The sequence below is a fragment of the Streptomyces sp. NPDC096079 genome, from assembly GCF_040303145.1.
Taxonomy (GTDB): Bacteria; Actinomycetota; Actinomycetes; order Streptomycetales; family Streptomycetaceae; genus Streptomyces.
Genome location: NZ_JBEOST010000013.1, coordinates 1 through 55,804, shown reverse-complemented (window position 1 = coordinate 55,804; position 55,804 = coordinate 1). Strand labels below are relative to the sequence as shown.

Genomic DNA, 55,804 nt, shown 5'->3' with positions numbered 1-55,804 from the left:
GACATCACCTGGCACGGCCAGCTCTTCGAGCTCTTCGCCCGGCGCCCGACCGAGCCGCCGGTCGCCCTGCGCGACCTGGCCGCGCACGCCCACCCCGACGACGCCGGGACCATCCGGCGCTTCCTCCAGACGGTGCTGCACCAGCGGCAGGTGGGCTCCGCCGCCTTCCGCATGCTGCGGCACGACGGGGTCACGCGGCACATCCGGGTGACCGCCGAACCCGCCCTGGGCGTCGACGGCGGCCTCCAGGCCGTCCGGGGCGCCTACCAGGACATCTCGGCGCAGCACTGGACCGAGGTCGCCCTCTCCGCCACCCGCGACCGGCTGGCCGCCACGGAGGAGGCGGTCGAGGAGCGCAACCGGCTCACCCTCCAGCTCCAGCACGCCATCATGCCGCCGGCCAGACCGCCGCTCGACGCGCCGACCCTCGACGTCGCCGTTCGCTACCGTCCGGCGGAGTCCGACTCGCTGGTCGGCGGCGACTGGTACGACACCGTCGTGCTGCCGTCCAAGAAGGTGCTCCTGTGCGTCGGGGACGTCGCGGGCCACGGGGTGGAGGCGGCCACCGGGATGGTGGTCCTGCGCAACGCCCTCCGGGGCCTCGCCGTCACGGGCGCGGGGCCGGGGCAGCTGCTGTCCTGGCTGAACAGCGTCGCCCACCACCTCACCGCCCAGGTCACGGCCACGGCCGTCTGCGGCATCTACGACCCCGACACCCGGACGCTGCGCTGGGCCAGGGCGGGGCACCTGCCGCCCGTCCTGGTCCGGGGCAGCGAGGCGGCCGACCTGCCGCTGCTGCGCGGCCTCCTGCTGGGGGCGCTCGCCGAGGCCGAGTACGAGGAGGCGGAGGTCCGGCTCGAACCCGACGACGTCGTCCTGATGTACACCGACGGCCTCGTCGAACGGCGGGACACCGCCGTCCACGACTCCGTCGCCCAGCTGCTCACCGTCGCCAGGCAACCGTCCGACAGCCTCGAACGACGGCTGGACGAGCTGCTGGCCCGCAGCAAGTCGGACACGGACGACGACACGTGCGTGGTCGGCGTCCGGGTGTCCTGATCGCCCGGGCGTCCGCCCGGCGGCCTTCCCCCACACCGAAAGCAGGGAACATGTCCGACCAGCAACCGAACCTGCAAGTCGACGTCGAGGTCCGCGACGCCCGCACGGCCGTGCTCGCCGTAGGGGGCGAGCTGGACATGGAGACGGCGGACCGGCTCGACCACCACGTGAGGGAGCAGCTCGGCCGGGGGCGGCACCGTCTCGTCCTCGACCTGTCCGGCCTCGGCTTCATGGACTCGTCGGGCCTCAACGTCCTGATCAGGTCGGTCCACCGGGCGCGGGAGCACGGCGGGGACCTGTACCTCGCCGCGCCGACGCCGGCGGTGCGACGCATCCTGGAGATCACCGGAGTGGCGACGACGATCCCGCCGCACGACGGCGTGGCGGAGGCCCTCGCCGCGGCCGACGGCGGGAGATAGCGGAAGGCGGCGCGGTCCCCGTGCAGGGGACCGGGCCCAGGAGAGAAGGAAGTTCAAGAGCGTGGACGAGATCGCCGACGTCGAGCAGGCGCTTCGCCGGGCGGCCCCGCACCGGCTGGTGAGCGTCGTCGAGGACGCCCTGCGGAAGCGCTGTGACGCCCTGCGGGTGGAGCTCCGCCTCGCCGACTACGGCCTGCGGACGCTCCAGCTCGTCGGGCGCGTCCCGGGGGCGGATCCGTCGGTCCCGATCGGGGACAGTCCGCAGGGGCGCGCCGTCGGCGCCCAGGAGCCGTACGTCGTCCGGGGGCCCGCAGCGGACCTGGTCCACCTGCCCGTGACCGTCCGCGGCGACCGGCTGGGCGTCCTGACCGTCGAGCTGTCCCCGGAGGCCGACCTGCGGCCGCTGCTCCCGGGACTGACCCAGGTCTGCGAGGCGCTGGGGCACGAGATCCTGGTGGCCGAGCGGGACACGGACCTGTACGTCCTGGCGCGGCGGGCGACGCGGCTCACGCTCGCGGCGGAGATGCAGTGGCAGCTGCTGCCCGGCCGTTCGTGCGCCCGCCCGGAGTTCGCCCTCGCGGCCCATCTGGAACCCGCCTACGCGATCTTCGGCGACAACTACGACTGGTCGGTGTCCGACGGCCGTCTGACCCTCACCGTCACCAACGGCATGGGCGAGGGCATCGAGGCCGCCCTGCTGACGAACCTCGCCATCAACGCGCTCCGCAACGCCCGCCGGGCCGGTCTCGGCCTGGCGGACCAGGCGGCCCTGGCCGACCAGGCCGTGTACGCGCAGTACCGGGGCGAGGCCTTCGTCGCGGTCCTGCTGCTCTCCTTCGACCTGGCCACGGGCGAGGTGGAGGCCGTGGACGCCGGCTCGCCCCGTCTGTGGCGGCTGCGCGGCCAGTCCGTCGAGTCCATCGGATTCGAGGCGCAACTGCCGCTCGGCATGTTCGAGGAGACCGCGTACGTGCCCGAGCGGTTCGGCGTGCGGCCGGGGGACCGTCTGCTGTTCGGCAGCGACGGCGTGTACGCCTCCGTCTCGCCGGCGGGGGAGAGCTACGGGGACAGGGCCCTGGCCCGCGCGCTCAGGGGGACGCGCCTGCTGCCGCCCACGCAGGTGCCCCAGGCGATGCTCCGGGAGCTCGCCGTGCACCACGGCGGCAGCCCGCTGGACGACGACGCCCTCGTGGTCTGTCTCGACTGGCACGGTGCCGCGTAAACAGTTGCCGTGTGGCAACTGTATCCTTGAGGCAACATTCGGCGTGTGCCGGTGGATCGCATCGAGGACGACCAGAGGTGGCAATGGGGACATGGGGGGTTCGCCCGGCCGGATCCGGAGCCGGGGCCGGAGCAGGCCCCGGCACCGGAACGCGCGCCGGCGATGCTCCGGCATCAGGCCGAGCTGACGTCCTTCAGCGGCGTGTGAGGGCGTGACGAGGCGGTCGGACCGCTGTCGTCCAGGGCCTCCCGGAAACCGGTCAGCCCCCGCAGCAGAGCCTTGCGGCTCGTCGCCGACATGCCGGCGATGACCGCGAGCAGGGCCTCCTCGCGCTGGACCCGCAGATCCCGCAGGTAGGCCTTGCCGTGAGCGGTCAGGTGCAGTTCCAGCTGCCTCCGGCTGACGGAACTGGGCAGGCGCTGGACGAAGCCCAGCGCCTCCAGCCGGTCGCACATGCGGCTCACGGAGGGCGGCGCGGACCCGAGGAGGTCGCCGAGGGTGCGCAGACTGATGCCCTCCTCGCGGTCCAGGCTGTACAGCACGCGCAGCTGACTCGCCGAGACCGGTGTCGCCGACACCATGTCCCGGCCGCGCTCCCACAGCACCTCCAGCAGCTCGATGAGCTCCCGGGCGGCCTCGGCCGTCTGCTGCGGTTCCCCCGGCGGCGGGGCGGGATGGGTGGTCATGACTGCCGACACTCCTCGGGCGTCCGTGACCGAGCACGTCGGCCGTGCGACGGACCGGTCATCTCCACAACTCTCCAGAAGGCGGTACGCATACGGTGGATCGACACGTGACAGTGGAAAGCGCACTGCGCGGGGCGGCACCACACCTCCTCCTGGACTCCCTCCGTACCAGTCTCGCGCGGCTGTACGCCGCGACCTCGGCCGACCTGCTGCTCATCGACTACGGATTCACGTCCCTGCGCCCCGTGGAGCCCGTGCAGGCGCCTGCCGGGGTGCGGCACGTGCCCGTGGACGCGGGCCCCGCCGGTCGGGTCTTCCGCACCCAGCAACCATATCTTTTCCGTGATGTCGGGCCCACGGCGACCGTTTACCTTCCCGTCACGGTCCGCGGCGACCGGTTCGGCGTCCTCGTGGTCGGCCTTCCCGCGGACCGGGGCACCCCGGACACGACCGCGAGTCTCGGCCGGGTCGCCGAGACGCTCGGACACGCCCTGCGCGTCGCCGACCGCCACACCGACCTCTACCGCAGCACCCGCAGGACCCACGCCCTCACCGTCGCGGGGGAGATGCAGTGGGACACCCTGCCGGGCCGTGCCTGCGCCGGGCCCGCCTTCGACCTCCACGCCCACTGGGAACCCGCCTACACCTCGGGCGGACACCTCCTGGACTGGAGCGTGACCGAGGACGAACTCCTGCTGATCGTCGCGGACGGCGCCGGACCGGGCACACCGGCCGCCCTCGTGAGCACGCTCGCCCTGACGGCCGTCCGCAACGCCCGCCGTGCCGGACTCGACCTGGTGGGCCAGGCCAGCCTCACCGACCAGGCCCTCTACGGGCAGTACCGGGGGAGGAGCGTCCTCGCCGCCCTGCTGCTGCGCCTCGACCTGACCACCGGCGCGATCGACGTGGTCGACGCCGGATCGCCGACGCTCTGGCGGATCCGCGACGCCGTGGGCGAGCGCATCGAGCTGGACCGGCAGCTGCCCCTCGGCATGTTCGAGGACACCGTCTACGCCACCCAGCACCTGTGCCTCCTGCCCGGCGACCGGCTGGTCTTCGTCGCCCACGGCACCGGCGGAGCCGCGCCCGCGGGGGAGTGCGAGTCCCCGGACGGCCCGGTCGCCCGGGCCCTGGACCGTACGCACGGGATGAACGGCGCGGACGCTTCCGGGGCCGTCGTCCGGGCGCTGCGCACGTCACCCCGTGGCGCACCGGACGCCGTCCTCGTACTGTGTCTCGACTGGCACGGCCACGGAACCCGGTCACGGGGCGCGGAGCCGGGCCGGAAACCCGGTCCGCCCCCTGCCGAACGCCTGCCGGAGGTGTGATCCCCGTTGCGGGCGGTGTGGGAACCACGAAGAGGGGAAAGGCGGAGTACGGGGGTACCCGGCAGGAACCGCCCCACCGGACGAGGGGAGTACCAGCGCCATGACGGACGCGATCACCGCGGAGTGCGCGGCGCCGGAACCCTTGCTGTCCGCGAGCGTCCTCTACGACGCCGCGTCCGGCGGCGGCGCGATCGCCTCCGCCCGCGCGTTCACGGCCGACTTCCTCGCCGCCGTCCCGTCCGTGCGGCACGCACCGGTCGCCGGTGAGCGGGTCGAGACGGCGCAGCTGGTCGTCAGCGAGCTGGTGACCAACGCGGTGCGGCACACCTCCGGCCCCTGCCGGCTGCTCCTGGAGCTGCGCCGCGACACCCTGGTGATCTCGGTCTTCGACCGCGAGACGGCCGCCCCCGTCCCCCGCGGACACGACCCCCGCCGCATCGGCCAGCACGGCGTCGAGATCGTCGTCGCCGTCTGCGAGAGCCTCGGCGTGGAGCCGACCCCGGACGGCAAGCGAGTCCGGGCCTGCCTCTCCCTGCTGCCGCAGTACGCCGACCGGGCGGCCCGGCGCGCCCGCTGACGCCCGGCCCCACCCGGTCCACGGCACACCGCGGACCGGGCGAGAGGTCACCGCCGCCGGTCCGCCGCGCGGCGCGACCGGCGCCGCAGCGAGGTCCGCTCGGTCTCGGTGAGGCCGCCCCACACGCCCGACGGCGGATGGGGCTCCGCCAGGGCCCAGCGCAGGCACTCCTCCCGCACCGGGCAGATCCGGCAGACCTCCTTGGCCTCCTCGGCCTGGGCGAGCGCGGCGGGGCCGACGCCCACCGGGAAGAACAGATCGGGGTCGACCTCCTGACAGGCCGCGGCCGTACGCCAGCTGTCCATGCGAGCCTCCTGGCACGTCGTGTCGGGATCCGTCTCCCGTCCGCCTGACCGCTCGTCCGCGCACGAAACCCGGGCAGGAATGGTCCGGAGCGGACGGGGCACCCGGAGGGTCGACCGAGAGGAGCGAGTCGACGTGACCACCACACGGGCCCACGCGGCCGGAACGGAGAGCGCGGTCCGCGGCGAGGCCGTCCGGGCGGCCGCCCGGGCCGGATTCGCGGCGCGGGGCATGCTGTACCTGCTCATCGGAGCCCTGGCCGTACGCATCGCCCTGACGGGATCGGGCGAGCAGGCCGACCGGGGAGGGGCCCTCGCGCGGATCGCCGCCACGCCGTTCGGGGCCGTGCTGCTCTGGACGCTCGGCGCCGGTCTGGCCGGGATGGCGCTGTGGCGGCTGTCGGAGGCCGCCTTCGGCGCTGCCGGACCCGACGGGGACAAGGTGCGCAAGCGGGCCCTGTCCGCCGTCCGCTGCGTCTTCTACGCCGGCTCCGCCTTCCTCGTCCTCGCCTTCGCCGCGGGCGAGCGGGGAAGCGGAGAGGGCTCGACCGACCGTCAGAGCCGGGACGTCACCAGCCGCCTCCTGGATCTGCCCGGCGGCCGCTGGTGGGTCGGCGCGGTGGCCGTGGGTGTCGTGGCGGCCGGGCTGTGGATCGCGGGCCGGGCGGTTCTCCGGACGTACCGGGACCGTCTCGCGTGGGGGTGCCTGAAGACATACCAGCGCCGCTTCATGGACGTGACCGGGGTCGCCGGCGGCGCCGGGCGCGGTCTCGTCCTCGCCGCGGTCGGTGTCTCCGGCGTGAAGGCCGCCGTGGCGTTCGACCCGGGCGAGGCCAAGGGCGTGGACGACGCGATCCGTTCGTTCGCGCAGACCCCTGCGGGTCCCTGGCTGCTGCTCGCGGTCGCCCTCGCCCTGGTGCTCTTCGGACTGTTCTCGTTCGGCCAGGCGACGTGGCGCGAGGTCTGACCGCGAGGGAGCGAGCCTGACCGGCCGGCGTCACCGTGTCCCGTGCGGGCGCTTCGGCCGGGAGAGGTGTCCCTCCGGTGAAGCCCCTGTGCCCGGACGGTGCGGTTATCGCGAAGGCGTGCCCGGTGCGTACCGGAAGAGGGGGACTCACTTGATGTGCGGCGCCCACTGGGGAAAGGTGGACGGACGAGCTTTCGTCGACTGGGAAGGTGGCGGGCCACGCCGCGCGGGCCACGCATATGACTGTTTTCGAAGACGAGTTCGGCCCCCGAGGCGACCCGGCCGGAGAGGGCACCTCCTGGCTGCGCTCCCCCCATCCGGCCGTGGTGGCCGATCGCGAGGGCGGAGTCGTGGAGTTCAACGCCGCCGCCGCCGACCTCTTCCCGCAGATGGGAGTCGGCTCATGGCTGGACGAGGTCGTCCCGACCTGGCTGGCCGACGCCCACCGACGCCTGGCCCACCCGGCACGCGCACAGCCCGCGCCCGCCTCCGTGACGGTTGGCCGCGCCGCACTGAGGGGGGCCCACGAGGGCCGCTTCCTGCGGGCCCACCCCACCGAGTCCGGCCAGGGCGACGTCGCCTGGTGGCTCGTCGACGACTCCGACCTGATCGCCGTGGAGGACGCCCTGCGGACCGAGCGGGAGCGCACCGCGCTCCTGGCCGAGGCCTCCACCCAACTCCTCGCCTCCCTGAACCCGGACCGCTGCCTGGAGAAGGCGGCCCTGCTCGCCGCCGCCCACCTCGGCGACGCGGCGCTCGTCATCTCCCCGCCGGTGCGGAATCGGTACGCCGTCGTCACCGCGGTCGGCGAGAGGTGCGACCGGAGGCAGGTGACGATGGACCCCGCGTCGGTCCCCGGCCTGGCCGAGGCCCTCCAGGGCTTCCCCCCGGTGCCCGCCCGGTGGATCGACCCCGCGGACCTGCCGGAATGGGCGGTGCCCGAAGGCTTCGAAGGAGCCCCCGGCGCCGTCGCCGTCACACCGCTGCCCGGCCACGGCATGCCGGCGGGCGTCCTGATCCTGCTGCGCCGTGGCGGACGCAGGGCCTTCGACGCGTCGGAGGAACTCTTCGCCCGGCTCTTCGCCGCCCGCGCCGGAGCCGCCCTGTCGGCCGCCCGCCTGTACGCGGAACAGGCACGCGTCACCCGCGCGCTGATCGCCGAACTCCTCCCGCCGCAACTCCACCACGTCCACGGAGTCGACTTCGCCGGCGGCTACCGGACCTCCCAGGACACGGAGCGGATCGGAGGCGACTTCTACGACGTGCACGCCGGCTCCACCGAGGGGGAGGAGACGCTCGCCGTCCTGGGCGACGTGTGCGGCAAGGGCCTCGACGCCGCCGTGCTCACCGGCCGGATCCGCAGCACCGTCCAGGCCCTGCTGCCCCTCGCCGACGACCACCAGGACGTCCTGCGACTGCTCAACGGCGCCCTCCTGACCACCCGCCACACGCGCTTCGCCACCCTCGTCCTCGCCTCGGTGCGACGATCCGGAGGCCGGGTGCGACTGCGGCTGACGAGCGCCGGCCATCCGCGCCCGCTGATCCTGCGCACCACCGGAGAGGTGGAGGAGGCCGACACGAGCGGGACCCTCGTGGGCGCGCTCCCCGACGTCACCTCCCGGTCCGCGACCGTGCACCTGGCGCCCGGGGAGACGTGCCTGCTCTACACGGACGGCATCACGGAGGCCCGGGGCGGGCCGCTCGGCTCGGCCATGTTCGGCGACGACCGGCTCCGGGACGCGCTGGCCGAGTGCGTCGGGCTCCCCGCCGAGGCCGTCGTCGAACGCCTCCAGATGATCGCCGGGGACTGGGTCGGCCGCGGACCGCACGACGACATGGCCGTCGTCGCGATCACCGCGCCGCACACCACCCATCTGTCCGCGGTGAACGGCCACACCCGGGGCAGGTACACCGCATGACCACGCACACCAGGACCTCGCCCCCCGCACTCTCCACCCTCCGCGAACGGCTCTGGACGGCCCTGGAGGCGAGGGACGAGGCGGCGGCCGGCGCCGCCGTCCTCGGCGCCCACGACGCGGGCACCTCGGTGGAGGACCTCCTGCTCGACGTGATCGGGCCCGTCCAGGCCAGAGTCGGCGTCGAATGGGCCACGGGCCGCATCGGCGTCGCCCAGGAGCACGCCGTGACGGCCATCCAGGACCGCGTCATCGCCGCGCTGGCCCACCGGACCCCGAGCCGCCCCGCTCCCGGCGGGCCGGGTGGTGTGCCGGAGAGCGGCGCCGCGCCCCGGCGCGTCACCGTCGCCTGCGTCGACGGCGAATGGCACGCGCTGCCCGCCCGCCTCCTCGCGGAGGTCCTGCGCGGCCGGGGCTTCCTCGTCGACTACCTCGGGGCCCACGTCCCCACCCCGCACCTGATCGCCCACCTGCACCAGACCGGAGGGGACGCCGTCGCGCTCTCGGCGTCCCTCCCCCTCCGCCTCCCGACGGCCCACGCCGCCGTCACCGCCGTCCAGGCCATCGGGATCCCCGTCCTCGTCGGAGGAGCCGCCTTCGGCCCCGACGGCACGTACGCCCGGCTGCTCGGCGCGGACGGATGGGCCCCCGACGCCCGCGCCGCCGCCACCCTCCTCGCCGACGGACCGCGCCGGCCCGAGAACCCGCTGCGTGATCCGGCCGGCGAACTGCCCCACCTGTCCGACCAGGAGTACACCCTCGTCACGCGCAGCCGCACTCAGCTGATCCGCCACGTCCTCCGGGAACTGGAGGGCGCGTTCCCGGCCATGGCCGCGTACACCGAACGCCAACGGGAGCGGACCGCCGAGGACATCGCGCACATCGTCGACTTCCTCGCCGCCTCCCTCTACGCCGACGACGCCGACCTGTTCACCCGCTTCGTCACCTGGACCGCCGGAATCCTGCGGGCCCGCGGAGTCCCGGCCCACGCGCTGGCGGCCGCCCTCGACCTCCTCACCGACGCACAGCGCGACTTCCCCCGCGCGCGGTCCCACCTCGTCGCCGGACGCCGCGCCCTCACCCGCGTACCCGCCCCCTCGGCCCCCGGATCCCCCTCATGACCACACCCGACACCACCTTCGAGCTCAACGTCATCCCGTCGGTGGACGGCGTCCTGTACGCGGAACTCGCCGGCGACCTCGCCTGGGACTCCGCCGACGAGCTGCTGGAAGCGGTCCGCGCCCACCTCGACACGACGACCGGCCCGTCGGACATCCGGCTCGACTGCGCCCGGATGGCGCTGTGCGACTCGATGGGCCTCTCCACCCTGCTGGCTCTGCACCGGCGGGCGGCCGCCGCGGGCGTGCGGCTGCACCTCGATCACCGACCCGCCTCCCTCGACAGGCTGCTGGTCCTCACCGGCACGTACGAGCACCTGACGGGCCGGTCCGCGCCCGCGGGACCCGAGACGGCGAGGACGGACGGCGACACCCTGAGCGGCACGGCGGAGGGGCCCTGGCCGCCGTGAGCGGGGACGGGACCTCCGACGCGACCTCGCACGGCGCCGCGGCGGTCACCTACCGCCCCGGGCGGTGAGCTCGCACCGTACGTCCACCACGCCTTCGACGGCGCGGGCCAGGCGGGCCGCGAGAGGGACGAGCGCGGTGTCACGGACCGCGCCCGACAGGGTCACGACACCCGCGTCGACACGCACCCCGACCTCCCGGTGGGAGAGCGGGAACAGGGGCTCGACCACGTCGTGGCGCACCTCGGCGGCGAGGTCGTCGTCCGGGCGGAGGAAGACCTTGAGGAGGTCGGCGCGGCTCACGATCCCCTGGATCGCGCCGCTCGCGTCGACGACCGGCAGCCGCTTGACGCGACGGGCGGCCATCAGACGCGCGGCCTGGGGCAGCGACGCCTCGGGCGCGACGGTGACGGCGGGCGAGGTCATCAGGTCCCCGGCACGCCGGGAGCCGGCCTTGGCGGTGGCGTCCAGGTGTCGCATCTGTTCGACGAGGCCGAGGCGGTGGTCGTGGAACTCCTCCTTGAGGAGCAGGTCCGCCTCGGACACCACTCCGAGCACGCGGCCCCCACTCCCGACCACGGGCACGGCGGTCACCTTCCACCGCTCCATGGTGGCGACGATCTCCTTGAACTCCGCGCCGGGCGGGACGGTGACGACCGTCCCGGTCATCACGTCGGCGACGGTGAACGGCCGAGTGCTCACGACCTCCGTGGTGTGCATGGTGTCTCCTTCCCGCCCACCTGGGTTCAGCCGAACGTGAGCACCTCGGAGACGGGCCTGCGGGGCGTGGTCCGCCCTCCGGGGCCGTACCCCAGACGGAGCACCATGTGGACGAAGCCGATGGCCGCGCCGGGATCGCGGGCGTCGAAGCGGAGCTCGGGCCACTCCAGGGGCTGGGACATCAGCGAGGTCGCGAGACCGTCGAGAGTGGCCCGCAGAAGGACGTGCTGCAGCGCCTGGCCCGCCTTCAGCCAGTCCTCCGGTGTGTCCTCCAGCGTGCCGAGCAGCGCGATCTGCGGCCTCTTCTCGAAGCGGGCCGCATCACGGTCGGGCACCCGGCGGAGGGAGTCGAAGTCCCTGACCGGGGAGGTCACGTCGTACTGCCGCGGACCGAAGGCGTACGAGGGAACGCCCTCGGTGGGAGGGCCTTCGCCGGCCGCACCGGTGCGCGTCCAGGCGGCGATCTCCGCGCGTACGGCCTCGTCCGCCGCTTCGAACAGCGCGGAGGCGTGGACGAGACCCATGACCGCGACGGCGTGCCACTCGCCCGGTACGACCAGCCTGCAGCCTTCGAGCAGGGCTGCCGCCCGGAGTCCGTCGACCACCTCGTCGGGGATCCGCTCCTCCGTGAACGGGAAGCGGCTCGTGTGCCGCCGTGCCAGGGCCGCATGGAGCGCGCCCAGATCGGCGTCGGACCCGGCGGGGCCGTCGAACCGCACGTCGGCGAAGTGCCAGGGATCTCCGGGGGAGGGCAGCAGCCGTACGACAGGACGCAGGGACCGGTGCGCGGCGGCGACCCGCAGACCGAACAGGGCCGCGCCGCAGCCGACGTGGAGCGCGCGGTGATCGGGGTCTCCGTGCGGCAAGGCGCGCCGGGGATCCCCGTGCAGCTCGATGACGCCGGCTTCCGTCCTGGCGACGAACGTCCACGGCTGTGCGTTGTGCATCGACGGCGCCGTGACGGCGTCCTCGACGAGTGACATCACGAGGGGTCGGGTCAGATCGGTGGTGGCCACGGTTCTTCCTTCCGCGGTGAGTGGCGCGCGACGGATGTCGTCCTCGACGCAGGACAGCCGGTCCACGACCGCGACGACACCGTCCATCCGCTCTGGACCATGACGGCCGGCACGCTCATCAGCTCCCGCGCCGTCCGTGCGTCGTCGGCCAGGAGGTCGCTCCCGGACACGACCCCGAGGACGTGATCGTCCTCGTCCACCACGGGCACCCCACTGATCTCGTGCGCGGCGAGCAGCTCGGCCACCTGCCTGAACGAGGTCTCGGGCACGGCGGAGACCACGTCGTCGCTCATGAGGCCGCCGACCTTCAGTTGCTTCATCGCCGCGCCTCCTGTCCGAGGAAGAGGGCGAGGGCGCGGAGGGTGCGCTGTCCCGCCTCACCCCACCCTCCGGCGCACGCGCGGAGCCGGGGGAGGGCCGAATGGTCCAGCGTCAGGACCGAACGGGCTCCTCACCGCCGTCCGCGTCGCGTCCCGCCCGTGTGGGGACCTTCGGGCCCCCACCTTGGGCCCAGCGGCCCTCCGGCCGCCCGGGACCAGCCGCCAGGGTGGAAGGAGTCCCTCGAACCGCATGAGGAGGAGCCATGGACGGAACCACAGCCCGTCCCGGCCTCGGCGACGTCGTGGTGGGTGTCGACGGCTCGCCGTCCGCTCGTACGGCGGCGATGTGGGCGGCAGCCGAGGCAGCGCTGCGGGCCCGCACCCTCTGCCTCGTTCATGCGACGGACACGGAGCCACTGCCGCCGTTCCTGTCCCAGGCCGAGATCACCCGGATCCGGCGGGCAGGGCGGGAGCTGCTGGACCGGACCGCCGAGGCGGTCACGGCACGCCACCCGGAGCCCACGGTCGTCACGGAGCTCACCGGGGGCGCGCCCCCCGGGAGCCTGCGTCGCGCCGCCGCCCCGACCGGCACCATCGTGGTCGGACACCGGGGCCTCGGCGGCTTCTCCTCCCTGTTGCTCGGATCGGTCGGTCTGGAGGTCGCGGCTGCCGCGACCACACCCGTCGTCGTGGTGCGTGGAGCCGCCGGGTCCGTCGAGGAGGGGGTCGTCCTGGCAGCGGTGCGGGACGAGGGCGACGTCGGCTGTGCCCGCGAGGCCGCCCGCGAGGCGATGCTGCGCAAGGTGCCGCTGCGGCTGCTGCACATCTGGGGTACGGGGCTGTCCAGCGGCTCGAGGGCGGTGGCGCGCGAAGGCGGAGAGGCAGCCGCCCGCGCTCACGTCCGCGCGCTGTCCTCGGTCTCGGACCGCGTCCGACAGGAGTTCCCCGAACTCACCGTGTACGAGGACGGGCAGAAGAGCCACAGCGTGCCCGGGGCTCTCGTCGACGCGTCCCACCACGCCGACCTCGTCGTCCTCGGAGGCCGACGGGCGCCCGGATACCTCGGGCCCACCCTCGGGCGCACGACGCTCGGCCTCCTGCAGCACGCCCACTGCCCCGTGGAGCTGATCCCCCGGCAAGGCCCCGGACACGGGAGCACGTCATGACACGCGCGACGGAACGCCACGACAACGACATCGACGTCGGCCCCGTCGACTACCGGCCGCGGCGATCCCGTCATGCTGCCAGGCCCCTGTCCGGGCTGCCTCCGGCCCCGCGCGGGCGCATCGGGCAGGAGCGTCCGGCACATCGGGACTACCGTGAAGGAGAGCCCGTCCGGCGCGGACACGGCGCTCGACGTGGCCGGAGGTGGCGATGGAGCGGGAGCGCCCGGGGCCGACGGACAGCAGGATTCCGCGGCTGAGGCTCGACGAGCTGCTCGACGAGCTCCAGACGCGCATCGACGACGTGCGGGGCACGAGGGACCGCCTCAACGGACTCCTCGAAGCCGTCATGTCCGTGGGCAGGGAACTCGACCTTCCTCAGGTACTCAGGGGCATCGTGGAAGCGGCGGTGACCCTCGTGGACGCCGAGTACGGCGCTCTGGGCGTCATCGGCGACGACCGGAGACTGTCCGAGTTCCTCCCCGTGGGCATCGGGGACGACCTGCGGGTGCGGATCGGGGCCCTGCCCTCCGGCCACGGGCTCCTCGGTGAGCTGATCCGCAACCCGCAGCCACTGCGGCTCGCCGAGCTGTCCGAGCACCCCGCCTCGTACGGCTTCCCACCGCACCATCCTCCGATGCACACCTTCCTGGGCGTGCCCATCCGGGTCCGCGACGACGTGTTCGGCAACCTCTACCTGACCGAGAAGCGCGGAGGGGGCGACTTCGACACCGAGGACGAGGCCGTCGTGACGACCCTGGCCGTCGCGGCCGGCATCGCGATCGAGAACGCCCGCCTCTACGAGGAGGGCCGCCTCAGGCAGCGATGGCTCGCCGCGAACTCCGACCTGACCAGCGCTCTCCTGTCCGGGGCCGAGGAGACCGAGGTGCTCGACGAGATGCTGGAGCAGGCCGTGGACATCGCGGGCGCCGACATGGGGGTCTTCTACCTGATGGGTGCCGGCGGCGAACTGCGCGGCTCGCTCGCCCGTGGGGAGGGAGCCGAAGCGCACCGGGGCGTCGTCCTGCCGACCAGCGACGGAACCCTGGCAGAGGCCGCCCTCGCGCAGGAGGGCCTGCTCACGGTCGCCGACGTCGAGAACGAGCCGCGGATCAGGGTGCAGCCCGAGCGGTGGGCGGGCTTCGGGCCGGCGGTGGCCGTCACGGTCGGCACCAAGGAGCGGCTCAGCGGGGTGCTGATCCTCGCGCGGCGGCACGGGCGCCCCCCGTTCACGGGCCTGGAGATCACCGCTCTCCCCGGATTCGCGGGGCAGGCGGCTCTCGCGCTCGAACTGGCCGACCGGCGGCGTGACGCCGAGCAGGTGAGTCTCCTGGAGGACCGTGACCGGATCGCCCGCGACCTGCACGACCTGGCGATCCAGCGTCTGTTCGCCACCGGGATGACGCTGCAGAGCGCCCGCCGGTTCGTCGAGCATCCGGAGGCCGTGGCCCGGTTGTCCCGGGCGATCGACGACCTCGACGCCACCATCAAGATCATCAGATCGACCATCTTCGGCCTCCGGGAACACGAGAGCGCGGAGGCTCCGAAGCTCAGGAACCGCGTGGTCAGAGCGGTGGAGGAGGCCGCGACCACGCTCGGTTTCGCCCCGGCCCTGCGCATGGAGGGCCTCCTCGACACGGACGTGCCCAGCGACACGGCCGACGAGGTGATCGCGGTCGTCGGCGAGGCGCTCACCAACGTGGCCCGGCACGCGCGGGCCCGCAGGGCGGAGGTGTCGCTCATCGCCGAGGACGGCGTGCTGGAGGTGACGGTGAGCGACGACGGTACGGGCATTCCGCCGGGCGGCGCCCGCAGCGGCCTGCGGAACCTCTCCGAGAGGGCCGAGCGGCTGGGCGGCACCCTGTCGGTCCACGCGCGTGCGGAGCCGCGCGGGGGCACGGTGCTGGAGTGGCGGATCCCGCTGCCCGACGAGCGGGCGTGAGCGGCCCTACCTCTCCTCGGAGGCGCGCTCGTGCGCCTGCGCGGCGATGACGGCGGCCTGCACGCGGCGTTCCACGCCGAGCTTGCCGAGCAACCGTGAGATGTGGTTCTTGACGGTCTTCTCCGACAGGTAGAGCCGCTTCGCGATCTGCCGGTTGGTGAGGCCCTCACCGATGAGGTCGAGTACGGACCGCTCCCGCTCGGACAGCACGGCGAGCCGCTCGTCCTCAGGTGGTTCGGCCGCCGCCGGGTCCCGGAGCGAGCGCATGAGCCGCGCGGTGGTGGCCGGGTCCAGCATCGACTGCCCCGTGGCCACGGTCCGCACCGCCGACACGAGGTCGGAGCCCTTGATCTGCTTGAGCACGTAACCGGCCGCGCCCGCCATGATCGCGTCGAGCAGGGCGTCCTCGTCGTCGAACGAGGTCAGCATCAGGCAGGCCAGCCCGGGCATCCGGGACCGGAGCTCCCGGCAGACGGAGACGCCGTCGCCGTCCGGAAGCCGCACGTCGAGAACGGCGACGTCCGGCCGCAGCGCCGGACCCCGGGCCACGGCCTGCCCCGCCGTCGCCGCCTCCCCGACCACTTCGAGGTCGGGCTCGTCGTCGATCAGGTCACGAAGACCCCGGCGCACGACCTCGTGATCGTCGACGAGGAAGACCCGAGTGGGTGCGGTGGCTGTCGGCGGACCGGACATGGCGCCCCCTGCGGTCGGTGGGCTCGTACACGCCCCCACAAGGATTGTCCGTCATGCGCGGCCGGCACGGGTTGCCGACCGCCGACGGCGGCACCGGGTGCCACCCGTCCGCGCTGGGGCGGAGGGTGGGGGCTCAGGGTTCCCGCCGCGGGGTGGCGCCGGAATCGGGGGTCGACGGCGGGGGCGGCGCGTCACCTCCCGCTCCGGGGGAAGGCGGCGGTCCGTAGACCCCGGCCAGTTCGACCGCGAGGCGTGCGAGCCGCTCCCTGGCCTCTGGCGGGTCCAGTACCTCGATGCGTGCCCCCAGGCCGGCCAGCTGTGACGCGACGACTTCGGGTGTCGGGCCGTCGACGCGTATCTCGGTCCGTCCGTCGGGGAGCGTCGGACCGAGGTGCAGGCGTCCGTCGAACAGCCTTTGCAGGATGGTCACGGCGTCCGGCTCGGCCCGGGCCCGGACCGTCGCCGCGTACAGCCGCTCCTCCAGGCGCGCGGCGAACGAACGCCAGACCGTGGGGAGGTCGAAGCCGTCGGGCCGTACGACGGGTTCGCCGGTGGCTTCGACGGAGGCGACGCGGCTGAGCCGGAAGGTCCGCAGGCCCCGCTCGGTGTCGGCGATGAGGTAGTCGCGACCCGCCTTGGCCACGAGCCCGAGGGGATGGACGGTGCGCGTGCCGACGGGCTTGCCGGGCCCGGCGTACCCCAGTCGCACCTGGATCCCGTCGACCACGGCCCGCTGGAGGGTGTCGCGGTGCGGTCCGGTGGCCGTGACGTCGGCGCGTGACCAGTCGGTGCCGTCGACGAGGCCGGCCCGCGACGCCGCCTCGGCGCCCGAACGCAGGGGTGCGGGCAGTGCGCGTACCAGCTTGCGCAGTGCCGTGCGGAGTTCGGGCGTGGTCGAGGAGGGGCCGGCGAGCAGGAACAGCGCCCGGATCTCCTCGGCGGTCAGCCCGGTGAGGTCCGTGCGGGCGCCGCCGACCAGCGACCATCCGCCGCCGCGGCCACGCTGCGAGTAGACGGGGACGCCCGCGGTGGACAGGGCTTCCAGGTCGCGGCGTGCGGTCCGCGGTGACACTTCGAGTTCTGCGGCGACCTCCGCCACGGTCACACGGGTGCGTGTCTGGAGGAACAGCAGGGTCGCCACGAGTCGATCGGCTCTCATGCTGATGATTCTCTTTGGGAAAGGGGTCAGGAGGTGACCTCTTCGGCTTCCAGGATGAGGTCATGACGCACACCGAGAACACCCCGCAGTCCTCTGCCGCCACCACCTCCGACGCCACCGACGACCCTCGTCGGGGCCTGCTGGACGCGATCGCGCTGGCCGGACGTACCGTTGCCGCGGTGCGGCCCGAGCAGCTCGACGGGCCCACGCCCTGCCCCGAATTCACCGTCCGGCGGTTGGCCGGGCACCTCGTGGCCGTCCTGCGCCGGATCGCCGTCGCCGGGCGCGGCGGCGACGTAATGAGCCTCCCCACGGTCGCCGACGACCTTTCGGACGGCGGCCGGCAGGAGGCGTGGGACGCGGCGGTGCGCGAGGTCGAGGCGGCGTGGGCGGATCCCGCGGTGCTGGGCCGGACGCTGACCCTGCCGTTCGGGAGCGTGCCGGGGGCTGCCGCCGCGGCCGTGTGGACCTCGGAGTTCACCGTGCACACCTGGGACGTGGCCACCGCGACCGGTCAGTTCCCGGACTGGGACCCGAAGCTCGTGGCGATCTCGTACGCGGCGATGAGGCGCGGGCTGCCGGACGGGCCGCGCGAGGGTGCGCCGTTCGGGGCCGCGGTGGACGTCGACGCGGACGCGCCGGCCATCGACCGCCTCGTGGCCTGGTGCGGACGCAAGCCGTGAGCGACGGGCTTGCGGATACGGGACGGGGCACTCCCCTGGGTGGGGGCGCCCCGCCCCGTACGTCCGGTCCTCGCGGCGCCGTGCGGCGCGCGTCGGCCGGCAGGAGCCCTCCCGCGCGGTGACCGCGGGTCAGGCCAGGACGTTGACGGCGCGGGCGACCACCAGGCCGAGGATGAGCAGGGAGACGAGGGACTGGACCCCCATGGCGATCTTGGCCCAGGGCGCCAGGGGCATCACGTCGGTCGGGCTGAACGCGGTGGCGTTGGTCAGGGCGAGGTAGAGGTAGTCGACGAAGCGGGGCCGCCAGCCGGCCCGCGCCACCTCGGGGTTGAGCTGCTGCGGGAAGGCCAGCGCGGGGGTGCGGGGCATGTGGTGGGCGCGGGCCGCGGCCCCGCCGCAGTCGAGTTCGGAGTACAGCAGGGAGAAGGCCAGGACCGTGCAGGCCCACACCGTGCTGCCGCTCTGCAGCAGGCCGGTGGCGGAGTCGGTCTCCTTGCCGCCCTGGAGGATGTCGTCGACCAGCCGGGCGGTGGACCACACGGCGCTGAGGGCGAGGACGCACACCAGGGCGATCGACAGGGTGCGCAATGCCGTCGAGCGCCGGTCGATCCGGCCGGGGTCGCCGGCGATGAGCGCGAGCAGGAGCAGTCCTTCGAGAGCCGGGAGCACCCAGCGAGGCGCGAGACGGAGGTCGTCGGGGAGCAGGACGGTCAGCAGCATCGCCGCGACGACGGCCGTGGCCATCGGCCAGCGCGCCTCCCCGACGGGCTCGTCCCGGCTCGGGCTCGCGGTTGCGTCGGTGCTGCGTCCGGTCATCGGTGGCGGCCCTTACGGTCGAGTGCGGAGTGGTTGTCGCCGTCCTGCCCTCGGAACATATAGCGGTCCGGCGCAGCGATGGCGGACCTCCACGGCAGGCACGCCCGCGCACCTCGACCGGCGCGGTGGGGTACGCGCGGCCTCGACCGGCGCGGTGGCGTACGCGCGCGGCGCCGCGTCGCGCGGTCGGCGGCCGCAAGAGCCGACGGCACGCTGCTCCGTCTCGTACGGGACGCCATCGCCCCCCCCGCGCCGGGCGCCGCCCCCGGGTCGTACCGCTGCGCGGTCCCACCTCCGAGGGCCTGGTCCGGGCCCTGCGAGCGGCGACGGAGCACGGCGCCCACCGTGGTCGCCAACGGGCTTGCTCTGTCCTTCTGTTGACAGGGCCCTCACGTCGTCACCATTCTTGAGAGCGCTCTCACGCGCTCTCGTCCCCCGCACGGAGCCCCCACCTCCGAGGAGTCACCATGTCCCCACGCCACCGGCGCACCCGCGCCCGGCTCGTCCCTCTGGCCGCCGCCGCGCTCATCGGCGGCACCGTCGCCGTCGTCGGGGCTTCCGGCCCGGACCCGGCCTCCGCCGCCGTCCCGGCGACGATCCCGCTCACCTTCACCAACAACTCCGGTCGAGGCGAGCAGGTCTACGTGTACAACCTCGGCACCGAGCTCTCGACCGGTCGGCAGGGCTGGGCCGACGCGAACGGCACCTTCCACCCCTGGCCCGCCGGCGGCTCCACGCCCGTGCCCGCGCCCGACGCCGCCATCACGGGCCCGGCCGGCGGCCGATCGCTGACGATCCGGCTGCCGAAGTTCTCGGGCCGGATCTACTTCAGCTACGGACAGAAGCTGGTCTTCAAGCTGGCGACCGGCGGGCTCGTGCAGCCCGCGGTGCAGAACCCCACCGACCCGAACCGGAACATCCTCTTCAACTGGTCCGAGTACACCCTCAACGACGCGGGACTCTGGCTCAACAGCACCCAGGTCGACATGGTCTCGGCGCCCTACGCCGTCGGTGTGAAGCACCCCGACGGCACCGTCGTGAACACCGGCCGCCTCAAGCCCGGCGGCTACCGGGGCTTCTACGAGGCGCTGCGCGCCCGGCCCGGCGGCTGGGCCGACCTGATCCAGACCCGCTCCGACGGCACCGTGCTGCGCGCGCTGGCACCCGGCCACGGCATCGAGGCCGGCGCGCTGCCGGCGGGGGCGATGAGCGACTACATCAACCGCGTGTGGAGCAAGTACGCCACGACGCCCCTGACGGTGACGCCCTTCGCGAACCAGCCCTCGGTCAGGTACTACGGCAGGGTCTCCGGGAACGTCATGAACTTCACCGACGGCGCCGGGGCCGTCGTCACCTCCTTCCAGAAGCCCGACTCCGACAGCGTCTTCGGCTGCTACAAGCTCCTCGACGCCCCGAACGACCAGGTGCGCGGCCCCATCTCCCGTACCCTCTGCGCCGGTTACAACCGCTCCACCCTCCTCGCCAACCCGAACCAGCCGGACGGCTCGGCGGCCTCCTTCTACAAGGACGCGGTGACCAACCACTACTCCCGCGCGATCCACGAGCGGATGGCCGACGGCAAGGCCTACGGCTTCGCCTTCGACGACGTGGGCGCGCACGAATCGCTGGTGCACGCCGGCGACCCGCGCCAGGCGTACATCACGCTGGACCCGTTCGACTAGGGGGTGTTTCGAAAGTCCCGCACAGCACCCGCGGCGCCCGGCACGCCCCCATCGCCGCACCGGCCAAAGACCCGAGTAGCTCCGCTACGAGGGCCTTCGTCCGGCACGCCGAGGGCACGCACCGGACACCGCGGGCACCGCACAGGACTTTCGAAACACCCCCTGGGCGACGTCCGTCTGCTCACCGCACCCTCTGGTCCGGCGTCAGGACGGGAGCCAGGCCCGCCAGGTGGACTCGTTCTCCTTCACCCACCGGCGGGCCGCCTCCTGCGGCGCCAGCTTCTGTTCGGCGATCATCAGGGCGACGTCGTTCTGCATGTCGGTCGTCCACCGGAACCTCTTCAGGAACGCGGCGGCGTCGCCCCCGTCCCGGGCGAACCGGGCGTTGAGGAACTTCTGCAGCGGTGTGTGCGGGTAGGCGCAGGCCACCTCGTCCGGATCGGCGTCGCAGCCCTCCTTGTACGCGGGCAGCTTCACCTCCGTCATCGGGACCTTCTCGAACAGCCACTGGGGCTTGTACCAGTAGGTCAGGAACGGCTTCCTCTCCGCGGCGAACTGCTTGATCTGCGTGATCTGCGCGGCTTCCGAGCCCGCGAACACCACCTGGTAGTCGAGGCCCAGGTTGTCCACGAGCGCCTTGTCGTTCGTGACGTACGACGGGGAGCCGTCCATCAGCTGGCCCTTGCCGCCGCTCTCCGCGGTACGGAACGCGTCGGCGTACTCGTTCAGGTTCTTCCAGTCGGTGACGTCCGGGTGCTCCTCGGCGAAGTACGTCGGCACGAACCAGCCGATGTGGCCCGTCACCCCGAGATCTCCGCCGCGCTCGATCGTCCGCTTGTCGTCGATGTACCGCTGCTCCTGGTCCGGGTGGCCCCAGTCCTCCAGGATGGCGTCGACGCGGCCCTGGCTGAGCGCGTCCCAGGCGGGCACCTCGTCGATCTGCACGGTGTCCACCCGGTAGCCGAGCTCGTGCTCCAGCAGGTACTGGGCGACGGCGACGTTCGCCTGCGCCCCCACCCACGACTGCACGGACAACGTCACCGCGCGGGAGCCCCCGGCGTCGGCGTACGGCGAGGCCTGGCTGGTCATGTCGGCGGCGCCACAGCCCGTGAGGGCCGTCAGGGTGAGTGCGGCCACGAGGGCGGCGAGACGTGTGCGAGCCATCTCAGGCCCCCTTTCCGATGGGTGCGCGGCGTTCCGTGGGCTGGGTGACCCGGTCCAGCGTCAGGCCGAGGCAGACGATCGCCGCACCGGCGACCAGACCGGTCGCCAGGTCGCCGCGGGCGAGGCCGAAGACCGCGTCGTACCCGAGGGCGCCGCCGCCCACGAGACCGCCGATGACGACGACGGCGAGGACGAGCACCACGCCCTGGTTGACGGCGAGCAGCAGCGCGGGCCGCGCCAGCGGCAGCTGGACCTGGAACAGCTGCTGGCGGCCGGTCGCGCCCAGCGAGCGCGAGGACTCCAGGGCGGCCGGGTCCACGGCGCGGACTCCCTGCGCCGTGATCCGTACCACCGCGGGAAGCGCGTAGACCACGGCGGCCGCGACCGCCGGGGCACGGCCCACCCCGAACAGGGCGACCACGGGGATCAGGTACACGAACTGCGGCAGCGTCTGGAAGACGTCGAGCACCGGACGGAGCGCGCGGCCCAGGCGCGGGCTCCGGGCCGCGGCCACCCCGAGCGCGACCCCGAGCACCAGGGTCACGGCGACCGCCGCGAGGATCTGCGAGAGCGTGTCGAGCGCCGGGGACCAGACCCCGAGCACACCGATCGCGGTCATCGCGAGGACGGCGGTCACCGCCGTGCGCCAGGTGCCGATGAGCAGGGCGAGTGCGCCCACGCCGAGGAGGACCGCCCACCAGGGCAGCCACTGCAGCCCGTCGCGCAGCGGGTTGAGGATCCAGGTGGTGAAGCGCCCCGCCCAGTCGGCGGTACCGCCGACGACGGGCACGCCGGAGTAGAGGTGGGCGGTCATCCAGTCCACGGCCGCGTTCACGGGCCCCGCGACGTCCACCGTCCACGCGGCGGGCCAGGAGAGCCGGTCGGACGCACGGCCCGCGATCGCGGCGACGGCGGTCACCACGAGGGCGACGGCCCAGCGGAGCCCGGCGCGGGGGGCCGGGGGTGCGCCGATCCGTTCGCCCGCCGCGGCGGTGACGCGGTCCAGGACGACGGCGAGCAGCACGACCGGCACGCCGGCGGCGAGCGCGGCACCGACGTCGACGGATGCCAGCGCCTGGTACACGCGGTCGCCGAGGCCGCCCGCACCGATGACGGACGCGATCACGGCCATGCCGAGGGCCATCATGATCGACTGGTTGACGCCGAGCAGGAGCTCCCTGCGCGCCAGGGGCAGCCGCGCGGTCAGCAGCCGTTGCGTTCCGGTGGCGCCGAGGGACCTGGCCGCCTCCATGACTCCGGCGTCCGCGCCGCGCAGCCCGAGCGCGGTGAGACGGGCCATGGGCGGGGCGGCGTAGACGACGGTGGCGAGGACGGCCGCGGGCACGCCGATGCCGAAGACGAGCACGACGGGCAGCAGATACGCGAAGGCCGGCAGCACCTGCATGGTGTCGAGGACCGGACGCAGGATCCGGTGCATGCGGGACGACAGGCCGGCGGCGAGCCCGAGAAGACCGCCGAGCAGCACCGACGCGGCGACCGCGACCACCATGAGGGCGAGCGTCTGCATGGTGGGCACCCACATGCCGAGCAGTCCGCAGGCGCCGAAGGCGGCGACGGAGGTCAGCGCGAGGCGGAGGCCCGCGACCCGCCAGGCCACCAGCCCGGCGGCGGCGGTGACGCCGGCCCAGCCGAGGGCGAGCAGCAGCAGGTACACCGCGCGGACGGACATGACCACGACGTTGCTGACGTGCCCGAGGAAGTAGAGGAACAGCGGGTGGCCGTCACGGTTGTCGACGATCCAGTCGCTGGTGCGTTCCAGCGGCCCGGAGAGATCGACGGCGAGCGACGCCGGCCAGCTTCCGCCGCCCAGGAGTACGGCTCCGAGGACGAGTGCGACGGCCGCGCCGGCGGCGATCAGCCGGCCGCGGTGGCGCGCGAGCGCGCGCAGCGCACCGGGCGCGGTGTCGGATGCGGTCGTGGGGCGGGAAGGAGCGGGGGTGACGGTGGCGGTCATCGGCTGCACCGCCCCAGGGCGTCGGGGGCGGTCGTGCCGCCCGGCGGCGGCCAGGTCGTATGGGCGTACATCAGGCCGCCGCCTTCCCCGTCGCGGCCGGGACCCCGGCGACGACGCCGAGGAGTCCCGCGTGGTCGACCACACCGAGGCAGCGGCCGTTCTCGACGATCCGCGCGTTGACGCCCGTACGGGCGACGGCCTCGATGGCCTCGTGGACGGTGGCGCTCGGCGCGAGCGCGGGGCCGGCCTCGTGCTCACCGGCGAGCGCGGGACGCATCGCCGAGCGGACGGTCAGCACCTGCTCACGCGGCACGTCCCGGACGAAGTCCCTGACGTAGTCGTCGGCGGGAGAGCCCACGATCTCCTCCGGAGTGCCGAGCTGCACGATCCGGCCGTCGCGCATCAGCGCGATGCGGTCGCCGAGCTTCAGGGCCTCGCTCAGGTCGTGGGTGATGAAGACCATCGTGCGGCCCTCCTCCCGGTGCAGGCGGACGACCTCCTCCTGCATGTCCCGGCGGATGAGCGGGTCGAGCGCGCTGAACGGCTCGTCGAACAGCAGGACCTCGGGGTCGACGGCGAGCGCGCGGGCCAGCCCGACCCGCTGCTGCTGGCCGCCGGACAACTGGCTCGGCCTGCGGTGCTCCATGCCGCCGAGGCCGACCTTGGCGACGAACTCCGCCGCCCGCTCGCGCCGTTTCCCGCGGCCGACGCCCTGGATCTCCAGGCCGTACGCGACGTTGTCGAGCACGGTCCGGTGCGGGAGCAGCCCGAAGTGCTGGAAGACCATCGCCGCCCGGTGCCGGCGCAGCTCGCGGAGCCGGCCGGGATCCATGGACAGCACGTCCTCGCCGTCGATGGAGATCGTGCCCGAGGTCGGCTCGACGAGCCTGGTCAGACAGCGTACGAGGGTCGACTTGCCCGAGCCCGAGAGGCCCATGACGACGAAGACCTCGCCCTTGCGGACGTCGAAGGAGACGTCGCGCACGGCGGCGGTACAGCCGGTGCGCTCGCGCAGTTCCGTGGCGTCGAGCGAGGCGAGTTCCTTCTCGGCGGGCACGCGGTCGGCCTTCGGACCGAAGACCTTCCACAGGTCGCGTACGGAGAAGACGGGCTCGGCGGTGTCCTGCGTCAGGTCGTTCATCGTCGGCTTCCTCCCAGCAGATCCGCACATTTCTCGCCGACCATGAGCACCCCGACCATGGGGTTGACGGCGGTCATGGTCGGGAAGACGGACGCGTCGGCGATCCTGATGCCGTCGAGCCCCCGGATCCTCAGGTCGGGTGCGACGACGGCGAGTTCGTCGTCGACGGCGCCCATCCGGCAGGTGCCGGCGGGGTGGTAGACGGTGTGCGCGACCTGCCGTGCGTAGGCGCTGAGTTCCTCGTCCGAGGTGATCTCGGGCCCCGGGCACACCTCGCGCTTCAGCCATCCGGCCAGGGGTTCGCTCGCCGCGATCCGCCGTGCGATGCGGATCCCGTCGACGAGGGTCCTGCCGTCGTAGTCGTCCTCGTCGGTGAAGTACCGGAAGTCGAGGGCGGGCTTGTCCTCGGGGTCGGCGCTCGTCAGGTACAGCCGGCCGCGGCTGCGCGGCTTGGGGATGTTCGGGGTCATCGAGACGCCGTGCGCGGGTCGTTCGTAGCCCAGGCGCTCGGGGTTGTCGGTGAAGGGGATCTGGTAGAAGTGGAACATCAGGTCCGGCCCCTCGGAGGTCGGCTCCCGGCGGACGAACAGGCCCGCGTCGGAGTCCATCGCCGAGTTCTCCGGGATCGGGCCGTGGGTCTCCCACACGATGACCGACTCGGGATGGTCGAGGAGGTTCTCCCCGACGCCCGGCAGGTCGTGCACGACGGGTATGCCGAGCTTCTCCAGGTCGGCGCGCGGTCCGACGCCGGAGTGCAGCAGCAGACGCGGGGTGTCCACGGCACCCGCGCAGACCAGGATCTCGCGCCGGGCGCGTACGACGTGCTCCGTGCCCTCCTTGGTGCGGAGGTGCGCGCCGGTCGCGCGGGTGCCCTCGAACTCCAGCCGGAACGCCCAGGTCTCCAGGGCGATGTGCAGGTTCGGCCGGTCCAGGAACGGGTGGAGGTAGGCGACGGAGGCGGACGACCGCTTGTTGTCCTCCGGGTGGTAGGAGAGGTCGAAGAAGCCGACGCCCTCGTGGAAGGGCTCCCGGTTGAAGCCCTCCACGCGCGGCACCCCGAGGGCGGTCTGCGCGGCGTCGACGAAGTCCCGTGCGATCGCGTTCCGGTCGGCTTCGTCGACGGGCACGATGTTGTTGCGCAGCCGGGCGAAGTAGGGGTCCATGGCGGCGGCGTCCCACCCCTCGGCACCGGCCTCGGCCCACTCGTCCCAGTCGGAGGGCAGGGGCTTGAACGCGATGAGGGTGTTGTGCGAGGAGCAGCCGCCGAGGACGCGGGCGCGGCTGTGTCGGATGTACGAGTTGCCCCGGGGCTGCTCGGTGGTGGGGTAGTCGTAGTCCAGCTCACCGCCGAGCAGTCCCATCCAGCGGCGCAGGGTGAGGACGTCGTCGCGGCCGACGTCGCTGGGGCCGCCCTCGATGACGGCCACGGTGACGTCCGGGTCCTCGGTCAGCCGGGAGGCGATCACCGAGCCGGCGGTGCCGCCGCCGATGACGACGTAGTCGTACACGTGCTGGTCGTTCATGCCTGGTCCTTCTGCTTCTCGCCCGCGAACCAGCGCACGGGGCGCGGAGCGAGGTTCTGGTAGATGTGCTTGGTCTCGCGGTACTCGGCGAGACCGCTCGGGCCCAGTTCACGGCCGATGCCGGACTTTCCGAAGCCGCCCCATTCCGCCTGCGGCAGGTACGGGTGGAAGTCGTTGATCCAGACCGTGCCGTGGCGCAGCCGGGCCGCGACCCTGCGGGCGCGGTCCCCGTCCGAGGTCCACACCGCTCCGGCGAGGCCGTACTCGGTGTCGTTGGCGAGGGCGACGGCCTCCGCTTCCGTGCGGAAGGCCTCCACGGTGAGCACGGGACCGAAGACCTCCTCGCGGACGACCCGCATGCCGCGGTGACACCGGTCCAGGACCGTGGGCCGGAAGAAGTAGCCGGGCCCGTCGGGTTCCTCGCCGCCCGCCCTCAGCACCGCGCCCTCGCCGAGGGCGGAGGCGACGAACTCCCGGGTCCTCGCGAGCTGGGCCGCGGAGACCAGAGGACCGCACTCCACTCCCTGGTCCGTGCCGCGCCCCAGCCTGATGTGCGCGGCGCGACGGGCGAGTTCGGCGACGAAGCGCTCGCGCACCGACTCCTCGACGATGAGGCGGGAGCCGGCGGAGCAGACCTGGCCGCTGTGGATGAAGGCGGCGTTGAGCGCCTGGTCGACGGCGGTGTCGAAACCCTCCGGTGTCGAACAGGCGTCGGCGAAGACGACGTTGGGGTTCTTGCCGCCCAGTTCGAGGGCGACCTTCTTCACGCTGTCGGCAGCCGCCTTCGCCACCTTCGTCCCGCTGACGAGCCCGCCGGTGAACGAGACGAGGTCGACGTCGGGGTGCTCGGCGAGCCGCGCGCCGACCGTCTCGCCGGGCCCGGTGACGATGTTGGCCGCGCCGAGGGGCAGCCCGGCCTCCAGGAGCAGCTCGACGAGGACGACGGTGCTCAGCGGGGTGATCTCGCTGGGCTTGATCACGAACGTGTTGCCGGCGGCGAGGGCGGGCGCGATCTTCCAGCTGGCCTGGAGCAACGGGTAGTTCCACGGCGTGATCAGGGCGCAGACCCCGACGGGCTCGTTCACCACGACGCTGCGGATCTCGTCCGATCCGGCGTCGACGATCCGCCCGCCGCCGTCCTCCTCGTCGGCGACGAGGCCGGCGAAGTACAGGAAGGCGTCGCGGACGCAGTCGACGTCGACGCGGCCCTCCTCCAGCGTCTTGCCCGCGTCCTGGCTCTCCAGCGCGCCGATCCGCTCGCGGTCGCGCTTCAGCAGGTCGGCGACCCGGCGCAACAGGGCGGCGCGCTCGGCGACCGGCGTACGGGGCCAGGAACCGTCGTCGAAGGCCGCGCGTGCCGCGGCCACGGCGTCGTCCGTGTCCAGGATCCCGCCCTCGGCGACGACCGCGAAGGCGGTCTCGTCGGCGGGGTCGATGATCTCGCGCGTGGCTCCGGACAGGGCTGCGCGCCACTCTCCGCCCACGTGGATGGTCTGCTGTGCTGGCATCACGGTGTTTCTGGCCTTCCGTTCTCCGAGTCCCCCTGCCGGTCGCCCGGTGATTCGGCCGCCTGCCCTGACCCCTCCGATCCATGCGCAATGACTTACGGAGCGTGACCTGCTTCACTTCCAGGTGGGGGCGAACCGGACATTCAGGGGGTGCGTGGGAGCGTCGAGCGACCTGGCGGCCGACCCTGCGACGTGTTCTCCTGAAAGCGAGGAAGGACGCGTCGAGAACGCGGGACGTGGCGGTTGCGTCCGTACGCCGAGCGCCCCGGCTCCGCTGTCACCTCACATCCCCGGAAGGCGGTGGGGACCATGGAATCGCCCGTGGTGGTGGGGGTCGACGGCTCCGACGCGAGTCTCGTGGCGACGGAATGGGCCGCCGACGAGGCGGCACGCCACGGCGTTCCGCTGCGGATCGTGCACGCCTCGCTGTGGGAGCGGTACGAGGGCTCCGTGCCGGACGGCAGCGCGGACCGGCCCTCCGGCCAGGTCCTCGCGGAGAACATCGCCGGCGCGGCGGCGGAACGGGCCCGGCGCCGTGTTCCCTCGCTCACCGTCACCACGGACATCATCGCCATGGACGCGTCGACCGCGCTGCTGGAGGCCGGGTACGAGGCGGATCTCCTCGTGCTGGGATCCTCGGGCCGAGGGGAGTTCGCCGATCTCCTGCTCGGGTCCGTGGGCATCCTCGTCCCGGCGAGGTCCCGTTGCCCGGTCGTGGTCGTCCGGGGCGACCGACAGGCCCTCGACGCCCGCCACGAGCGCGTTCTGCTGGGCGTCGGCGACCACGACGCCGACTCGTCGGCCGTACGGTTCGCCTTCCGTGAGGCGGACACACGGAACTGCGAACTCGACGCCGTCCGTACCTGGCGCCGCGGAGAGGCCGACCACCCGCGCCGCGGAGGCGACGAGAAGCGCCATGCCGAGGAAGGCGCGACCGCCTGGCTCGACAAGGCCCTCGAAGCGGGGGGCCGGGCACATTCCCGGGTCCGGCTGCGGCGAGACACGGTCGAAGGCCAGGCGCGCAAGGTGCTCGTCGACCGCTCGGCCGCCGCGGACCTGCTGGTCCTCGGGGCCCGGCGACGCGGCGGCCTCGTCGGCGCGGAACTGGGAAAGGTCGCCCGTCGCGCCCTGCACCACGCGTCGTGCCCGGTCGCCGTCGTCCCCTCCGAGGAGGCCACGCCCCCACCGCCGGGACCCTGAGGCACGGGGCCGAGGGCCTGTCTTTCGGATCAGGCCCCGCGAGCCCGGCATGATCCGAAAGACAGGCCCTAGGGGGCCCGCATGGGTCCCGACCGGCCCATGCGCTCCGCGGCCCCGCCGGGCGAGCCTGACACCGGGTCCCGTGGGAGTCCCGGGGCCACGGCAGGAGGAGGTCGGCAGCCATGAAGGCACTCGTGTTCCAGGGAGCGGGCCGTACCGTTTGGCAGGACGTCCCGGATCCCGGGATCAGGGACGCCGCCGACGCGATCGTCCGCGTCGACGCCGTGACCATCTGCGGCACCGACCTGCACATCGTCAAGGGCGACGTTCCTGAAGTGGAGCCCGGCCGTGTCCTCGGCCACGAGGCGGTGGGCACCGTGGTCGAGACCGGCGGCGACGTCCGTTCCGTCCGGCCCGGCGACCGCGTGCTGATCTCCTGCATCTCGGCCTGCGGCCGGTGCCGGTTCTGCCGCGAGGGCCGCTACGGGCAGTGCCGCGGCGGGGGCGGCTGGATCCTCGGACACACCGTCGACGGCACGCAGGCGGAGTACGTCAGGGTCCCGTTCGCCGACCTGTCCGTGCACGCCCTTCCGAACACGGTCGACAGCTTCGACGCCGTCCTCCTCGCCGACATCTTCCCCACCTCCTACGAGGTCGGTGTCCTGAACGGCCGCGTGGGGCCGGGCGACACCGTCGTCGTGGTCGGCGCCGGACCCATCGGCCTCGCCGCCGTCGCGACCGCACGCCTCTACAGCCCCGGCTGCGTCGTCGCCGTCGACCTCGTCGCCTCGCGACTGGCCGCGGCGCGCGAACTCGGGGCGGACGCCACCGTGAGCGCGGACGAGGGCCCGGAACAACTCGTCGCGGACCTGACGGACGGCCTGGGCGCCGACGTCGTGATCGAGGCGGTGGGCGTTCCGGAGTCCTTCGAGCTGTGCACGCGGATGGTCAGGCCCGGCGGCAGGGTCGCCAACATCGGTGTCCACGGCAAGCCGGCGGTCCTCCACCTGGAAGAACTGTGGATCAAGGACGTCACGATCATCACCGGACTCGTGGACACCTCGTCCACGCCCATGCTGCTGCGCATGCTGGCGGCCGGGCGGCTTCCGTCGGCGGAGCTGATCACCCACCGCTTCGAGCTGGGCGAGATGGAGAAGGCGTACGAGGTCTTCGGCCGCGCGGCCGAGACCGGTGCCGTCAAGGTGGCGCTGGGCGGACCGCAGCACTCGGCCCTGGGCGTCCCGGGGACACCGGTGGGCTGATGGACGTCCGGAATCCGGGCTCACAGCCCCCACGGGGTGTCGTCCTCGACACCGACGGAGTCCTGCTCGACTCCGCCCGCCTGCACGCGGCGGCGTGGAAGACCGCGTTCGACGCCTGTCTCGGCGAACCGGCGCCCGGGAGGGGAGGACGGCGGCACGGTGGTCCGCGGCAGCCCTTCGACGCGGATGCCGAGTACCGCCGGTTCGTCGACGGCAGGTCCCGGTACGACGGAGCACAGGCGTTCCTGACGGCCCGCGGCCTGCGCCTCCCACCGGGGCGGCCCGACGACCCACCCGGCTGCGACTCGGTCTGGGCCGTCGCGGCCCGCAAGGAGGAGGCCTTCCGGGACGCCCTGCGCACCGAGGGGGTCGTGGCCTTCGACGACGCCGCCCCGGCCCTCGCCGCCCTGCACACGGACCGGGTTCCGTGCGGCGCCGTGTCCGCCTCCCGGCACGCCAGGGCACTGCTCGCCGCGGCCGGGCTCGACCGGTTCCTCGACGTCGTCGTGGACGGCGAGGACGCGGCCCGGCTGGCCCTCGCCGGGAAGCCGGACCCCGCGCTCTTCCTCCACGCGGCAGGTCTCCTCGCCCTCCGCCCACGGGACACCGCGGTGGTCGAGGACGCGCTCGCCGGAGTCACGGCGGCGCGCGGTGGACGCTTCGGACTCGTCGCCGGAGTCGACCGCTCCCCGGACGGGCGCCACACGCGACGTCTGCGGGAGGCGGGCGCCGACACGGTGGTCCCCGACCTCGTCGCCCTGGTGGAGCGGGTGTGGGGAGGACGCGCATGACGGCCGGATGGAGCTGGATCCACGAGGGCTACGCGCCGGAAGGGGAGCGGCTGGTCGAGGCGCTGTGCACGCTCGGCAACGGAAGGTTCGCCACGCGCGGCTCCGCGCCCGAGTGCCCCGCCGGCCCGGTGCACTACCCGGGCACCTACCTGGCCGGCTGCTACGACAGGCTCACCTCTCTCGTCGCAGGCGAACGGGTCGAGAACGAGGACCTGGTCAACCTGCCGAACTGGACGCTGCTGCGGTACCGGTGCCTCCCGGACGACGCCCCGCCCGGCGCATGGCTGAGCCCCGACTCGGACGCGCCGCGCCACTACGAGGTCCGCCTCGACCTCCGCGCCGGCGTGCTCACCCGCAGGCTGTTCCTCCAGGACGCGCGCGGTCGCGGTCTGCGCGTGACCCACGTCCGGATCGTCCACATGGGAGACGCGCGGATCGCTGCCCAGCGCACCACGTTCCGCGCCTACGGCTGGAGCGGCGCCGTCGAAGTCGAGTCCGTCCTCGACGGCGCCGTCGCCAATGCCGGCGTCGAGCGCTACCGCGACCTCGACGGGAACCACCTCACCGAGCACCGGACCGGATTCGAGCCCGGCGGGGTCGCCCGGCTCTCCTGCCGGACGGTCGAGTCGGGCATCCGGATCGCCATGGCCGTACGCACCGTGACCGAGCCCGCCCACCTCGCACGGGAGGGCACGAGGGGACCCCGCACCGTCCAGACGTACCGCCTGCCCCTCGGCCCCCGGCGTTCCGCGACCGTGGTGAAGACCCTGGCCCTGCACACCTCCCTGGACCGGCCGGCCGCCGATCCCGTCACGGAGGCCGTCGACGCCGCCACGCACGCGGAGGCCTTCCCCGTACTCCTCGCCACCCACACGGCGTCCTGGCACGGACTCTGGGAGCAGGGCGAGCTGAGTGTTCCCGGAGAGACCGGGCGGGTGCTGCGCCTGCATCTCTTCCATCTGCTGCAGACGCTCTCCCCGCACACGGCGGAACTCGACGTGGGCGTCCCCGCACGGGGGCTGCACGGCGAGGCCTACCGGGGCCACGTGTTCTGGGACGAGCTCTTCGTGCTGCCCTACGTGACCCTGCACTTCCCCGAGGTGGCGCGAGCGCTGCTCATGTACCGCCACCGACGACTGCCCGCCGCCCGTGCGGCCGCGCGCGCGGCCGGCGCACGAGGGGCCGTGTTTCCGTGGCAGAGCGCGAGTTCGGGACGGGAGGAGAGCCAGTCGCTCCACCTGAACCCGCGATCGGGCCGCTGGGTGCCCGATCACTCCGCTCTCCAGCGTCATGTGAGCTCGGCCGTCGCGATCAACGTGTGGCGGTACGCGCGGGCCACCGGTGACCGGGGGTTCCTGAACTCCGCGGGAGCGGAGATCCTGTTGGAGGTGGCCCGCCACTGGGCCGGCGCGGCCACGTACGACGCCGAGCGCGGCCGTTACCGGCTCCGCGGGGTGGTCGGGCCGGACGAATACCACGACGCCTATCCGGGGGCCACCACCCCGGGCGTCGACGACAACGCGTACACCAACGCGACCGCCGCCTGGGTCCTCGCCCGCGGTCTGGAGCTGCTGGGCGAACTGCCCGACGCCCGGCGCGAGGAACTGACCGGGACGCTGTCGCTCGACCGCGAGGAACTCTCCCGGTGGGAGGACGTCTCGCGCCGTCTGTACGTGCCCTTCCACCAGGGAGTGGTGAGCCAGTTCGATGGCTACGGGGATCTGGCCGAACTGGACTGGAGCCACTACCGCGACCGGTACGGCGACATCCGCAGACTCGACCGGATCCTGGAGGCCGAGGGCGACACGGTCAACCGTTACCAGGCGTCGAAGCAGGCCGACACCCTCATGCTCGGCTACCTCTTCCGACCAGCGGAGCTGCGGGACCTCTTCGCCCGGCTCGGGTACGCCCTGGACGACGACCTGTGGCGGACGACCGTGGCGTACTACCTGCGGCGCACCAGCCACGGATCGACACTCAGCAGCCTCGTCCACGGATGGGTGCTGACCCGTCAGAAGGGTCCCCAGGCATGGGACCACTGCCGGGAGGCCCTGCTCGGTGACGTGGCCGACCTCCAGGGCGGAACGACCGGCGAGGGCATCCACCTCGGCGCGATGGCGGGCACCGTCGACCTGGTCGAACGCGGCCTGACCGGCCTGGAAGCCGGGCCGGAGGGATTGCGTGTCGCTCCCGTGGAACTGCGGCAGATCCCTCGGTTCGCCTTCACCGTGTGCCTGGCCGGACATCGAGGCGTACGTCTGCGGATGCTCCCCGGACGGCTCGGCGTCCGTGTGCCGCGGTCGGCCCGGAGCCCGCTCACCGTCGTGCTCCCGGACGAGCGGCGCGGCACCGTCGCGCCCGGGGAGGAACGCTGGTTCCGGCTCGGGTGAGGGGTGTGCCGCCCGCCCCCGAGCGGCACACCCCTCGGGGCCGCCGTCGATCCGCGCCGCTTCGGCGCGAACCGCCTCGATCCGCTGTGGGCCGGACGGCCCGGAGTGTCGTGCCCCACGCCTTCGCGCGGTCCCGTGCGGCACACTGGCGGCGTGCGCATCGTGATGATGACGGCGGGGTCACGGGGTGACGTCGCGCCGTTCACGGGTCTGGGTGCCGGTCTGGTACGAGCCGGACACGAGGTGACGTTGGCCGCCCACGGGGTGTTCGAGCCCCTGGTCGCGGGGTCCGGGGTGAGGTTCCGTCCGCTGCCGGTCGATCCCCGCGCCGAGTTGCACTCCGCGCGGGGGCGGCGGCTCCACGACGCGAGAACCGGTGCGGTGAAGCTCGTACGACTCGCGTCCATGGCCCGGCGAGCGGTCGACGCGATGACGGAGGCCCTGGTGGAGGTGGCGCGCGAGGGGGAGGTCCTGCTGGTCGGCGGGGCGCTCGGACCCCTCGGGTACGCCCTCGCCGAGGGGCTGTCCGTGCCCGCCCTGGGACTGCACCTCCAGCCGCTGCATCCGACCGGGGAGTTCCCCGCCCCCGTTCTGGGGACGCGGTCGCTGGGCACGACGGGCAACCGGCTCAGCGGAAGGGCCGTCATGGCGTCGGTGGAGTGGATGTTCTCCGACGCCGTACGGTCCCTGCGGCGACACGGGATCGTGGCGGCCCGGCCGCCCCGGGGGCGGCGGGCGCGGCCCGTGCTGCACGGTTACAGCGAACTCGTCGTCCCCCGGCCCCGCGACTGGCCCGCCGGCCTGGAGGTGTCCGGCTACTGGTGGCCGCACGAGACCGGGCGGTTGTCCCGCGAACTGGAGGACTTCCTCGCCGCGGGGCCCCGACCGGTCTTCGTCGGTCTGGGCAGCGCCACCGTCCCCGATCCCGACCGGGTGAGCCGCGCGATCGTCACCGCGCTGCGCGCGGCGAACGTGCGCGGGATCGTCCAGCGGGGCTGGGCGGGGCTGGACGCCGACGGTGACGACATCCTGACGGTCGACGAGGTCCCGCACTCCCTGCTGTTCCCCCGGACGGCCGCCGTCGTCCACCACGCGGGAGCGGGCACGACCGGCGCCGTCCTGCGGGCCGGAGTGCCCAGCGTCCCGGTGCCGGTCCAGTTCGACGCGGCGTTCTGGGCGTCCCGGCTGACCGGACTCGGCACCGCGCCCACGGCGGTGCCCCTGCGCCGGCTCGGCTCCGGGACCCTGGCCGAGGCGCTGCGCCGGGCCACCAGGGACGACTCCCACCGTCTGCGGGCCCGGGCCCTGGCCGACCGCCTCGCCCTGGAGGACGGCGTCGCGCCGGTGCTCGCCGCGCTCGCCCGGCTGCCCGGCTGACCGCGCGGACCGCGACCGGGCGGTCAGGCCTTCGGCAGGACGGCGGGGGAGTCGGCGCCCGGCACGAGGACGCGCGGGGTGCCGGTCCCGTCCGCGGGGACCGTCCAGATGTCGTCGGTTCCGTCGTCGCGCTGGAGGGCGTACGCGAGGCTGTCGTCGTCCAGCCAGGCCGCCTGGTCGTCGACGCTCCGGGTCTCCGCGAGTGGGGTGCGCCGCAGGGTGGCGAGGTCGAGGACCGTGAGCCGCCAGCCCTTGGCGGGGTCCGCGTCGATCGCCTGCTTGAACGCGACGCGGGTGCGGTCGGGGGAGAGCGAGGGGCACTCCACGTTGTCGGCCAGGGTGCGCAGGGTGCGCGCGGTGAGGTCCCCCACGGCGAGGGAGCGGGTCCCGGCGCTGGAGACGGTCGCGTAGAAGCGGTTGTCGTCGGCGAAGGTGACGCCCCAGACGTTGATGTCGGCGGCCTGGTGGCGGCGGCCCTGCCGGAAGACGGTGAACTCCTCCAGGGAGGAGACGAGCCGGCCGGTGCGCGTGTCGAGGATGCCGGTCCGGGTGGAGAATCCGCCTCCGGCGTAGGAGTCGCCGCCCACGAACAGGGTCCAGGCCACCATGCGTCCGTCCGCGCTGACCCGGGTGCGGTTGGGCAGACCGGTCAGCGGGACGGTGCGACGGACGCGCTGGTCGTCGGAGAGGACCAGCAGTCTCGGTCCTGTGAGGGCTGTCGCCGGGGTGAGGCAGGCGGTGGTGCCACCGGCCGTGTAGGAGCGTTCGCAGCGCCGGGTGGTGACGGTGCGGGGGCCGTGGGGGTCGTCGAGCGGGACGGTGGAGAGCAGTCCGTTGCTCAGGACCCGGAGCCGGCCGCCCGGCGGGCCGACGTCGAGGTGGGCGGCAGCCGCGCCGGCCGGAGCGGCGGGGGAGCGGGCGGCGTCGGCTCGCGCGTCGTGGCGGGCGGTGACGACGGTGGCGACCGCGAGGGCGGCCAGGAGGGCCGCGGCCACCGCCGTGACGAGGATCTTCGTGCGCTGGGTGAGGATCATGAGGGGGAGGAGGTCCTTTCGCCCTTGTGGCGGACTGTCAGGAGGAGTGCGGTGGCAAGGCCGGCGACGAGTACGGCGATCGCGGCGCCGAGGCTCGCCGCCTCCGTGCCCCAGGTCTGCCAGGCCAGGCCGAAGAGCACCGACGACCCGAGGTAGGCGAGGGCCTGTCCGCTCTGGATCAGGGCGATGCCGGTGGTCCGCAGCCGTTCCGGCAGGACGGGGCCCGCGAGTGCCATCAGGGTTCCCTCGGTGGCGGCGTGGAAGAGCCCGTAGAGGAAGAGGACCGTGACGAGGAGTGCCGGTCCTTCGAGGGGGCCGTCCAGGAGGAGGTAGACGACGGCCAGGACGCCGTAGCCGCCCAGCAGGACGGGCACTCGGCCGATTCTGTCGGCCAGCGCACCGAGGGGAGCGGCCAGGAGGAGGTAGGAGAGGCTGGTGCCGACGGCGAGAAGGGGGAACCAGCCGAGGGAGAGGGACTCACGGCGCTGGAGCAGGAGGTAGACGAAGCCGTCCCCGACCGTGGCCAGTCCCAGGAGGCAGGCCGCGAGGATCAGACGTCGGAGCGGGCCCGGGCGCAGCAGCCCCGCCACGGCGCGCGGGGAGACGGTGCCGGCGGGCGGCCGGGCCTGTCGGTGGTCCCGTACGAAGAGCAGCAGGACCAGCACGCCGAGGGCCGCGAGGGAGAAGCTGGTGACGAAGACGGCGTCGAAGGACTGCCCGGCGGCGGTGAGGACGGCGAGGGCCACGAGCGGTCCGGCGAACGCGCCCAGGCTGTCCATGGCGCGGTGCACGCCGAAGGCCCGGCCCAGGGAGTGTTCGGGGACGGAGAGTGTGATGAGGGCGTCGCGGGGTGCGGTGCGCAGTCCCTTGCCGGTCCGGTCGGCGGCCAGGACGAGCCCGATGGACGTCACCGAGTTCCCCACCGCCACCAGACCGAGCTTGGCGAGGGCCGAGAGGCCGTACCCGGCTCCTGCGACCGCCTTGCGCCGGTTGACGCGGTCGGCGACGTAGCCGCCGACGACGCGCAGCAGGGCCGTGGCGCCGGTGTTGAGTCCGTCGAGGACGCCGTAGGCGGCCGGGCTGAGCTGTAGCCCCACGACCAGATAGAGGGGCAGCACGGCGGTGACCATCTCGGCGGAGACGTCGGTGATCAGGCTGACGGTGCCGAGGGCCAGGACATTGCCTCCGACGAACCTCCACCGGCGGCCGGGCCCTTGCGCTCCGGGGGTGGTGTCGGACGGGGGCAGGGAACTGCCGATCGTGGAGAGATACACGGGAGTTGCGACCTCCGGGGCGCTGGTGGGGACCCGCTGTGCCGTCGGCCGACCCAGTGGGTCGGCCGACGGCCGGGCCGGGCGGGGTCAGTGGCAGGTGCCGGTGCCGCTGTCGTTGTACGTCTTGCCCGCCTCGGGGACGAACTGCCAGTCGTAGCCGCCGGAGTGCAGGGTCAGCTTGAGGACGCCGAAGGTGTTGTTGTTCCGGGCCTCGCTGTTGGGCTGGATGGTGCCGAAGCCGTAGAGGTCGGCACCGCCCATGCCGGCGACGAACTGCCGCAGGCCGCGCGCGTTGTCGAGCTGCCCGCTCGGGTTCTGCGGGGCGAAGCGCTCGTACTGGTGGTTGTGGCCGGTCAGGATGACCTCGGCGTCGTAGTCGTAGAGGGCCTGGACGAGCGGGCCCGTCGCGGGATCGGGGGCGTGGCTGGAGCTCGACGTCCAGCGCGGCTTGTGCCAGTACGCCACGGTGCACTGCTTGCCGCTGGCGGCCAGGTCGGCACGGAGCCACTGCTCCTGGGCCGAGCCCGCGGCCATGGAGGTCTCGGAGTTGAGGGAGACCACGTGCCAGTCACCCAGGTCGTAGGAGTAGTAACCCCGGTTGGACGGGCCCGCGTCGGCTCCGAAGTAGCTGTAGTAGGCGGAGGCGCCGGAGGTGTTGTAGTCGTGGTTGCCGGGCGCCGGCTTGGTCCGCGCCTTGTGCCGGCCCCAGGTCGGCGCGTAGTACGTGGAGAAGTCGGACGCGGTGCCGTTGGGGTAGGCGTTGTCGCCGAGGGTGAAGACCGTGCCGGGGATGCCGTCGAGGAGGTTCGCGGTGACGCTGTCGCCGGAGCCCGAGGTGGCGATGTCGCCCGCGCCCACGAGCACCGGATCCCCGGACGGCGGGGTGGAGGTCGAGGTCGACGGGGTGGGGGTCGGGGTGCTGCCCGTGTCGACGACCAGCTGGGGTGCGGTGGCGCCGCTCTCGCGCGAGTCGTAGTCGGCGCCGTCGCTGCTGGACGAGGTGACGCCGATGGAGAAGGTGCCGTTGCCCTTGACGTACGAGGTGACGTCGACCTCGTACCAGGTGTTGCGGGCGACCGCGCCGAGCGTGCCGAGCGTGGCGCCGTCGACGGCGGGCTTGTTGGCGTAGGTGACGGACGTCTCGGACCAGGTGGTGCTGGACATCGCGCGGAACGTGCCGCCGTTGCCGGTCTCCGCGCCGGCGACGTCGTCGACGTGGATCCGCAGGACCGCGCGCGTCGCGGGCTGCGTCAGTCCGGAGACCTGGAACCGCAGCAGGGTCTGCTTGACGGGGCTGTTGTCGACGCCGAGCTGCTGCGAGGTGCCGTAGTTGGTGGTGGTGTGCTGGGCGTCGACGTAGGTGTCCGCCGTCGCGAGGAAGGTGGTGCCCGCGGCGGACGCGGTGGGGGCGAGGACGGTGAGGGCGGTGGCGACGGTGGCCGCTGCCGCGGCGCCGGCGAGGGCCACCGTGAGAGCCTTTGGAAGGGGCATGCCAAACCTTTCGTGCCGGTGAGGGGAGCGGTACGAAAGGTAGGGGCCGTGCGAGGATCCCCGGTGTTGCGACGGAGTTGCACTGGTTGCGGCCGGGTGAACCGCAGAGGTCGCGGGAGCCGCGGGGGGCCGCGCGAACCGGACGTCGGCGCCCCGCCCCTCCTGTGCTCAGGAGACGCTGGTGAGCTGGAGCACCGCGATGCCCGCCAGGACGGCCACGCTGGCGGTGATGCGGCGGTGGCCGAGGTGCTCGCGGAAGACGACCGCGCCGATCAGGGCGCCGAAGACGATGCTCGTCTCCCGCAGGGCGGCGATGGTGGACAGGTCTCCGCGGGACTGGGCCCAGACGACGAGCCCGTACGCGAGGAGGGAGAGCACACCGCCGGCCAGGCCTCGGCCCCAGAGCGGGCGCAGCGTGGTGAGCAGGGCGGGGCCCCGGCGGGCCCAGGCGACGAGGGGGAGGACGAGCCCCTGGCAGAGGAAGAGCCAGGCGATGTAGCCGAAGACGCTGCCCGAGACGCGGACGCCGCTGCCGTCGACGAGGGTGTACGAGGCGATCATCACGCCGGTACCGAGCGCGGCGGCCAGCGCGGGAAGCTGGGCCCTGCCCGGGATCCCGTCGGCGAGGGCGAGACCGGCGAGGCCGCACGCGACCACCGCGATGCCGAGGGCCTGGCCCGCGGGCAGGGAGTGGCCGAGGAGGGCCGTGGAGACCAGCGCCACCACGACGGGTGAGGTGCCCCGGGCGGTGGGGTACATCTGGCCGAAGTCGCCCAGCTGATAGGCGCGCAGGAGCAGCAGCTGGTACGCGGCCTGAAGGGCGGCGGAGGCGGCGATGTAGGGCCAGGCCGCCGGGTCGGGCAGCGGGGCGAGGCAGACGAGGACCGCTCCGCAGGCCGTGGAGGCGAGGCTGATGAGGGCGAAGCCGGCCAGCTTGTCGCGCAGGCCGTGCGTGAGGCCGTTCCAGACGGCGTGCAGGACCGCCGAGGCGAGGACGACGGCGGGCACGGCGGCCGTGCCCGTCAGGGTGGTCAGGTGTGCCGGCACGTTCGCTCCCACGGCCGTCGATGGAATCTCGTTCCTTGGTAGAGTAACCCCATGGAAATTGATTCCACGGTCCGGGGTGGGCTCGCCGCCCACATCAGGGCCCATCTGTCCGAGCTGCGGGACACCGAGGCACGCGTGGCCCAGGTCGTGCTGGACAAGGGCGCGGAGTTGGTGCACCTCAGCGTGAGCGATGTCGCCGCGCTCGCGGGGACCGCACCGTCCTCCGTCGTCCGTGCCTGCCAGCGCCTGGGATTCCGCGGCTATCAGGAGCTGAAGATCGCCGCCGCCCGGCAGGCGCCTTCCCCGGAGCCCTCCCGGGACCGGGACCCGGCCGCCCGTGCGCTGGCCGACACGATCCGCGCCGCCCGGGAAGCGCTGGACGGGGTGGCGGTGACGGTGACCCCCGAGCGGCTGCGCGCAGCCGCGGGGCTGCTCCACTCGGCTCCCCGGGTCCTGGTCGTGGGGGCGGGGCTCTCCGGCGCGGTCGCACTGGACACCGCCTACCGGCTCCGGGCCCTGGGCTGCGCGGTCGACGCGCCGGCCGACCCGCTGACGGCTCAGCTGGCCGCCTCGCAACTGACGTCCGCGGACGTCTGCCTCGCCATCAGCCACACCGGCGCGACCCGCAGCACGGTGGACGCCGCCCGGGGCGCACGACGGGCGGGAGCGCAGGTCGTCGCCCTCACCAGCTACGCCCGCTCCCCGCTCAGCGAGTCCAGCGACTGCACCCTGGTCGCGGGCGGACAGGACCTGGTCTTCGGCCTGGAGACCGTCGCGAGCCGGCTGGCCCACCTGACCGTGATCGACGCGCTCACCCTCACCCTGCTGGGGCTGCGCGGCGCGCCGGCCGAAGCCGCGCTGCGCCTGTCGGCCGACGTGACGGTCGACCACTCGTACTGACCACCGTCGGAGGGTTTCACTGACCGCCAAGCCGCCGACCTGCAACTAGGCTCGTGCCGTGGAACCGCCTGAGCAGCGCGCCGACGGCGCGGGACCGTTCACGACCCGCCTCACCTGGGAACGCCCCGAAGGGGAGAAGGTCGTCTGGGAGTCGCGACTCGCGCGCAAGCGCGGGGCGTTGTCCGTCCGTGACCCCGGAGGCACGGTCACCACCACCCGGACCGCCGACGCCAGAGGGGTCGGCCGCCTCCGCAGGCTCAACGCCATCGCCTCGGGCGCCTTCGTCCTCGGCGGGACGCTCTTCGCCGTCGGTGCCGGCCTGGCCCAGTTCGCCTCGGGCAGCGCCCTCACGTGTGCCTCGGTCTACTTCGTGGGCGGGCTGTTCTTCAACACCGGGGGCTACACCTCGCTCCTCCAGGTCCTGAACGCCCCGCGCCACTCCCCGGAGGGTGTCCCGCTGGCCACGGCCCGGTGGAAGTGGTGGGCGTACGAGCCGATGCGGATCGACTGGCTCAGCACGTTCGTCCTGTTCGTCGGGACGCTCGTGTTCGGAGTCAACCTGGTGGATTCCTTCCTGCAGGGGCTCGACGCGCAGCAGGCCAACCGGCTGATCTGGGCCCCCGACGTCATCGGGTGCGTGCTGTTCCTCGTCTCGGGTCATCTCGGGTTCGTCGAGATCTGCCATCGGTTCGTGCCCTGCGTCCGTTCGCGCAGCCTCGGGTGGTGGGTGGTCGCGGTGAACCAGATCGGATCGGTGCTCTTCATGGTCTCCGCGGTGGCCGCCTTCACCCGGCCCGCCACCGACAGCCTGGTCAACACGAGCATCGCCAACTGGGGGACGCTGTGCGGCGCGCTGTGCTTCGCCGTCGGCGGCGCCCTGCAGGCCTTCGAGCGACCCTAAGGACCTTCCGGCGGTCCGCAGAGCGTCTCGCGCAGGAGCGCCGCTTCGAGGTCGAGGTGGTGCAGCAGCGCCCGCAGGGCCGGGGTCCGGGTGCGGTGCGCCGCCTCGGTGGTGCCCACCGTGCGTCCCACCGAGGGCAGTTCCACCGGCAGCGCGTCGAGGTGCTCGTCGGCCCGCAGGACCAGTTCGGGCAGCAGCGCGACCATGTCCGTCCGCAGCAGCAGTGCCCGCATGGTCAGGATGGACGTGCACTCGACCCGGTCGGCAGGCAGCGCCAGACCCCGGTCCGCGAAGAGGGCGCCGAGCTCCTGGCGCAGCGCGGTCTGTTCGACCGGGAGGATCCACGGGAAGGACAGCGTGTCCGTGAGGGAGACGTCGGCGGCCTCCAGGAGGGGGTGCCCGGACCGGACGGCGAGCCGGATGCGCTCCCGGTACAGCCGTCGCTGGCGCAGTCCGTCCCCCTCCTTGGGGGCCGGCCCCACCCGGCCGACGATCACGTCCAGCTCGCCCGCCAGCAGGGCCGGATGGAGGACGTCCGGCGTTCCCTCCCGTACGACGACCGTCACCCGGGGCCGCTCCCGCTTCAGCTCGGCGACCGCCCGGGGCAGCAGCACGTTGGTTCCGGCCAGGAGCGCGCCGACGGTCACCGTGCCCTCGCTGCCCTCGCGCAGTCCGGTGAGGTGCTCCCCGGCCCGCCGCATCTCCGCGATCACGGCACGGGCGTGCTCCGCGAGCGCCTCTCCGTAGAGCGTCGCGCGCATGCCGCGCGGCAGACGGACGAAGAGGGGCAGGTCGGCGATGCCCTCCAGTTCGCGCAGCGTGCGGGTGGCGGCGGGCTGGGTGAGGTGCAGGGTCTCGGCCGCCCGGCCCACGCTGCCGTGGTCGAGGATCGCGACGAGCAGGGTGAGGTGCCGGAACTTCAGCCGGCCGTCCAGGAGGTCCATCGCCGGGGCTCCTTCCGGAAGCGGGGTGGGACCGGGCCGTGGTCGAGCCGCCGTGCGACCGCACCCATACCCGAATCGGTAGGGGAACAGCGCCTTTTGGCATTGGTTCGGTATGGCTCGATGGGCGCATGATACCGGCACACGCCGGGGGCCAGACCCGAATCCCCGGCCTGGCGACGGAGGTCCGGCAAGGTGCGCCCACCCGTACGGCATTACGCAGGAGGGGTGTTCGACGCGTCGGGCGTCCCGCTCCCGCTCGTCGACCCGGCCCGCGGGACCGTCGTCGGCGAAGTCCCCTCGGCTCCACGGGAGGTGGTGGACCGCGCGGTGGAGGCGGCGCGGAAGGCGCTGCGCGGCCCCTGGGCCTCCTGGAGCCCGGCGGACCGTTCGCGGCTGCTGCACCGGATCGCGGACGGCATCGAGCGGCGCTTCGAGGAGTTCGTCACCGTCGAGTGCGCCGACACGGGCAAGCCCCGCCAGCTCGCCGCCACGGTCGACATCCCGCGTGCCGTCGCCAACTTCCGCTCGTACGCCGATCTCCTGGCCGGACGCGCGGAGCGCTCCTGGCACACGGCCACCCCGGACGGCCGCGGCGCGCTGAACTACACCGTGCGCAAGCCGCTCGGCGTGGTCGCGGTGATCTCGCCGTGGAACCTTCCGCTGCTGCTGCTCACCTGGAAGGTGGCCCCTGCCCTCGCCACCGGCAACACGGTGGTCGCCAAGCCCTCCGAGCTGACCCCGGGCACGGCCTGCCTGCTGGCCGAGGTGATGGCGGAGGCCGACGTGCCGCCGGGGGTCTTCAACCTCGTGCACGGCGGCGGTGCGGACGCCGCCGGCCAATGGCTCACCGAGCACCCCGGCGTCGACGCCATCGCGTTCACGGGGGAGTCGCGCACCGGCGGGACGATCATGAGGGCCGCCGCCGCGCGACTGGCCCCCGTCTCGTTCGAGCTCGGCGGCAAGAACGCCGGTCTCGTCTTCGCCGACGCCGACCTGGAGCAGGCCGTGGCGGGGACCCTCCGCTCGTCCTTCACCCACAGCGGGCAGGTGTGTCTCTGCACCGAGCGGGTGTACGTGGAACGGCCGGTGTTCGACGCGTTCGCCGAGGCACTGGCCGCCGGTGCCCGGGCGTCGACGGGGTACGGTCCGATGATCTCGGCGGCGCACCGCGACAAGGTCCTGGGCCACCTCGACAAGGCGGCGGCCGACGGCGACGTCCTCGCGGGAGGCGGAGCGCCGCGCTTCCGGGACGACCGGGACGGCGGCTTCTGGGTGGAACCGACCGTACTGGCGGGGCTTCCCGAGGACCATCCGGCGGTACGGGAGGAGATCTTCGGGCCCGTCGTCCACCTCGCGCCCTTCGACACCGAGGAGGAGGCGCTGGCGCTCGCCAACGCCGGACCCTACGGGCTGGCCGCCACCGTGTGGACGGGGGACGTGAGCCGGGCCCACCGGGTCGCTCCCGCCCTCGACGTCGGGATCGCCTGGGTCAACACCTGGAACCTGCGCGACCTCCGTACCCCCTTCGGAGGCGTGAAGGCCTCCGGCATCGGCCGTGAGGGCGGCGACCACTCCCTCGACTTCTTCTCCGAACCGATGAATGTGTGCGTGAAGCTGTGAGCACGGTGGACGAAGCGGTGGCGAGGGCCGCCGAACGCCTCGAAACGGCGCGCCTGACGGGCGTTCCCTGTGAGCCCGTCCGCGATCTGCTGCCCCCGGGAGACCTGGAGGCCGCCTACGCCGTCCAGAGCCTCCTCGGCGAGCGCCGGATCGCGGAGGGACGCCGGGTCACGGGCTGGAAGATCGGTCTGACCTCGGCGGCCGTACAGGCCCAGCTCGGCGTCGACAGGCCGGACTTCGGCCGTCTGACGGACGACACGGCCGTGCCGGACGGCGCGGAGATCCCCTGGGGCACCGTGCTCCAGGCGCGGGCCGAGGCGGAGGTCGCCCTGGTCCTGGAACACGACCTCACGCACGAGCGGCACACCGTGGCCGACGTGATCCGGGCGACCGCGTTCGCGCTGCCCGCCGTGGAGGTGGTGGGCAGCCGGATCCGTGACTGGGACATCTCCGCGGTGGACACGATCGCCGACAACGCCTCCAGCGGCGCGTACGTCCTCGGCACCCGCCCCGTACCCCTGCGGGACGTCGACCTGCGGACCGTCGGCATGGTCCTGGAGCGGCGCGGTGAGCCCGTGTCGACCGGTGCCGGTGCCGCCTGCCTGGGCCACCCGCTGCACGCCGCCGTGTGGCTGGCCGACACGCTCGCGCGGCTCGGCCGCCCGCTGCGCGCCGGAGACACCGTGCTGACCGGCGCGCTCGGCCCCATGACCACCGTCGAACCCGGTGACGTGCTCGAAGCCCGCATCGACGGGCTCGGTTCGGTGCGCGCGGCCTTCGGCCGCACCGGGCGGGAGGGAGACACCCGATGAACATCACGGCACTGGCCGAGGCGCTCGACACCGCGGCGCGCGACGGCCGGCCGCTCGCCGGCGGCGGCACCGGCCTGAAGGACACCGAGCAGGCGTACGCCGTCCAGGACGCCCTGCTCGCACGGCGGCTGGCCCGTGGAGAGCGGCTCACCGGCTTCAAGCTGGGGTTCACCAGCCGGGCCAAGATGCGGCAGATGGGCGTGTCCGACCTGATCCACGGACGGCTGACGGACCGGATGGAGATCACCGACGGCGGACGCCTCGACACCTCCGGGCTCATCCACCCCCGCGTCGAGCCCGAGGTGGCCTTCCTGCTCGGCGACACCCTGCGCCCCGGAGCCGACCCCCTGGCGGCGGTCGCCGCCGTGGCCCCGGCGCTCGAAGTCATCGACTCCCGCTACGACGGCTTCCGGTTCTCGCTCCCCGAGGTCATCGCCGACAACACCTCCGCCGCGGGATACGCCGTGGGCCCCTGGAGCGCCCCCGGAGACCTGGGCAACCTGGGCGTCCTGCTGGAACTCGACGGACGCCTGGCCCAGAACGGCTCCACCGCGGCGATCCTCGGGCATCCGCTGCGGGCCCTCGCCGCCGCGGCCCGGCTCGCCGGTGCCCTGGAAGCCGGCACGGTGATCCTGGCCGGTGCGGCGACCGCCGCCGTACCCCTGCCGCCCGGCACACACGTACGCGCCACGGTCGCCGGCCTCGGCACCGTCGGCCTCACCACCGGGGAGGACGCGTGATCGTCCCCGGCGCCGCCCCGCCCCGCGGCAGGTTCCCCCACTTCAGGCGCGCGGGCGACCTGGTCTTCGTCTCCGGCACCAGCGCGCGCCGCCCCGACGGCTCGTTCGTCGGAGCGAGCGCCGACGCGATGGGGGTGACGGACCTCGACATCCGCGCCCAGACCCGGGCCGTGCTCGACAACATCGCCCGCCTGCTGGCCGCGGCGGGCGGTGGCCTGGCGGACCTGGTCTCCGTCACCACGTACCTGACCAGCATGAACGACTTCGGCGGCTACAACGAGGTCTACGCCGAGCACTTCGACGAGAACGGTCCGGCCCGCACCACCGTCGCCGTCCACCAACTGCCCCACCCGCACCTGCTGATCGAGATCAGCGCCATCGCCCACCTTCCACACCACGCCCCGACCCCCGACTCCCGGAACGAGGAACCGCGACCGTGACCATGAGACCGTTCAACCTCCAGTCCTGGATCGAGGAGCACCGCCACCTGCTCAAGCCGCCGGTCGGCAACGTCCAGATCTGGCAGGACGCCGATCTGATGGTCACGGTCGTGGGCGGCCCGAACCGCCGCACCGACTTCCACGACGACCCGATCGAGGAGTTCTTCTACCAGCTCAAGGGCGACATGGTGCTGCGCGTCATGGACGAGGAGGGCAGCCCGCCGCGCGACATCCCCCTCCGCGAGGGAGACGTCTTCCTCCTCCCGCCGCACGTGCGGCACTCCCCGCAACGGCCCGAGGAGGACAGTGTCGGCCTCGTCGTCGAGTTCGCACGGCCGCAGGGCCGCCGCGACGCCTTCGAGTGGTACTGCACGGCATGCCACCGCCTCGTGCACCGCGTCGAGCTCCAGCTCACCTCGATCGTCGACGACCTCCCCCCGTTGTTCGACTCCTTCTACCGCGACGAAGCCGCACGCACCTGCGGGAACTGCGGCGCCCTGCACCCGGGCAGGGACTGGCCGGAGGAACTGCGTCCGCGCACCCGCCGCGACGGGGCGGGCGAGGCATGACCGTCGTCGACATCCACGCCCACGTCTTCCCCGAGATCGGCCGCGCCGAGTCGCGGCGGCTCACCGGCTCCGACGACGGCCCCTGGCTGCGGACCACGGACGGGCCCGACGCCGGGATGATGATGGCCGGGTCCGCCGAGTACCGGCCCGTGGGCCGCACCCTGTGGGACCCGGCGGCACGCGTCGCCGACCTCGACCGGCTCGGCGTGGACATCCAGGTGCTGTCCAGCACCCCGCTGCTCTTCGGCTACGGCCTGGAACCCCACCGCGCCGCCGACTGGTGCCGCACGGTCAACTCCCGCCTCCTCGCGTACGGCTCGTACGCCCCGCACCGGCTGGCTCCGCTGTGCCAGGTACCGCTCCAGGACACGGAGACGGCCTGCGTCCTGCTCAGCGAGGCGATGCGCCAGGGGTTCCACGGCGTCCACATCGGCAACCACCTCGGCGACCGCGACCTCGACCACGGCGCGCTCCTGGAGTTCCTCACCCACTGCGCCGACGAGAACGCGGCCGTCCTGGTCCATCCCTGGGACCTTCCGGCCGGCCCCCGACACGCGCGGTACATGCTGGCCTGGCTGGCGGGCATGGCCGCGGAGACCCATCTGACCATCCTGTCGCTGATCCTGTCGGGCGCCTTCGAACGGCTGCCGGCCTCGCTGCGACTGCTCTTCGCCCACGGCGGCGGCAGCTTCCCGTACCTCCTGGGCCGGGCCGACAACGCCTGGCACCGCCGCGACCTCGTCCGCGCCGACAGCCCCCACCCGCCCTCGCACTACACCGACCGCTTCTCCGTCGACTCCGCCGTCTTCGACCCGGGCGCCCTGCGCCTGCTCGTGGACGTCATGGGCGCGGAGCGGGTGCTGCTCGGGTCGGACCATCCCTTCCCGCTCGGCGAGGAGGAGATCGGCGCGCTGGTACGGGGCGGCGCGCTCACCCCGGAGGAGACCGAGGCGGTCCTCGGCGGCAACGCCGTCCGCTTCTTCGGCCTCACCCCCCTGCTGAAGGAGGCCGTCCGATGAGGGCAGCCGTCATCGGATCGGGCAACATCGGCACCGATCTCCTCATCAAGGTCGTCCGGGGGGCGGGGAACGTCACCGCCGCCGCGATGATCGGCATCGACCCGCGGTCGGAGGGCCTCGCACGGGCCCGCCGCCTCGGGGTGCCGACGCGCGCGGACGGCGTGGCCGGGCTGCTCGCGCTCGACGACTTCGACGACATCGACCTCGTCTTCGACGCCACCTCGGCAGCCGCCCACCACCGCAACGCCGCCGCGCTCGCCCCGTACGGCAAGCGCGTCGTCGACCTCACCCCGGCGGCCCTGGGACCCTACGTCGTCCCGCCCGTCAACCTCGACGAACACCTCGACGCCCCCAACCTCAACATGGTCACCTGCGGCGGCCAGGCCACCGTCCCCATCGTCGCGGCCGTCTCGGCGGTGGCGGCGGTGCACTACGCGGAGATCGTCGCCTCCATCGCCTCACGGTCGGCGGGCCCCGGCACCCGGGCCAACATCGACGAGTTCACCGAGACCACCGCCCGAGCCCTGGAACGGGTCGGCGGCGCGGCCCGCGGCAAGGCCATCATCGTCCTCAACCCCGCGGAGCCGGCGCTGCTGATGCGCGACACCGTGCACTGCGTCGTCGACGACTGCGACACCGAACGCGTGACCGCCTCCGTGCACGCCATGGCCGCCTCCGTCGCCGCGTACGTGCCCGGATACCGGCTCAAACAGGAACCGCAGTTCCGCGCGCTGCCCGCCGGCGATCCGCTCACCCGGCTCGCGGACGGCGGGAAGCCGCCCGCCGCCGGCGCGAAGCTGCTCGTCTCCGTGTACCTGGAGGTGGAGGGCGCCGCGCACTACCTCCCCGCCTACGCCGGAAACCTCGACATCATGACCTCCGCCGCGCTGCGCACCGCCGAGCGCCTGGCCGAACGGAGTCCGGCCCGATGACCTCGGTCTACGTCCAGGACGTCACCCTTCGCGACGGCATGCACGCCGTGTCGCACCGCTACACCCTCGACCAGGTCCGGGCCGTCGCGACCGCCCTGGAGGCCTCCGGCGTCGACGCCGTCGAGGTCGCCCACGGCGACGGCCTCTCCGGCTCCTCCGTCACCTACGGGCCCGGCGCGCACACCGACTGGGAATGGCTGGAGGCGGCGGCCGCGGTGCTCGACCGGGCACGGCTCACCACCCTGCTGCTGCCCGGTGTCGGTACCGCCGAGGACCTGCGCCGTGCCCACGCCATCGGAGTCACCTCCGTGCGCGTCGCCACCCACTGCACGGAGGCGGACATCTCCGCCCAGCACATCGGGCTGGCCCGCGAGCTCGGCATGGACGTCGCGGGCTTCCTCATGATGTCCCACATGGCTCCGCCGGCCGAACTGGCCGCCCAGGCCGCCCTCATGGAGTCGTACGGCGCCCACTGCGTCTACGTCACGGACTCCGGCGGACGGCTGACCATGGACGGCGTACGGGACCGGGTCCGCGCCTACCGCGACGTCCTCGACCCCGCCACGGAGATCGGCATCCACGCCCACCACAACCTCGGTCTCGGCGTGGCCAACAGCGTCACGGCGGTGGAGGCGGGCGCGTACCGCGTGGACGCCTCGCTCGCCGGCCAGGGCGCAGGAGCGGGCAACGCACCCCTGGAGCCGACGGTCGCGGTCTTCGACCTGATGGGCTGGGAGCACGGCTGCGACCTGTTCCCGCTGATGGACGCGGCGGAGGAACTGGTGCGGCCGACGCAGGACCGGCCCGTACGGGTGGACCGCGAGACGCTGACCCTGGGGTACGCCGGGGTGTACTCCAGCTTCCTCCGGCACGCGGAGGCCACCGCCCTGCGGCACGGCCTCGACACCCGGGACCTCCTCGTCGCGGCCGGACGGCGACACCTCGTCGGCGGCCAGGAGGACCTGCTCACCGACATCGCGCTCGACCTCCTCCGCGACCGTGACGCCTCCGCCGTCCCGGCCCCCACCACCGCCCCCCTCACCACCGCCCTCCTCGCAGCGACGGAGTGACCCCGTGCAGACCGGAACCCCCGACGGAACGACGACCGGAGCACCGGCCGACAAGCTCACCGCCACGCCGGACCAGGACGCCACGGCGCCCGCCGAACGGGCCGCCGCGCTCGACGCCGCCGACCCGCTCGCCCACGTCCGCGACCGCTTCCTCCTCCCCGAGGGGGGCGTCTACCTCGACGGCAACTCCCTCGGAGCCCTTCCCGCCGCCGTCCCTCCCGCGGTCGAGGACGCCGTGCACCGGCAATGGGGCACCGACCTGATCCGTTCCTGGAACGCCAACGGCTGGTGGGACGCACCGGTACGGACCGGCGACGCCATCGGCCGGCTGATCGGCGCGGCACCGGGCCAGGTGGTGGCCGGGGACTCCACCAGCGTCCAGCTGTTCGACACCCTGCTCGCCGCCGCCCGGCTGCGCCCCGGCCGACGGCTGCTGCTGACCGACCCCGATCACTTCCCCACCGACCAGTACATCGCCGACTCGGTGGGGCGGCTGTTGGGCCTGGAGGTCCGGCGGGTGCCCGCACGCGAGGCAGCCGTGGTGCTCGCCGCCGAAGGAGCGGACGTCGCCGTGGCCGCCTACGCCCCCGTGGACTACCGCACCGGAGAGCTCCACGACATGGCCGCGCTCACCGCCGCCGCGCACACCGCGGGGGCCCTGGCCCACTGGGACCTGTGCCACGCCGCCGGCGCGCTGCCGATCGAACTCGACGCCATCGAGGCGGACTTCGCCGTCGGCTGCGGCTACAAGTACCTCTCCGGAGGCCCCGGCGCCCCCGCCTTCGCCTACGTCGCCGCCCGCCACCAGCAGGCCTTCGACCACCCCGTCACCGGCTGGCACGGGCACGCGGAACCCTTCGCCATGTCCGGGACGTACACCCCCGCCGACGGCATCACCCGGGCCCGCATCGGCACCCCGCCCCTGCTGTCCCTCGTCGCCCTGGAAGCGGCGCTGACGGCCTACGACGACGTCGACATGGCGGCGGTACGGGCCAAGAGCCTCTCCCTGACCGGGTTCTTCCAGGAGTGCGCCGACTCCCTCCTCGACGGCCTGGGCTTCACCATGGCCACCCCGCGCGAGCCGGCGCGCCGCGGCAGCCAGGTCGCCCTGCGGCACCCGGAGGCGTACCCGCTGATCGCCGCGCTCACCGCACGGGGTGTCATCGGCGACATGCGCGCCCCCGACCTGCTGCGCTTCGGCTTCAACGCCCTCTACCTCACGCACGCGGACGTGCTGCGCGCCGTGCGCGAGCTCCGGGACATCGCGTCCACCGGCGCCCACCGGGCCGCCGCGCACCAGCGGCGCCCGACCGTCACCTGACCGGTCGCCCCCGTCTCCCGGCTCGCGCGATCCCCGAGGTCACCGTACCCGCGTGACCACCGCGCGACCGGGCCCCTGCCGGGCGGTCCCCACCGCCCCGCCGAGCCGCGCCCGCACGGCCGGCACCCCTGCGCACGTCCACTCCCCGCCGCCGAGACCCCTGGGACAGCCCATGCGTCACCTCCGTACCCGAGCGACCCTGGCCGCGGCGGTCGCCGCCGCGACCGCCGCGACCCTCCTCGTGCCGGGCAGCTCCGGCGCCACCACCGCGGCGACCGCCGCCGATCCGAACATCCCCGAGGTCTGCGCCGACCGGCGCCCCGCACCGGCGGACCCCGGCGCGTACGGCATGCAGCTCGACGACACCTTCCGCCACCCCGCGCTCACTCCGGTCGACGAGGAGCACGAGCACTCCTTCCCGGGCCGCAACAAGCAGTACGACACCCGCTCGTACATCAAGAACATGAAGGTCGAAGCAGCCTACGAGGGCGCGGACTTCACCCCGGACCCCTTCCACACCTGGCAGAACGTCGTCGACTTCGACGGCCGCCGCTACATGTTCCAGTACGACCGCTCCGAAGGGCGCGTCTACGACATCACCGACGTGAAGAGGGTGAACGTCGTCGAGCGCATGAGCCGCCAGGACGTGGACGGCGACGAGACCAGGGCGAACGCCACCTGGGCCGCCCACGACTACTGGGGCGCCTCCACCGTCCAGTGGAACGGGAAGCTCGGCGCCTACGTCATGGTGCAGAGCTTCGAGAGCAAGCGGCAGATCCAGGAGCTCACCGACGACCCGGCGCACGACAAGTACGCCGACCCCGAGGGCGTCCGGAAGGTCCGCGAGAAGCCCGGCCTCAAGGGCTTCAAGGTCTACCGCCTGGACGGCCCCCGGAAGAAGGACTGGAAGCTCCTCGCGACCGTCTCCACCGACGCCACCCAGAAGGACCCGCTCAGGAGCGACCCCGGCACGGCGCAGCAGGGCTCCGGCTCCCTCGACACGCCGTACTGGACCGGCGGGCGGTACATGTTCATCGCGACGGCCCCCGACGACACGTACTCCCGCACCGAGTACCCGACGAACCTGCACTCGGCCGGCTACCAGTCCTGGGACATGGCCGACCCGGCCCACCCGAGACTCCTCGACACCTGGCACCTGCCGGGCCAGCGGACCGGCGAGGACGCGGCCTACCGGAAGAACCCGCGCTGCGGCAACCGGACCAGCTGGATGGGCGCGCGCATGCCGCTGTTCATCCCCAAGCCCGTGGAACAGGGCGGGCGTTACGCGTTCGCGGCCATGGGCGGCTACGGCCTGACCGTCCTCGACATCTCGAACCCGGCCGACCTCAGGACCGTGAGCCACCTGGACCTGCCGCCGTCCGTCTCGGGCACCGAGGGCGACAACATCGACGTCTCGCAGTACGAACGGACCGGGATCGTCTACTACTCCGGCTACCCCCTCACCGAGGACTGTTACGAGCCGTACAAGGACGTCTACCAGATCGACGCGAGCGACCCGGAGAACCCCCGCGTCGTCGGCGCCCTGCCCCGCCCCACCCCGCCCCCGTCGGCCGGCTTCACCGACTTCTGCCAGCGCCGCGGCAGCTTCGGCCCCAAGCGCACCGGCTCCTACACCAACCCGGGCCGGCACACCCCGGGAGTGCTCGGCTACGGCTTCTACAACGCCGGAATGCAGTTCTTCGACGTCTCCGACCCGGCCGCGCCGAGGATCGACGCCTACTTCGTCCCGAAGGCCTACGGCACCGGGACGCCCGACTACGCGTACGGCAACCAGACGCACGGCGTGTACGTGGAATGGGACCGCAACATCGCCTGGGTGCTGACCAATCACGGCATCTACGCGCTGTCCTCGCCGAAGGTCCTGGGAAAGCCCGACCTGAACCGGCCCGACAAGCCCTTCCGCACCAGCGAGTTCTGACCCCGAGGCCCGTACCCTCCCGCTCCCCGCAGCCCTCCCGCACGCGCACAGAAGGACACCGCCATGGCCGCTCCGGAAAGACCCGCCCAGGCCCCCGCGTCACCTCCCGCTCCCGCCGCACCTCCCGGCGCGCACGTCGAGCCCGCGAAGGGAACCGGACTCGTCCGCTCCCTGACCCCCCGCCAGACGACGATGATCGGCCTGGGCTCCGCCCTCGGGACCGGCCTGTTCCTCGGCTCCGGATCGGCGATATCCGCCGCGGGACCCGCGGTGATCATCTCGTACGCCATCGGTGCCGTCCTGGTCGCGATCATCGCGGTCCTCCTCGGCGAGATGTCCGCCGCGCATCCGGTCCAGGGATCCTTCGGCGCCGTCGCGCACACCTACCTCGGCCCCTGGGCCGGGTTCGTCACCCGCTGGATGTACTGGTTCAGCGCGGTCGTCGTCATCGGCACGGAGGTCGTCGCCTCCGCGCTCTACATCCGCTGGTGGTGGCCCGGGGTACCGATGTCGGCGGCCATCCTCGCGGTCGCGGCGGTCGTGCTCGCGGTCAACGTCATCAACGTGAAGTCCTTCGGCACCACCGAGTTCTGGCTGTCCACGATCAAGGTGACCGCGCTCTGCGCGTTCCTCCTGTGCGCGGCGCTCCTCGTCCTCCTCGGCCTGCCGGACACCGAGGCGACCGGCTTCGCGCACCTCACCGACGACGGCGGCTTCGTGCCGCAGGGCGCCGAGTCCGTCTGGATCGCGATGTCCGTGGTGATGTTCGCGTACGCCGGATTCGAGGTCGTCGCCATCGCCTCGGCCGAGGCCACCGACCCGCAGCGCTCCATCCGCACCGCGATGCGCCAGCTCGCCTGGCGGCTCAGCGTCTTCTACGTCCTGGCCATCACCCTCGTCGTGGCGCTGATCCCGTGGCGGCGCCTGGCCGCCGGCGACGGCAGCGTCGAGGCGAGCCCCTTCGTGCGGGTCTTCTCCGACATCGGCGTGCCCGCCGCCGCGACCCTCACCAACCTCGTCGTGCTCGTCGCGGCCGTCTCCGCCGCGAACGCCCATCTGTACGGAGCCTCCCGCCTCCTGCACTCCCTCGGAGACGACGGCCTGGCCCCGGCGCCCCTGGCCCGCCTCACCTCACGGGGCGTCCCGGCCCACGCCCTGGCCGCCTCCACCCTGGGCATCGCTGCGGCCGCGCTGCTCGCCTTCTACGACGTCGGCGGCATCTTCGGCATCCTGATGTCCATCGCGCTGTTCGCCGTCCTGCTCGTCTGGCTGCTGATCCTCGCCTCGTACGTCGCCTTCCGGCGCCACCGGGAGGCGCACCCCGAGACCTTCACCGGGTTCACGGTCCCGGGAGGCAGCAAGCTGGCCGTGGTGGCCGGAGCCGGGGTGCTGGCCGTCGCCGCCACCGCCGTGGAGGTCCCGGACATGCGCCAGGCGGCCGGCATCGGCCTCGGCTTCACCGTCCTCCTGCTCGGCTGCTACGCCCTGACCGCCTTCCTCCGGGCCCGACGGACCTGAGCGACGGCGAGGACCAGGGGCCGTCGAGGCGGCGGGCACCCGCCCGCCGCCTTCCCGGACGCGGGGAGCGCGCGGCACGATGGAAGGGTGAGCACCTCCGAGAAGCCGGGCCACGGGCTGCGCGAGCGGGTCGGCTCCAGCCTGTTCAGCCACGTCGCGGGCCCCGGGGGAGCGCGGAACCGGGCCAGGATCCACGGCACCCCCGGCCCGCGCTGGTTCGGCCCCGAACGGCCGATCCGCACCGTCCACGGCGACGCGTCGATGTTCATCGGCGGCCTGAGCGCGCTCCTCCTGCAGTCCCTGCACCCCCGCGCGATGGCGGCGGTCGCCGCGCACTCCGGATTCCGGGGCGATCCCTGGGGACGCCTCCAGCGCACCAGCACCTTCCTCGCCTACACCACCTACGGCACCGCCGAGGACGCCCAGCGGGCCGTGGACCACGTCCGCGCGGTGCACGAGCGGATCAGCGGCACCACCGCCGCCGGGGAGCCCTACCACGCCGCCGACCCGCACCTCCTGTGCTGGGTGCACGTGGCGGAGGTCGACAGCTTCCTCCGCGCGCACCAGCGCTTCGGGGCCCGCCCCCTGGACGGTGCCGGCTGCGACGCGTACGTCGCCGACACGGCCCGGGTCGCCCGTGCCCTGGGCGTTCCCGATCCGCCCCGCGACCGCGCCGCCCTCGCGGACCGGCTGGCCCACTACCGCCCCGAACTGCGCGCCACGCCCCAGGCCCGGGACGCGGCCCGCTTCGTCCTCCGCGAGCCTCCGCTTCCGTGGGCCGCGCGCGGGCCCTACGCCGTACTCGCCTCGAACGCGGTGCGTCTGCTGCCCCCGTGGGCCCGCGCGCAGCTGGGCCTGCGGGTGGCGCCGTACCTCCCGGAGGAGCTCGTACGCCTGTCCGGGCAGGCGCTGACGGGGACGATCCGCTGGGCGATGGGAGCCCTGCCCGCCCGCGAGGAGATCACGGCACCGCCCTGACCGGCTTCACCCTGTGGACGAGCCGGACGATGTCGACGGATCCGGCGTCACGGGGACGCGATCCCGGCCTCCGCTGCGGCCTTGATCCGGGCGCCGAAGGCTTCGGAGTCCTTGCGCGCGGCGGCCAGCGCCAGGCCGACCACGAGCTTGCCCAGTCCGTGGCCTTCGAGCACGTTGAAGATGCGGACACGGGTGGTGCCGCCGGTCAGCGCCTCCAGGTCGTACCCCCCTTCCCGTGCCGTCACGCTGTTCTTCGAGACCTCCGCCCACCGGAGCTTCACCGGGGCTTCGAGCGCGGTGATGCGGAACTCCCGGGAGGTCTTCATCCCGGCGTCCTTGACGGTGCTCCGGAAGACGGTGCCCACCGCGGTCGACGTGTCCGGAACCCGTTCGATCCTGAGGACCCGGGGGCTGAACTCCGGGTCGTTGCGTCCGTCGGCGAGAAAGGCGAACACCTCGTCGATGGGCCGGTCGACCACGACTGTCGCTTCGAACTGTCCTGACATGGGCACTCCAGACATCTCAGCGTGGGGGCCTTTCCCCACCGCACGGTCCGCCGTGACGGCATCGTGACCCTACGTGAGTGGCGCCCGGAGCGCGCGGCGGAGGACGTCCGCCCCTTGGGCCGATCCGCCTAGGGGGTGTTTCGAAAGTCCCGCACAGCACCCGCGGCGCCCGGCACGCCCCCTCGCCGCACCGGCCAAAGACCCGAGTAGCTCCGCTACGAGG

General features: G+C 73.4%; 51 protein-coding genes (1 of these 51 cut by a window edge). 32 read left to right on the top strand and 19 right to left on the bottom strand.

The window, feature by feature from the left end; all coding sequences use genetic code 11:
• From ABTY59_RS24765 to ABTY59_RS24755, 3 genes are all read left to right on the top strand, one after another.
• Positions 1 to 1,059, top strand: partial view of a SpoIIE family protein phosphatase gene (locus tag ABTY59_RS24765; protein ID WP_352021216.1) — the end only. Its footprint begins 1,407 nt before the window's first position; 1,059 of the gene's 2,466 nt are visible here — the last part of the coding sequence; its start codon lies beyond the left edge, outside the window; its stop codon occupies positions 1,057 to 1,059.
• Between the two features lie 50 nt (positions 1,060 to 1,109).
• Positions 1,110 to 1,478 carry an STAS domain-containing protein gene (locus tag ABTY59_RS24760; protein ID WP_352021215.1) on the top strand — a complete coding sequence of 123 codons (369 nt, stop codon included), beginning with the start codon at positions 1,110 to 1,112 and terminating at the stop codon, positions 1,476 to 1,478.
• Between the two features lie 61 nt (positions 1,479 to 1,539).
• Positions 1,540 to 2,700: a PP2C family protein-serine/threonine phosphatase gene (locus ABTY59_RS24755; protein WP_352021214.1), complete on the top strand. Its 1,161-nt coding sequence runs from the start codon at positions 1,540 to 1,542 to the stop codon at positions 2,698 to 2,700.
• Between the two features lie 173 nt (positions 2,701 to 2,873).
• Here ABTY59_RS24755 and ABTY59_RS24750 read toward each other — a convergent pair whose 3' ends face one another.
• A complete protein-coding gene (locus ABTY59_RS24750; RefSeq protein ID WP_352021213.1) occupies positions 2,874 to 3,386 on the bottom strand; it encodes a MarR family winged helix-turn-helix transcriptional regulator in 513 nt (170 codons plus the stop codon).
• A gap of 107 nt (positions 3,387 to 3,493) precedes the next feature.
• Between ABTY59_RS24750 and ABTY59_RS24745 the strand changes: the two genes are divergently transcribed.
• Together ABTY59_RS24745 and ABTY59_RS24740 are read left to right on the top strand one after the other, a co-directional pair.
• The gene (locus ABTY59_RS24745) at positions 3,494 to 4,714 is read left to right on the top strand and encodes a PP2C family protein-serine/threonine phosphatase (RefSeq protein WP_352021212.1); all 1,221 of its coding nucleotides are present in this window, start codon (positions 3,494 to 3,496) and stop codon (positions 4,712 to 4,714) included.
• Positions 4,715 to 4,814: 100 nt separating this feature from the next.
• The gene (locus ABTY59_RS24740) at positions 4,815 to 5,291 is read left to right on the top strand and encodes an ATP-binding protein (RefSeq protein WP_352021211.1); all 477 of its coding nucleotides are present in this window, start codon (positions 4,815 to 4,817) and stop codon (positions 5,289 to 5,291) included.
• A gap of 47 nt (positions 5,292 to 5,338) precedes the next feature.
• On the opposite strand, the gene ABTY59_RS24735 is transcribed toward ABTY59_RS24740, so the two are convergent.
• Complete coding sequence (locus tag ABTY59_RS24735; RefSeq protein WP_352021210.1) at positions 5,339 to 5,596, bottom strand: WhiB family transcriptional regulator; 258 nt, start codon at positions 5,594 to 5,596, stop codon at positions 5,339 to 5,341.
• 229 nt (positions 5,597 to 5,825) lie between these two features.
• On the opposite strand from ABTY59_RS24735, the gene ABTY59_RS24730 reads away from it, so the two are divergent.
• The 4 genes from ABTY59_RS24730 (at position 5,826) to ABTY59_RS24715 (ending at position 10,004) form a co-directional block, all read left to right on the top strand.
• Entirely contained in the window at positions 5,826 to 6,560 is a 735-nt protein-coding gene (locus ABTY59_RS24730; RefSeq protein WP_352021343.1) for a DUF1206 domain-containing protein, read from the top strand.
• 239 nt (positions 6,561 to 6,799) lie between these two features.
• On the top strand, positions 6,800 to 8,479 hold the full coding sequence (locus tag ABTY59_RS24725) for a PP2C family protein-serine/threonine phosphatase (RefSeq protein ID WP_352021209.1): 1,680 nt from the start codon (positions 6,800 to 6,802) through the stop codon (positions 8,477 to 8,479).
• Positions 8,476 to 9,597, top strand: a complete 1,122-nt coding sequence (locus ABTY59_RS24720) for a cobalamin B12-binding domain-containing protein (protein ID WP_352021208.1) — start codon at positions 8,476 to 8,478, stop codon at positions 9,595 to 9,597. The genes ABTY59_RS24725 and ABTY59_RS24720 overlap by 4 nt, the downstream gene beginning before the upstream one ends.
• On the top strand, positions 9,594 to 10,004 hold the full coding sequence (locus tag ABTY59_RS24715) for an STAS domain-containing protein (RefSeq protein ID WP_352021207.1): 411 nt from the start codon (positions 9,594 to 9,596) through the stop codon (positions 10,002 to 10,004). Before ABTY59_RS24720 ends, ABTY59_RS24715 begins: the two co-directional genes overlap by 4 nt.
• 45 nt (positions 10,005 to 10,049) lie before the next feature.
• Here the strand turns inward: ABTY59_RS24715 and ABTY59_RS24710 are convergent, their stop codons facing one another.
• From ABTY59_RS24710 to ABTY59_RS24700, 3 genes are read right to left on the bottom strand one after another with little or no spacing between them, the layout of a single operon-like run.
• On the bottom strand, positions 10,050 to 10,721 hold the full coding sequence (locus tag ABTY59_RS24710; RefSeq protein WP_352021206.1) for a CBS domain-containing protein: 672 nt from the start codon (positions 10,719 to 10,721) through the stop codon (positions 10,050 to 10,052).
• 26 nt (positions 10,722 to 10,747) lie between these two features.
• Positions 10,748 to 11,737 (bottom strand): Acg family FMN-binding oxidoreductase, encoded by a 990-nt coding sequence (locus ABTY59_RS24705; protein WP_403541156.1) that lies wholly within the window; start codon positions 11,735 to 11,737, stop codon positions 10,748 to 10,750.
• The gene (locus tag ABTY59_RS24700; protein WP_352021205.1) at positions 11,719 to 12,057 is read right to left on the bottom strand and encodes a CBS domain-containing protein; all 339 of its coding nucleotides are present in this window, start codon (positions 12,055 to 12,057) and stop codon (positions 11,719 to 11,721) included. The genes ABTY59_RS24705 and ABTY59_RS24700 overlap by 19 nt, the downstream gene beginning before the upstream one ends.
• Positions 12,058 to 12,320: 263 nt before the next feature.
• Here ABTY59_RS24700 and ABTY59_RS24695 point away from each other — a divergent pair, with 263 nt between their 5' ends.
• Both ABTY59_RS24695 and ABTY59_RS24690 read left to right on the top strand, forming a co-directional pair.
• A complete protein-coding gene (locus ABTY59_RS24695) occupies positions 12,321 to 13,223 on the top strand; it encodes a universal stress protein (RefSeq protein WP_352021204.1) in 903 nt (300 codons plus the stop codon).
• Positions 13,224 to 13,431: 208 nt separating this feature from the next.
• Positions 13,432 to 15,162, top strand: coding sequence for a sensor histidine kinase (locus ABTY59_RS24690; protein WP_352021203.1), 1,731 nt, complete (start codon positions 13,432 to 13,434; stop codon positions 15,160 to 15,162).
• 6 nt (positions 15,163 to 15,168) lie between these two features.
• Here the strand turns inward: ABTY59_RS24690 and ABTY59_RS24685 are convergent, their stop codons facing one another.
• Complete coding sequence (locus ABTY59_RS24685; protein ID WP_352021202.1) at positions 15,169 to 15,855, bottom strand: response regulator; 687 nt, start codon at positions 15,853 to 15,855, stop codon at positions 15,169 to 15,171.
• 133 nt (positions 15,856 to 15,988) lie between these two features.
• On the bottom strand, positions 15,989 to 17,014 hold the full coding sequence (locus ABTY59_RS24680) for a helix-turn-helix transcriptional regulator (protein ID WP_352021201.1): 1,026 nt from the start codon (positions 17,012 to 17,014) through the stop codon (positions 15,989 to 15,991).
• A gap of 62 nt (positions 17,015 to 17,076) precedes the next feature.
• On the opposite strand from ABTY59_RS24680, the gene ABTY59_RS24675 reads away from it, so the two are divergent.
• Positions 17,077 to 17,697 (top strand): TIGR03086 family metal-binding protein, encoded by a 621-nt coding sequence (locus ABTY59_RS24675; RefSeq protein WP_352021200.1) that lies wholly within the window; start codon positions 17,077 to 17,079, stop codon positions 17,695 to 17,697.
• Between the two features lie 129 nt (positions 17,698 to 17,826).
• Here ABTY59_RS24675 and ABTY59_RS24670 read toward each other — a convergent pair whose 3' ends face one another.
• Positions 17,827 to 18,513 (bottom strand): hypothetical protein, encoded by a 687-nt coding sequence (locus tag ABTY59_RS24670; RefSeq protein ID WP_352021199.1) that lies wholly within the window; start codon positions 18,511 to 18,513, stop codon positions 17,827 to 17,829.
• A 467-nt stretch (positions 18,514 to 18,980) separates the two neighbouring features.
• Between ABTY59_RS24670 and ABTY59_RS24665 the strand changes: the two genes are divergently transcribed.
• A complete protein-coding gene (locus tag ABTY59_RS24665) occupies positions 18,981 to 20,195 on the top strand; it encodes a glycoside hydrolase family 64 protein (protein WP_352021198.1) in 1,215 nt (404 codons plus the stop codon).
• Between the two features lie 204 nt (positions 20,196 to 20,399).
• On the opposite strand, the gene ABTY59_RS24660 is transcribed toward ABTY59_RS24665, so the two are convergent.
• From ABTY59_RS24660 to ABTY59_RS24640, 5 genes are all read right to left on the bottom strand, one after another.
• Positions 20,400 to 21,359, bottom strand: coding sequence for an ABC transporter substrate-binding protein (locus ABTY59_RS24660; protein ID WP_352021197.1), 960 nt, complete (start codon positions 21,357 to 21,359; stop codon positions 20,400 to 20,402).
• 1 nt (position 21,360) lies between these two features.
• A complete protein-coding gene (locus tag ABTY59_RS24655; RefSeq protein WP_352021196.1) occupies positions 21,361 to 23,334 on the bottom strand; it encodes an ABC transporter permease subunit in 1,974 nt (657 codons plus the stop codon).
• A gap of 70 nt (positions 23,335 to 23,404) precedes the next feature.
• Positions 23,405 to 24,475 (bottom strand): quaternary amine ABC transporter ATP-binding protein, encoded by a 1,071-nt coding sequence (locus ABTY59_RS24650; RefSeq protein WP_352021195.1) that lies wholly within the window; start codon positions 24,473 to 24,475, stop codon positions 23,405 to 23,407.
• The gene (locus ABTY59_RS24645) at positions 24,472 to 25,998 is read right to left on the bottom strand and encodes a GMC family oxidoreductase (RefSeq protein WP_352021194.1); all 1,527 of its coding nucleotides are present in this window, start codon (positions 25,996 to 25,998) and stop codon (positions 24,472 to 24,474) included. The genes ABTY59_RS24650 and ABTY59_RS24645 overlap by 4 nt, the downstream gene beginning before the upstream one ends.
• Positions 25,995 to 27,506, bottom strand: a complete 1,512-nt coding sequence (locus ABTY59_RS24640) for an aldehyde dehydrogenase family protein (protein WP_352021193.1) — start codon at positions 27,504 to 27,506, stop codon at positions 25,995 to 25,997. The genes ABTY59_RS24645 and ABTY59_RS24640 overlap by 4 nt, the downstream gene beginning before the upstream one ends.
• 309 nt (positions 27,507 to 27,815) lie before the next feature.
• Here ABTY59_RS24640 and ABTY59_RS24635 point away from each other — a divergent pair, with 309 nt between their 5' ends.
• From ABTY59_RS24635 to ABTY59_RS24615, 5 genes are all read left to right on the top strand, one after another.
• A complete protein-coding gene (locus ABTY59_RS24635) occupies positions 27,816 to 28,706 on the top strand; it encodes a universal stress protein (protein ID WP_352021192.1) in 891 nt (296 codons plus the stop codon).
• 182 nt (positions 28,707 to 28,888) lie between these two features.
• Positions 28,889 to 29,968: a zinc-dependent alcohol dehydrogenase family protein gene (locus tag ABTY59_RS24630; RefSeq protein ID WP_352021191.1), complete on the top strand. Its 1,080-nt coding sequence runs from the start codon at positions 28,889 to 28,891 to the stop codon at positions 29,966 to 29,968.
• The gene (locus ABTY59_RS24625) at positions 29,968 to 30,759 is read left to right on the top strand and encodes an HAD family hydrolase (RefSeq protein ID WP_352021190.1); all 792 of its coding nucleotides are present in this window, start codon (positions 29,968 to 29,970) and stop codon (positions 30,757 to 30,759) included. The genes ABTY59_RS24630 and ABTY59_RS24625 overlap by 1 nt, the downstream gene beginning before the upstream one ends.
• Positions 30,756 to 33,149, top strand: coding sequence for a glycoside hydrolase family 65 protein (locus tag ABTY59_RS24620; RefSeq protein WP_352021189.1), 2,394 nt, complete (start codon positions 30,756 to 30,758; stop codon positions 33,147 to 33,149). The genes ABTY59_RS24625 and ABTY59_RS24620 overlap by 4 nt, the downstream gene beginning before the upstream one ends.
• Positions 33,150 to 33,317: 168 nt before the next feature.
• On the top strand, positions 33,318 to 34,526 hold the full coding sequence (locus tag ABTY59_RS24615; protein ID WP_502995423.1) for a glycosyltransferase: 1,209 nt from the start codon (positions 33,318 to 33,320) through the stop codon (positions 34,524 to 34,526).
• A 23-nt stretch (positions 34,527 to 34,549) separates the two neighbouring features.
• On the opposite strand, the gene ABTY59_RS24610 is transcribed toward ABTY59_RS24615, so the two are convergent.
• The 4 genes from ABTY59_RS24610 to ABTY59_RS24595 all read right to left on the bottom strand — a co-directional run bounded on the left by ABTY59_RS24610 (position 34,550) and on the right by ABTY59_RS24595 (position 39,372).
• The gene (locus ABTY59_RS24610) at positions 34,550 to 35,560 is read right to left on the bottom strand and encodes a TolB family protein (protein WP_352021187.1); all 1,011 of its coding nucleotides are present in this window, start codon (positions 35,558 to 35,560) and stop codon (positions 34,550 to 34,552) included.
• Positions 35,557 to 36,834 carry an MFS transporter gene (locus ABTY59_RS24605; protein WP_352021186.1) on the bottom strand — a complete coding sequence of 426 codons (1,278 nt, stop codon included), beginning with the start codon at positions 36,832 to 36,834 and terminating at the stop codon, positions 35,557 to 35,559. Before ABTY59_RS24605 ends, ABTY59_RS24610 begins: the two co-directional genes overlap by 4 nt.
• Positions 36,835 to 36,921: 87 nt before the next feature.
• Entirely contained in the window at positions 36,922 to 38,325 is a 1,404-nt protein-coding gene (locus ABTY59_RS24600; RefSeq protein ID WP_352021185.1) for a CBM96 family carbohydrate-binding protein, read from the bottom strand.
• Positions 38,326 to 38,493: 168 nt separating this feature from the next.
• Complete coding sequence (locus tag ABTY59_RS24595) at positions 38,494 to 39,372, bottom strand: EamA family transporter (RefSeq protein ID WP_352021184.1); 879 nt, start codon at positions 39,370 to 39,372, stop codon at positions 38,494 to 38,496.
• 51 nt (positions 39,373 to 39,423) lie between these two features.
• Here ABTY59_RS24595 and ABTY59_RS24590 point away from each other — a divergent pair, with 51 nt between their 5' ends.
• Positions 39,424 to 40,272: a MurR/RpiR family transcriptional regulator gene (locus ABTY59_RS24590; RefSeq protein WP_352021183.1), complete on the top strand. Its 849-nt coding sequence runs from the start codon at positions 39,424 to 39,426 to the stop codon at positions 40,270 to 40,272.
• 58 nt (positions 40,273 to 40,330) lie between these two features.
• Entirely contained in the window at positions 40,331 to 41,173 is an 843-nt protein-coding gene (locus ABTY59_RS24585) for a hypothetical protein (protein WP_352021182.1), read from the top strand.
• Here ABTY59_RS24585 and ABTY59_RS24580 read toward each other — a convergent pair.
• The gene (locus ABTY59_RS24580) at positions 41,170 to 42,117 is read right to left on the bottom strand and encodes a LysR substrate-binding domain-containing protein (RefSeq protein ID WP_352021181.1); all 948 of its coding nucleotides are present in this window, start codon (positions 42,115 to 42,117) and stop codon (positions 41,170 to 41,172) included. The two genes, ABTY59_RS24585 and ABTY59_RS24580, sit on opposite strands and share 4 nt — an antisense overlap.
• A gap of 225 nt (positions 42,118 to 42,342) precedes the next feature.
• Here ABTY59_RS24580 and ABTY59_RS24575 point away from each other — a divergent pair, with 225 nt between their 5' ends.
• The 12 genes from ABTY59_RS24575 to ABTY59_RS24520 all read left to right on the top strand — a co-directional run bounded on the left by ABTY59_RS24575 (position 42,343) and on the right by ABTY59_RS24520 (position 55,075).
• Entirely contained in the window at positions 42,343 to 43,737 is a 1,395-nt protein-coding gene (locus tag ABTY59_RS24575; RefSeq protein ID WP_352021180.1) for a 2-hydroxymuconic semialdehyde dehydrogenase, read from the top strand.
• A complete protein-coding gene (locus ABTY59_RS24570; RefSeq protein WP_352021179.1) occupies positions 43,734 to 44,549 on the top strand; it encodes a 2-keto-4-pentenoate hydratase in 816 nt (271 codons plus the stop codon). Before ABTY59_RS24575 ends, ABTY59_RS24570 begins: the two co-directional genes overlap by 4 nt.
• Positions 44,546 to 45,289 carry a 2-keto-4-pentenoate hydratase gene (locus tag ABTY59_RS24565; protein WP_352021178.1) on the top strand — a complete coding sequence of 248 codons (744 nt, stop codon included), beginning with the start codon at positions 44,546 to 44,548 and terminating at the stop codon, positions 45,287 to 45,289. Before ABTY59_RS24570 ends, ABTY59_RS24565 begins: the two co-directional genes overlap by 4 nt.
• Complete coding sequence (locus ABTY59_RS24560) at positions 45,286 to 45,729, top strand: RidA family protein (RefSeq protein ID WP_352021177.1); 444 nt, start codon at positions 45,286 to 45,288, stop codon at positions 45,727 to 45,729. The genes ABTY59_RS24565 and ABTY59_RS24560 overlap by 4 nt, the downstream gene beginning before the upstream one ends.
• Positions 45,726 to 46,298: a 3-hydroxyanthranilate 3,4-dioxygenase gene (locus ABTY59_RS24555; RefSeq protein WP_352021176.1), complete on the top strand. Its 573-nt coding sequence runs from the start codon at positions 45,726 to 45,728 to the stop codon at positions 46,296 to 46,298. The genes ABTY59_RS24560 and ABTY59_RS24555 overlap by 4 nt, the downstream gene beginning before the upstream one ends.
• Complete coding sequence (locus tag ABTY59_RS24550) at positions 46,295 to 47,317, top strand: amidohydrolase family protein (protein WP_352021175.1); 1,023 nt, start codon at positions 46,295 to 46,297, stop codon at positions 47,315 to 47,317. Before ABTY59_RS24555 ends, ABTY59_RS24550 begins: the two co-directional genes overlap by 4 nt.
• Entirely contained in the window at positions 47,314 to 48,249 is a 936-nt protein-coding gene (locus ABTY59_RS24545; protein ID WP_352021174.1) for an acetaldehyde dehydrogenase (acetylating), read from the top strand. The genes ABTY59_RS24550 and ABTY59_RS24545 overlap by 4 nt, the downstream gene beginning before the upstream one ends.
• Positions 48,246 to 49,319: a 4-hydroxy-2-oxovalerate aldolase gene (gene dmpG / locus ABTY59_RS24540; protein ID WP_352021173.1), complete on the top strand. Its 1,074-nt coding sequence runs from the start codon at positions 48,246 to 48,248 to the stop codon at positions 49,317 to 49,319. The genes ABTY59_RS24545 and dmpG overlap by 4 nt, the downstream gene beginning before the upstream one ends.
• 4 nt (positions 49,320 to 49,323) lie before the next feature.
• Positions 49,324 to 50,640 carry a kynureninase gene (kynU, locus tag ABTY59_RS24535; RefSeq protein WP_352021172.1) on the top strand — a complete coding sequence of 439 codons (1,317 nt, stop codon included), beginning with the start codon at positions 49,324 to 49,326 and terminating at the stop codon, positions 50,638 to 50,640.
• 52 nt (positions 50,641 to 50,692) lie between these two features.
• Positions 50,693 to 52,579, top strand: coding sequence for an LVIVD repeat-containing protein (locus tag ABTY59_RS24530; RefSeq protein ID WP_352021171.1), 1,887 nt, complete (start codon positions 50,693 to 50,695; stop codon positions 52,577 to 52,579).
• A gap of 63 nt (positions 52,580 to 52,642) precedes the next feature.
• The gene (locus tag ABTY59_RS24525; RefSeq protein WP_352021170.1) at positions 52,643 to 54,097 is read left to right on the top strand and encodes an amino acid permease; all 1,455 of its coding nucleotides are present in this window, start codon (positions 52,643 to 52,645) and stop codon (positions 54,095 to 54,097) included.
• A gap of 87 nt (positions 54,098 to 54,184) precedes the next feature.
• The gene (locus tag ABTY59_RS24520; RefSeq protein ID WP_352021169.1) at positions 54,185 to 55,075 is read left to right on the top strand and encodes an oxygenase MpaB family protein; all 891 of its coding nucleotides are present in this window, start codon (positions 54,185 to 54,187) and stop codon (positions 55,073 to 55,075) included.
• 47 nt (positions 55,076 to 55,122) lie between these two features.
• Here the strand turns inward: ABTY59_RS24520 and ABTY59_RS24515 are convergent, their stop codons facing one another.
• On the bottom strand, positions 55,123 to 55,581 hold the full coding sequence (locus tag ABTY59_RS24515) for an SRPBCC family protein (protein WP_352021168.1): 459 nt from the start codon (positions 55,579 to 55,581) through the stop codon (positions 55,123 to 55,125).
• Between the last annotated feature and the right edge of the window lie 223 nt (positions 55,582 to 55,804).

What these genes read in the sequence shown, in the direction of transcription:
- ABTY59_RS24590 (WP_352021183.1), top strand. Translation starts at nt 39,424, where the DNA reads ATGGAAATTGATTCCACGGTCCGGGGTGGGCTCGCCGCCCACATCAGG.
- ABTY59_RS24550 (WP_352021175.1), top strand. Translation starts at nt 46,295, where the DNA reads ATGACCGTCGTCGACATCCACGCCCACGTCTTCCCCGAGATCGGCCGC.
- ABTY59_RS24740 (WP_352021211.1), top strand. Translation starts at nt 4,815, where the DNA reads ATGACGGACGCGATCACCGCGGAGTGCGCGGCGCCGGAACCCTTGCTG.
- ABTY59_RS24650 (WP_352021195.1), bottom strand. Translation starts at nt 24,475, where the DNA reads ATGAACGACCTGACGCAGGACACCGCCGAGCCCGTCTTCTCCGTACGC.
- ABTY59_RS24700 (WP_352021205.1), bottom strand. Translation starts at nt 12,057, where the DNA reads ATGAAGCAACTGAAGGTCGGCGGCCTCATGAGCGACGACGTGGTCTCC.
- ABTY59_RS24615 (WP_502995423.1), top strand. Translation starts at nt 33,318, where the DNA reads ATGACGGCGGGGTCACGGGGTGACGTCGCGCCGTTCACGGGTCTGGGT.
- dmpG (WP_352021173.1), top strand. Translation starts at nt 48,246, where the DNA reads ATGACCTCGGTCTACGTCCAGGACGTCACCCTTCGCGACGGCATGCAC.
- ABTY59_RS24685 (WP_352021202.1), bottom strand. Translation starts at nt 15,855, where the DNA reads ATGTCCGGTCCGCCGACAGCCACCGCACCCACTCGGGTCTTCCTCGTC.
- ABTY59_RS24720 (WP_352021208.1), top strand. Translation starts at nt 8,476, where the DNA reads ATGACCACGCACACCAGGACCTCGCCCCCCGCACTCTCCACCCTCCGC.
- ABTY59_RS24760 (WP_352021215.1), top strand. Translation starts at nt 1,110, where the DNA reads ATGTCCGACCAGCAACCGAACCTGCAAGTCGACGTCGAGGTCCGCGAC.
- ABTY59_RS24635 (WP_352021192.1), top strand. Translation starts at nt 27,816, where the DNA reads ATGGAATCGCCCGTGGTGGTGGGGGTCGACGGCTCCGACGCGAGTCTC.
- ABTY59_RS24725 (WP_352021209.1), top strand. Translation starts at nt 6,800, where the DNA reads ATGACTGTTTTCGAAGACGAGTTCGGCCCCCGAGGCGACCCGGCCGGA.
- ABTY59_RS24565 (WP_352021178.1), top strand. Translation starts at nt 44,546, where the DNA reads ATGAACATCACGGCACTGGCCGAGGCGCTCGACACCGCGGCGCGCGAC.
- ABTY59_RS24645 (WP_352021194.1), bottom strand. Translation starts at nt 25,998, where the DNA reads ATGAACGACCAGCACGTGTACGACTACGTCGTCATCGGCGGCGGCACC.
- ABTY59_RS24630 (WP_352021191.1), top strand. Translation starts at nt 28,889, where the DNA reads ATGAAGGCACTCGTGTTCCAGGGAGCGGGCCGTACCGTTTGGCAGGAC.
- ABTY59_RS24690 (WP_352021203.1), top strand. Translation starts at nt 13,432, where the DNA reads ATGGAGCGGGAGCGCCCGGGGCCGACGGACAGCAGGATTCCGCGGCTG.
- ABTY59_RS24655 (WP_352021196.1), bottom strand. Translation starts at nt 23,334, where the DNA reads ATGACCGCCACCGTCACCCCCGCTCCTTCCCGCCCCACGACCGCATCC.
- ABTY59_RS24675 (WP_352021200.1), top strand. Translation starts at nt 17,077, where the DNA reads ATGACGCACACCGAGAACACCCCGCAGTCCTCTGCCGCCACCACCTCC.
- ABTY59_RS24670 (WP_352021199.1), bottom strand. Translation starts at nt 18,513, where the DNA reads ATGACCGGACGCAGCACCGACGCAACCGCGAGCCCGAGCCGGGACGAG.
- ABTY59_RS24545 (WP_352021174.1), top strand. Translation starts at nt 47,314, where the DNA reads ATGAGGGCAGCCGTCATCGGATCGGGCAACATCGGCACCGATCTCCTC.
- ABTY59_RS24750 (WP_352021213.1), bottom strand. Translation starts at nt 3,386, where the DNA reads ATGACCACCCATCCCGCCCCGCCGCCGGGGGAACCGCAGCAGACGGCC.
- ABTY59_RS24640 (WP_352021193.1), bottom strand. Translation starts at nt 27,506, where the DNA reads ATGCCAGCACAGCAGACCATCCACGTGGGCGGAGAGTGGCGCGCAGCC.
- ABTY59_RS24525 (WP_352021170.1), top strand. Translation starts at nt 52,643, where the DNA reads ATGGCCGCTCCGGAAAGACCCGCCCAGGCCCCCGCGTCACCTCCCGCT.
- ABTY59_RS24730 (WP_352021343.1), top strand. Translation starts at nt 5,826, where the DNA reads ATGCTGTACCTGCTCATCGGAGCCCTGGCCGTACGCATCGCCCTGACG.
- ABTY59_RS24660 (WP_352021197.1), bottom strand. Translation starts at nt 21,359, where the DNA reads ATGGCTCGCACACGTCTCGCCGCCCTCGTGGCCGCACTCACCCTGACG.
- ABTY59_RS24625 (WP_352021190.1), top strand. Translation starts at nt 29,968, where the DNA reads ATGGACGTCCGGAATCCGGGCTCACAGCCCCCACGGGGTGTCGTCCTC.
- ABTY59_RS24735 (WP_352021210.1), bottom strand. Translation starts at nt 5,596, where the DNA reads ATGGACAGCTGGCGTACGGCCGCGGCCTGTCAGGAGGTCGACCCCGAT.
- ABTY59_RS24695 (WP_352021204.1), top strand. Translation starts at nt 12,321, where the DNA reads ATGGACGGAACCACAGCCCGTCCCGGCCTCGGCGACGTCGTGGTGGGT.
- ABTY59_RS24710 (WP_352021206.1), bottom strand. Translation starts at nt 10,721, where the DNA reads ATGCACACCACGGAGGTCGTGAGCACTCGGCCGTTCACCGTCGCCGAC.
- ABTY59_RS24610 (WP_352021187.1), bottom strand. Translation starts at nt 35,560, where the DNA reads ATGATCCTCACCCAGCGCACGAAGATCCTCGTCACGGCGGTGGCCGCG.
- ABTY59_RS24665 (WP_352021198.1), top strand. Translation starts at nt 18,981, where the DNA reads ATGTCCCCACGCCACCGGCGCACCCGCGCCCGGCTCGTCCCTCTGGCC.
- ABTY59_RS24620 (WP_352021189.1), top strand. Translation starts at nt 30,756, where the DNA reads ATGACGGCCGGATGGAGCTGGATCCACGAGGGCTACGCGCCGGAAGGG.
- ABTY59_RS24680 (WP_352021201.1), bottom strand. Translation starts at nt 17,014, where the DNA reads ATGAGAGCCGATCGACTCGTGGCGACCCTGCTGTTCCTCCAGACACGC.
- ABTY59_RS24515 (WP_352021168.1), bottom strand. Translation starts at nt 55,581, where the DNA reads ATGTCAGGACAGTTCGAAGCGACAGTCGTGGTCGACCGGCCCATCGAC.
- ABTY59_RS24580 (WP_352021181.1), bottom strand. Translation starts at nt 42,117, where the DNA reads ATGGACCTCCTGGACGGCCGGCTGAAGTTCCGGCACCTCACCCTGCTC.
- ABTY59_RS24715 (WP_352021207.1), top strand. Translation starts at nt 9,594, where the DNA reads ATGACCACACCCGACACCACCTTCGAGCTCAACGTCATCCCGTCGGTG.
- ABTY59_RS24600 (WP_352021185.1), bottom strand. Translation starts at nt 38,325, where the DNA reads ATGCCCCTTCCAAAGGCTCTCACGGTGGCCCTCGCCGGCGCCGCGGCA.